General features: G+C 35.6%; 62 protein-coding genes (1 of these 62 running past the window's edge). 46 read left to right on the top strand and 16 right to left on the bottom strand.

From position 1 onward, the window contains the following. The first annotated feature begins 570 nt into the window (after positions 1-570). Positions 571-1,329, top strand: coding sequence for a bifunctional 2-polyprenyl-6-hydroxyphenol methylase/3-demethylubiquinol 3-O-methyltransferase UbiG (locus tag Q1A47_RS04425; protein ID WP_121605157.1), 759 nt, complete (start codon positions 571-573; stop codon positions 1,327-1,329). A gap of 228 nt (positions 1,330-1,557) precedes the next feature. On the opposite strand, the gene Q1A47_RS04430 is transcribed toward Q1A47_RS04425, so the two are convergent. The 5 genes from Q1A47_RS04430 to Q1A47_RS04450 all read right to left on the bottom strand — a co-directional run bounded on the left by Q1A47_RS04430 (position 1,558) and on the right by Q1A47_RS04450 (position 5,144). Continuing rightward, on the bottom strand, positions 1,558-2,415 hold the full coding sequence (locus Q1A47_RS04430) for an AraC family transcriptional regulator (protein WP_166530314.1): 858 nt from the start codon (positions 2,413-2,415) through the stop codon (positions 1,558-1,560). 591 nt (positions 2,416-3,006) lie between these two features. Continuing rightward, the gene (locus tag Q1A47_RS04435; protein WP_121605154.1) at positions 3,007-3,240 is read right to left on the bottom strand and encodes a hypothetical protein; all 234 of its coding nucleotides are present in this window, start codon (positions 3,238-3,240) and stop codon (positions 3,007-3,009) included. A gap of 235 nt (positions 3,241-3,475) precedes the next feature. Beyond that, positions 3,476-3,727, bottom strand: a complete 252-nt coding sequence (locus Q1A47_RS04440; RefSeq protein WP_166530313.1) for a hypothetical protein — start codon at positions 3,725-3,727, stop codon at positions 3,476-3,478. Positions 3,728-4,261: 534 nt separating this feature from the next. After that, positions 4,262-4,669: a nuclear transport factor 2 family protein gene (locus Q1A47_RS04445; protein WP_166530312.1), complete on the bottom strand. Its 408-nt coding sequence runs from the start codon at positions 4,667-4,669 to the stop codon at positions 4,262-4,264. Then, the gene (locus Q1A47_RS04450) at positions 4,662-5,144 is read right to left on the bottom strand and encodes a MarR family transcriptional regulator (protein ID WP_121605152.1); all 483 of its coding nucleotides are present in this window, start codon (positions 5,142-5,144) and stop codon (positions 4,662-4,664) included. The genes Q1A47_RS04445 and Q1A47_RS04450 overlap by 8 nt, the downstream gene beginning before the upstream one ends. A 376-nt stretch (positions 5,145-5,520) precedes the next feature. Between Q1A47_RS04450 and Q1A47_RS04455 the strand changes: the two genes are divergently transcribed. The 4 genes from Q1A47_RS04455 to Q1A47_RS04470 all read left to right on the top strand — a co-directional run bounded on the left by Q1A47_RS04455 (position 5,521) and on the right by Q1A47_RS04470 (position 7,526). After that, positions 5,521-5,874 (top strand): YxeA family protein, encoded by a 354-nt coding sequence (locus Q1A47_RS04455; RefSeq protein WP_166530311.1) that lies wholly within the window; start codon positions 5,521-5,523, stop codon positions 5,872-5,874. Positions 5,875-6,390: 516 nt separating this feature from the next. Next, the gene (locus Q1A47_RS04460; protein WP_166530310.1) at positions 6,391-6,747 is read left to right on the top strand and encodes a multidrug efflux SMR transporter; all 357 of its coding nucleotides are present in this window, start codon (positions 6,391-6,393) and stop codon (positions 6,745-6,747) included. Further along, a complete protein-coding gene (locus Q1A47_RS04465; protein WP_026683141.1) occupies positions 6,729-7,040 on the top strand; it encodes a multidrug efflux SMR transporter in 312 nt (103 codons plus the stop codon). The genes Q1A47_RS04460 and Q1A47_RS04465 overlap by 19 nt, the downstream gene beginning before the upstream one ends. Before the next feature lie 240 nt (positions 7,041-7,280). Then, positions 7,281-7,526, top strand: coding sequence for a hypothetical protein (locus Q1A47_RS04470; protein ID WP_026683142.1), 246 nt, complete (start codon positions 7,281-7,283; stop codon positions 7,524-7,526). Between the two features lie 368 nt (positions 7,527-7,894). Here the strand turns inward: Q1A47_RS04470 and Q1A47_RS04475 are convergent, their stop codons facing one another. After that, positions 7,895-8,494, bottom strand: a complete 600-nt coding sequence (locus tag Q1A47_RS04475) for an undecaprenyl-diphosphatase (RefSeq protein ID WP_026683143.1) — start codon at positions 8,492-8,494, stop codon at positions 7,895-7,897. A 242-nt stretch (positions 8,495-8,736) separates the two neighbouring features. Here Q1A47_RS04475 and Q1A47_RS04480 point away from each other — a divergent pair, with 242 nt between their 5' ends. Continuing rightward, a complete protein-coding gene (locus tag Q1A47_RS04480) occupies positions 8,737-9,300 on the top strand; it encodes a CBO0543 family protein (protein WP_121605150.1) in 564 nt (187 codons plus the stop codon). Positions 9,301-9,389: 89 nt separating this feature from the next. Here Q1A47_RS04480 and Q1A47_RS04485 read toward each other — a convergent pair whose 3' ends face one another. The 4 genes from Q1A47_RS04485 to lexA form a co-directional block, all read right to left on the bottom strand. Beyond that, a complete protein-coding gene (locus Q1A47_RS04485; RefSeq protein ID WP_226983517.1) occupies positions 9,390-9,683 on the bottom strand; it encodes a hypothetical protein in 294 nt (97 codons plus the stop codon). A gap of 95 nt (positions 9,684-9,778) precedes the next feature. Beyond that, complete coding sequence (locus Q1A47_RS04490; protein WP_121605149.1) at positions 9,779-9,964, bottom strand: hypothetical protein; 186 nt, start codon at positions 9,962-9,964, stop codon at positions 9,779-9,781. Positions 9,965-10,146: 182 nt separating this feature from the next. Continuing rightward, positions 10,147-10,338: a hypothetical protein gene (locus Q1A47_RS04495; RefSeq protein ID WP_026683145.1), complete on the bottom strand. Its 192-nt coding sequence runs from the start codon at positions 10,336-10,338 to the stop codon at positions 10,147-10,149. A gap of 162 nt (positions 10,339-10,500) precedes the next feature. Further along, on the bottom strand, positions 10,501-11,124 hold the full coding sequence (gene lexA, locus Q1A47_RS04500; RefSeq protein ID WP_121605148.1) for a transcriptional repressor LexA: 624 nt from the start codon (positions 11,122-11,124) through the stop codon (positions 10,501-10,503). Positions 11,125-11,406: 282 nt separating this feature from the next. On the opposite strand from lexA, the gene Q1A47_RS04505 reads away from it, so the two are divergent. The 9 genes from Q1A47_RS04505 to Q1A47_RS04545 all read left to right on the top strand — a co-directional run bounded on the left by Q1A47_RS04505 (position 11,407) and on the right by Q1A47_RS04545 (position 18,100). Then, positions 11,407-12,045, top strand: a complete 639-nt coding sequence (locus Q1A47_RS04505) for a recombinase family protein (protein ID WP_121605147.1) — start codon at positions 11,407-11,409, stop codon at positions 12,043-12,045. Positions 12,046-12,162: 117 nt separating this feature from the next. Further along, positions 12,163-12,399, top strand: a complete 237-nt coding sequence (locus Q1A47_RS04510) for a DUF896 domain-containing protein (RefSeq protein ID WP_026683149.1) — start codon at positions 12,163-12,165, stop codon at positions 12,397-12,399. 106 nt (positions 12,400-12,505) lie between these two features. Continuing rightward, positions 12,506-14,506 carry a transketolase gene (gene tkt / locus Q1A47_RS04515; protein WP_026683150.1) on the top strand — a complete coding sequence of 667 codons (2,001 nt, stop codon included), beginning with the start codon at positions 12,506-12,508 and terminating at the stop codon, positions 14,504-14,506. Between the two features lie 596 nt (positions 14,507-15,102). After that, the gene (gene sirA / locus Q1A47_RS04520) at positions 15,103-15,561 is read left to right on the top strand and encodes a sporulation inhibitor of replication protein SirA (RefSeq protein ID WP_026683151.1); all 459 of its coding nucleotides are present in this window, start codon (positions 15,103-15,105) and stop codon (positions 15,559-15,561) included. Between the two features lie 45 nt (positions 15,562-15,606). Beyond that, positions 15,607-15,828 carry a YneF family protein gene (locus Q1A47_RS04525; protein ID WP_026683152.1) on the top strand — a complete coding sequence of 74 codons (222 nt, stop codon included), beginning with the start codon at positions 15,607-15,609 and terminating at the stop codon, positions 15,826-15,828. Between the two features lie 180 nt (positions 15,829-16,008). Further along, on the top strand, positions 16,009-16,713 hold the full coding sequence (locus Q1A47_RS04530; RefSeq protein ID WP_026683153.1) for a cytochrome c biogenesis CcdA family protein: 705 nt from the start codon (positions 16,009-16,011) through the stop codon (positions 16,711-16,713). Between the two features lie 62 nt (positions 16,714-16,775). Continuing rightward, positions 16,776-17,204 (top strand): Na(+)/H(+) antiporter subunit B, encoded by a 429-nt coding sequence (locus Q1A47_RS04535; RefSeq protein WP_026683154.1) that lies wholly within the window; start codon positions 16,776-16,778, stop codon positions 17,202-17,204. 14 nt (positions 17,205-17,218) lie between these two features. Next, positions 17,219-17,590 carry a response regulator gene (locus tag Q1A47_RS04540; RefSeq protein WP_026683155.1) on the top strand — a complete coding sequence of 124 codons (372 nt, stop codon included), beginning with the start codon at positions 17,219-17,221 and terminating at the stop codon, positions 17,588-17,590. Between the two features lie 30 nt (positions 17,591-17,620). Next, positions 17,621-18,100: a CcdC family protein gene (locus tag Q1A47_RS04545; RefSeq protein ID WP_026683156.1), complete on the top strand. Its 480-nt coding sequence runs from the start codon at positions 17,621-17,623 to the stop codon at positions 18,098-18,100. Positions 18,101-18,128: 28 nt separating this feature from the next. Here the strand turns inward: Q1A47_RS04545 and Q1A47_RS04550 are convergent, their stop codons facing one another. Next, entirely contained in the window at positions 18,129-18,602 is a 474-nt protein-coding gene (locus Q1A47_RS04550) for a DUF2621 family protein (RefSeq protein ID WP_121605146.1), read from the bottom strand. Positions 18,603-18,857: 255 nt separating this feature from the next. Here Q1A47_RS04550 and Q1A47_RS04555 point away from each other — a divergent pair, with 255 nt between their 5' ends. From Q1A47_RS04555 to Q1A47_RS04585, 7 genes are all read left to right on the top strand, one after another. Next, positions 18,858-19,979 (top strand): ATP-binding protein, encoded by a 1,122-nt coding sequence (locus Q1A47_RS04555; protein WP_121605145.1) that lies wholly within the window; start codon positions 18,858-18,860, stop codon positions 19,977-19,979. A gap of 351 nt (positions 19,980-20,330) precedes the next feature. Beyond that, the gene (acnA, locus tag Q1A47_RS04560; RefSeq protein WP_026683159.1) at positions 20,331-23,042 is read left to right on the top strand and encodes an aconitate hydratase AcnA; all 2,712 of its coding nucleotides are present in this window, start codon (positions 20,331-20,333) and stop codon (positions 23,040-23,042) included. A gap of 206 nt (positions 23,043-23,248) precedes the next feature. Next, complete coding sequence (locus Q1A47_RS04565) at positions 23,249-23,842, top strand: redoxin domain-containing protein (protein WP_026683160.1); 594 nt, start codon at positions 23,249-23,251, stop codon at positions 23,840-23,842. A gap of 54 nt (positions 23,843-23,896) precedes the next feature. Beyond that, on the top strand, positions 23,897-24,037 hold the full coding sequence (locus Q1A47_RS04570) for an FbpB family small basic protein (RefSeq protein WP_121605144.1): 141 nt from the start codon (positions 23,897-23,899) through the stop codon (positions 24,035-24,037). Positions 24,038-24,158: 121 nt separating this feature from the next. Next, complete coding sequence (gene tlp / locus Q1A47_RS04575) at positions 24,159-24,392, top strand: small acid-soluble spore protein Tlp (RefSeq protein ID WP_026683161.1); 234 nt, start codon at positions 24,159-24,161, stop codon at positions 24,390-24,392. A gap of 121 nt (positions 24,393-24,513) precedes the next feature. After that, entirely contained in the window at positions 24,514-24,936 is a 423-nt protein-coding gene (locus Q1A47_RS04580; protein WP_026683162.1) for a thioesterase family protein, read from the top strand. A 2-nt stretch (positions 24,937-24,938) separates the two neighbouring features. Then, a complete protein-coding gene (locus Q1A47_RS04585) occupies positions 24,939-25,238 on the top strand; it encodes a hypothetical protein (RefSeq protein ID WP_121605143.1) in 300 nt (99 codons plus the stop codon). 89 nt (positions 25,239-25,327) lie between these two features. Here the strand turns inward: Q1A47_RS04585 and Q1A47_RS04590 are convergent, their stop codons facing one another. From Q1A47_RS04590 to plsY, 4 genes are all read right to left on the bottom strand, one after another. Continuing rightward, positions 25,328-25,624, bottom strand: a complete 297-nt coding sequence (locus Q1A47_RS04590) for a HesB/YadR/YfhF family protein (RefSeq protein WP_026683184.1) — start codon at positions 25,622-25,624, stop codon at positions 25,328-25,330. 22 nt (positions 25,625-25,646) lie between these two features. Beyond that, complete coding sequence (gene yidD, locus Q1A47_RS04595; protein ID WP_121605142.1) at positions 25,647-25,886, bottom strand: membrane protein insertion efficiency factor YidD; 240 nt, start codon at positions 25,884-25,886, stop codon at positions 25,647-25,649. Positions 25,887-25,900: 14 nt separating this feature from the next. Further along, positions 25,901-26,833 (bottom strand): GTP cyclohydrolase FolE2, encoded by a 933-nt coding sequence (folE2, locus tag Q1A47_RS04600; RefSeq protein ID WP_121605141.1) that lies wholly within the window; start codon positions 26,831-26,833, stop codon positions 25,901-25,903. 83 nt (positions 26,834-26,916) lie between these two features. Next, positions 26,917-27,498, bottom strand: coding sequence for a glycerol-3-phosphate 1-O-acyltransferase PlsY (plsY, locus tag Q1A47_RS04605; RefSeq protein ID WP_026683165.1), 582 nt, complete (start codon positions 27,496-27,498; stop codon positions 26,917-26,919). Between the two features lie 587 nt (positions 27,499-28,085). Between plsY and Q1A47_RS04610 the strand changes: the two genes are divergently transcribed. The 18 genes from Q1A47_RS04610 (at position 28,086) to fetB (ending at position 51,845) form a co-directional block, all read left to right on the top strand. After that, entirely contained in the window at positions 28,086-29,153 is a 1,068-nt protein-coding gene (locus tag Q1A47_RS04610; protein WP_166530309.1) for an ABC transporter ATP-binding protein, read from the top strand. After that, a complete protein-coding gene (locus Q1A47_RS04615) occupies positions 29,150-30,679 on the top strand; it encodes an ABC transporter permease/substrate-binding protein (protein ID WP_166530308.1) in 1,530 nt (509 codons plus the stop codon). The genes Q1A47_RS04610 and Q1A47_RS04615 overlap by 4 nt, the downstream gene beginning before the upstream one ends. A gap of 14 nt (positions 30,680-30,693) precedes the next feature. Next, complete coding sequence (locus Q1A47_RS04620; RefSeq protein WP_026683167.1) at positions 30,694-31,110, top strand: CoA-binding protein; 417 nt, start codon at positions 30,694-30,696, stop codon at positions 31,108-31,110. A gap of 640 nt (positions 31,111-31,750) precedes the next feature. After that, entirely contained in the window at positions 31,751-33,700 is a 1,950-nt protein-coding gene (gene parE, locus Q1A47_RS04625; protein ID WP_034679985.1) for a DNA topoisomerase IV subunit B, read from the top strand. Positions 33,701-33,729: 29 nt separating this feature from the next. Beyond that, positions 33,730-36,183, top strand: coding sequence for a DNA topoisomerase IV subunit A (gene parC, locus Q1A47_RS04630; protein ID WP_166530307.1), 2,454 nt, complete (start codon positions 33,730-33,732; stop codon positions 36,181-36,183). A gap of 591 nt (positions 36,184-36,774) precedes the next feature. Further along, positions 36,775-37,419 carry a TetR/AcrR family transcriptional regulator gene (locus tag Q1A47_RS04635; RefSeq protein ID WP_026683170.1) on the top strand — a complete coding sequence of 215 codons (645 nt, stop codon included), beginning with the start codon at positions 36,775-36,777 and terminating at the stop codon, positions 37,417-37,419. Between the two features lie 67 nt (positions 37,420-37,486). Further along, a complete protein-coding gene (locus Q1A47_RS04640; RefSeq protein WP_166530306.1) occupies positions 37,487-38,629 on the top strand; it encodes an acyl-CoA dehydrogenase family protein in 1,143 nt (380 codons plus the stop codon). A 24-nt stretch (positions 38,630-38,653) separates the two neighbouring features. Then, complete coding sequence (locus Q1A47_RS04645; RefSeq protein WP_166530305.1) at positions 38,654-40,288, top strand: AMP-binding protein; 1,635 nt, start codon at positions 38,654-38,656, stop codon at positions 40,286-40,288. A 10-nt stretch (positions 40,289-40,298) separates the two neighbouring features. Continuing rightward, positions 40,299-41,654: an acetyl/propionyl/methylcrotonyl-CoA carboxylase subunit alpha gene (locus Q1A47_RS04650; protein ID WP_166530304.1), complete on the top strand. Its 1,356-nt coding sequence runs from the start codon at positions 40,299-40,301 to the stop codon at positions 41,652-41,654. 12 nt (positions 41,655-41,666) lie between these two features. Next, positions 41,667-41,876: an acetyl-CoA carboxylase biotin carboxyl carrier protein subunit gene (locus Q1A47_RS04655; RefSeq protein ID WP_034679970.1), complete on the top strand. Its 210-nt coding sequence runs from the start codon at positions 41,667-41,669 to the stop codon at positions 41,874-41,876. Positions 41,877-41,923: 47 nt separating this feature from the next. Continuing rightward, positions 41,924-42,706 (top strand): enoyl-CoA hydratase, encoded by a 783-nt coding sequence (locus tag Q1A47_RS04660; protein ID WP_034679972.1) that lies wholly within the window; start codon positions 41,924-41,926, stop codon positions 42,704-42,706. Between the two features lie 17 nt (positions 42,707-42,723). Next, entirely contained in the window at positions 42,724-44,253 is a 1,530-nt protein-coding gene (locus Q1A47_RS04665) for an acyl-CoA carboxylase subunit beta (RefSeq protein ID WP_026683176.1), read from the top strand. Positions 44,254-44,550: 297 nt separating this feature from the next. After that, positions 44,551-45,009 (top strand): flavin reductase family protein, encoded by a 459-nt coding sequence (locus Q1A47_RS04670; RefSeq protein ID WP_026683177.1) that lies wholly within the window; start codon positions 44,551-44,553, stop codon positions 45,007-45,009. After that, a complete protein-coding gene (locus Q1A47_RS04675; protein ID WP_240455744.1) occupies positions 44,981-45,610 on the top strand; it encodes a CBS domain-containing protein in 630 nt (209 codons plus the stop codon). Before Q1A47_RS04670 ends, Q1A47_RS04675 begins: the two co-directional genes overlap by 29 nt. A gap of 70 nt (positions 45,611-45,680) precedes the next feature. After that, positions 45,681-49,325 (top strand): dynamin family protein, encoded by a 3,645-nt coding sequence (locus Q1A47_RS04680; protein ID WP_166530303.1) that lies wholly within the window; start codon positions 45,681-45,683, stop codon positions 49,323-49,325. A 1-nt stretch (position 49,326) separates the two neighbouring features. Continuing rightward, a complete protein-coding gene (locus Q1A47_RS04685; protein ID WP_166530302.1) occupies positions 49,327-50,190 on the top strand; it encodes a 5'-3' exonuclease H3TH domain-containing protein in 864 nt (287 codons plus the stop codon). Positions 50,191-50,424: 234 nt separating this feature from the next. Further along, positions 50,425-51,054 carry an ATP-binding cassette domain-containing protein gene (locus Q1A47_RS04690; protein WP_299630927.1) on the top strand — a complete coding sequence of 210 codons (630 nt, stop codon included), beginning with the start codon at positions 50,425-50,427 and terminating at the stop codon, positions 51,052-51,054. Continuing rightward, on the top strand, positions 51,051-51,845 hold the full coding sequence (gene fetB / locus Q1A47_RS04695; protein ID WP_026683181.1) for an ABC transporter permease: 795 nt from the start codon (positions 51,051-51,053) through the stop codon (positions 51,843-51,845). Before Q1A47_RS04690 ends, fetB begins: the two co-directional genes overlap by 4 nt. Before the next feature lie 108 nt (positions 51,846-51,953). Here the strand turns inward: fetB and Q1A47_RS04700 are convergent, their stop codons facing one another. Further along, positions 51,954-52,370 (bottom strand): VOC family protein, encoded by a 417-nt coding sequence (locus tag Q1A47_RS04700; protein ID WP_166530301.1) that lies wholly within the window; start codon positions 52,368-52,370, stop codon positions 51,954-51,956. Between the two features lie 488 nt (positions 52,371-52,858). Between Q1A47_RS04700 and cysK the strand changes: the two genes are divergently transcribed. From cysK to Q1A47_RS04730, 6 genes are all read left to right on the top strand, one after another. Then, a complete protein-coding gene (gene cysK / locus Q1A47_RS04705; protein ID WP_026683183.1) occupies positions 52,859-53,776 on the top strand; it encodes a cysteine synthase A in 918 nt (305 codons plus the stop codon). A gap of 151 nt (positions 53,777-53,927) precedes the next feature. Beyond that, positions 53,928-54,590, top strand: a complete 663-nt coding sequence (locus Q1A47_RS04710) for a CPBP family intramembrane glutamic endopeptidase (protein ID WP_121605131.1) — start codon at positions 53,928-53,930, stop codon at positions 54,588-54,590. Positions 54,591-54,618: 28 nt separating this feature from the next. Continuing rightward, a complete protein-coding gene (locus Q1A47_RS04715; RefSeq protein ID WP_026681986.1) occupies positions 54,619-55,584 on the top strand; it encodes a YafY family protein in 966 nt (321 codons plus the stop codon). A gap of 432 nt (positions 55,585-56,016) precedes the next feature. Next, positions 56,017-56,490 carry a GNAT family N-acetyltransferase gene (locus Q1A47_RS04720; RefSeq protein WP_034679307.1) on the top strand — a complete coding sequence of 158 codons (474 nt, stop codon included), beginning with the start codon at positions 56,017-56,019 and terminating at the stop codon, positions 56,488-56,490. Positions 56,491-56,541: 51 nt separating this feature from the next. Beyond that, positions 56,542-56,784, top strand: coding sequence for a phosphotransferase-like protein (locus Q1A47_RS04725; RefSeq protein WP_205389765.1), 243 nt, complete (start codon positions 56,542-56,544; stop codon positions 56,782-56,784). Positions 56,785-56,876: 92 nt separating this feature from the next. Continuing rightward, positions 56,877-57,671: the 5' portion of a pentapeptide repeat-containing protein gene (locus Q1A47_RS04730; protein WP_166530300.1), read on the top strand. Its footprint extends 72 nt past the window's final position; 795 of the gene's 867 nt are visible here — the first part of the coding sequence; its start codon is at positions 56,877-56,879; its stop codon lies beyond the right edge, outside the window.

The raw sequence follows: 57,671 nt of genomic DNA on the forward strand, positions 1-57,671 counted from the left end.
ACATAGGGGCATCTCACCTCTCTGTTTATGTTTGTGTGGTAACTAACATTATACAGGATTTGGGGAGGTGCTCTAATTTTTATGTCTTTAAAGTCTTGAGCCCCAAGGGCTCTATATTATGAAATTAACTCAGATGATTTATAAATTAAAATAAATAGCACGTAATTATGCTCAATTCAAGACTAGATTAATCCAGGAATCTCCTTATATTTTAATATTCTTTGTTATAAACAAATTAATTATTTTGATTTCTTATATATTGCTTTATTGTAACAATTTATTTGCTTAGTCTTTAAGTTCGATTTATACGCATATTTAGGGTACAAGCACTAAATGATACTTGTTATATATTTGTTGGGATAACATGTCTGGTAAAGCTATTTATATGTCGAATTATTTGAAAATATTTGTAATATCATCCATTAAAATATATACTTAGTTTATATTTTAATAGAAAGTGAGTGAAACATTATGAAAGTCTGCTCTTTTTACATAACCAATACTATAAAGGTGCGGAAGAGTTAATAAACCAAATAAAATTCTTCCGCATAAAAAATCGGAGGAATTGAATTGTTTAGTTATTATGGTAAGTTAAGTACAGAGCTTTATGATTTCACTAAACCAGTTGGTCATTCCGTACAAGGTGATATTGAGTACTATTTTGAGAGACTAAAAGGTACAAAGGGACGGATACTAGAGGCGGCATCAGGATCAGGACGATTCTTAATTCCTTTGTTAGAAAAAGGTTATCATGCTGATGGTATTGATTATTCTAGCGAGATGTTAGCCTCTTGTCGTAAACGTTGTGACAAAAGAGGATTAAAGCCAAATTTATATGAAGCTAATATATGTGATTTTTCATTGCCTTTAAAATATGAGGTAATTGTGATTCCAACTGGTTCTTTTTGTTTAATAGAGAATATAAAAGATGCTAAAAATGCTTTAAAGTGTTTCTATAATCATCTTATCCCAAATGGACGCTTAATACTTGATCTATTAATACCAAGTGATTGGAATACAGGAGAAATTTTCACTTCAACTTTTTCTTTATCTAGTAATGAAGGTATCATATTGGAAAACAAATCAATTGAAATTGATTGGGTTGAACAATATACATTATCTCACTTAAGGTATGAAAAATGGAAAAAAGGTGAATTACAAGACACGGAATTACAGAAGTTTGTCATACGTTGGTATGGGGTGGAAGAATTCAAACTACTTTTGGAGAAAATAGGATTCTCTCAAGTAACATGTTCGGCAGAGTACAATTATCAAAAACCACCTTCGAAACAAACCAAATTAATTACTTTTGAAGCTGTAAAAAAATAATTCATACAAAGATAGTTCTAGTAGTTGAAGAACCCATTTTGGATATTATTCAAAATGGGTTCTTTTTGCTTAGGTTCTTTCATAAACAGAAGACTTCTACCTTAAACGTTGCTACTTATTTTCAGATAAATACCGCTATAGTGATGTTAGCAAACCGGGGAATTTTTTATTAGATACTTTCGTTAATCCTTCTATTAGATCCTATCCTCCTTATGGTAGAACTGCTACTCAATTTTTAGGTGGTTTAGCTAAGATAGGAACCCATAATTCGTGTCTTGGTTTATGCTTTGGTCCATAATAACACTCGATGCATGGCAGGTTAGCAAGTTCGTAGCCTGAATTGGGGACCCATTCTGTATATAACCTTTTCCAAGCATCTACGATGTTTGGAAAGACCACCCATAGACTTGCAGGAATTATCAACGTTTCCATCTCAGTGGGAGGCTCTTCATTATATCTTACTCCCATAAAATAATTAAACTTTTCCTCTGTTATAGCAGCTTCTTTTCCACAAATACCTAGAAGATCTTCTAATGTACATTTGGGATTTTCCCATGACATATCGATTAACTTTTTAGTAAAACCATTCTTTTTTGAGGCATTCCAGAGTGATGGTATTGTTTTAAACGCACGACTTGTTTTTATAGTATTACTCCTACCAACAATTCTCAAATCAAATTCTACATTTTCAATTCTATAATCCATTTCGGAATCTCCTTTAATCGTTATTTGAAAGGTGATTCTAGGATAGGCTTTTAATGGTATGCTCTTTTTTCTTATCGCTGAAGGTTTTACTCCATGCATTTTTTGAAATGCACGAGAAAAAGAATCAGCAGATGAATAACCATATTTCATTGCAATATCGATGATGCGACTCTCACTTTGTTGGATTTCAAATGCAGCGAGAGTTAAACGACGCCTTCTTATATATTCTGATAAGGGTATACCTGCTATAGATGAAAACATTCTAGAAAAATGATACTCAGAACAACAAGCGGCTTGTGCGATCTTTTTATAGTCTATATCTTGAACTAGGTTATCTTCAATGTAGTCTAGTGCATGATTCATTCTATCTAGCCATTCCACGTATTCTTTCCCCTTTCAATACTTACTATATAAAAAAAAGAATGTCTATATCCGACAATTGATGCACCGAAAAGTCGTCCTTTAAAGAAACTACTATTTAGCATCATCGAGCTACTTAATTTTAGCATAAAAATATGATTTAGTTTTACGAATAAAAGTGCAGAAATAAGATTAAAGTTTAATTGTATCAGCTTGAATACATGCTTTGTGGTCTAATCCTTTAAGTAGGGGGCATTTCTTTAAAAACAAACAGTAAATGGGGTACCACCAAGGAGAGATGATACGGATAATTAAAATTTATGCAAAATTAGAACAACCAGGCACTAATGACAGCAGTGTATATCTACACTTCTATGAATCCATAACTGACATTTTATTTTATAAGATGCTGTCTCAAGAAGGTTCGCCTGAGTTGGTTAGATCCGAAAAAACATCCCGGATCACTAAAAAAGTAGTGCGGGATGTTGTCTATGTAACATTGAATTTATTATCTAAAGTGTACTTTAAACTTTCGAGACAGCCTATGCATTTTATTCAACTTTAAAATCTACGGGATTAATACAATAATTCAGAACATAAAAATGAATAGATTTAATTTTTTTTGAAATTATCTACCAATCCCCACACAAAAAAAACAATACCTAAAATTAAAGTAATTACAGTAGCAATCATTAAACCGTCTGGAATAAATAACATATGTTCTGCGAATACTTCATCGCTCCATTCTGTTGAACTTATAACCCCCATTGCGCCTGAAATATAACGTACTCCATAAAGAAAGGTAGCCATATATAGAAACGAAATTCCCACATTTATTTTGTTCATAATTTTTATTTCTCCCTTAGTAATATATACATTAAAACTTAACTACACGATATTGACGTTCAACCCATTTTTTCGCATAGACATATTTTGTAGCGTATTTTTGCTCTTGTTTCACCTTATAGGTTTTATATACATGTCTATATTCTAATCTGTATCTTCCGTAAGGATAAGAAGGAGATATATAACTGACGGTTCTGCTATAAGATTTTCCAATACTAAAACCAACAAATGAAGTTTACGCATTTTTAGTTACCGTCAAAGAACCAGAATACGTGTTCGAAACAGATTTAATATGGGAAGCAGTTAAAAAACCACCACTTATTGTGGAACCAGCAGCATATTTCCAACCACTGTAACTATGGCCAATATATGATTTACTTACAGCATACCATTTTTTGTCCTTGTGAACGATGGAACCTTGGTCAAAATTATCGACAAGTTTGTCTTCTTCACTTAGATTATAAAAGGGTACAGAATAATCGATCATTGCATCTGCAGGAATGGATTCTATGTAAAAATCTACAACCGTTTCTCCCGCGGCTAAACCGTCATGTAAAAAATCGTCGTTTGTTTCTGCATTAAACTCGTTTGAAAATTTAGATATTTAGTAATAACTATGACATATCTACAATACTTTCTTGCTTTTTAATATGGCATACATCCAATGAACGAGCTTATTAGCGCAAGCAAAGGTGAGAATTTATATAGAAGGTTATTACAAGCAAATGTAGATTCGCATTGTAAATGTTACGTTGGAGTAAATCATGTTTTTTTCAACTCACTGGTATCAGTCTAGCAGCTAGGAATACCATTCTTGATGTTGCAATCATTATTGCAACAAAATCTCAATTGCGAATATAGGATGCTGTTATTATGCTAGTTGATTATCGTTTTTGACATTCACTAAAACAGTATGATTTTAGCAAATGTATAATGATGAATTACGTTTACTTTAGTTTAGAAAAGCCCCGTCTCAATAATGGACGGGGCTTTTCTGAACGGTATGAAAAATAAATTAACGTTAATTAGTATTTATAGTTCCAATATTCTCAAGTTCTTTATTGTTGCTCAAAGGACAAGTCATTTCGTTACAACGTATGATTTTATTGTTAGCTAATTCAAAAATCGCTATTACTTCAACATCGCCCGTTTCTCCGTTTTTCTTATTTACATGAACAATATATCTGAGAGTTACTGTTTGTTTGGCTTCGTCAAACAGAAAATCATAAAAAGGAGAAACTGACATGGCTGCTACATGCTCTTTTAATGTGACGATATGATTTGTGAAATCAATCATATTTGTACGCACTCCATCGGTTACTTGAATGTATTGTTCACTAAAATATTCAGGAATTTGATTAATATTTAAGTTCACAATAATTTCCTGATAAACTTCCGTAAAAAATTGATATGCTTGTTTTTTATTCATCATCTTTTCCTCCTTGGATAATTTGACCAGACCAAGCGTCCAAAAATCTTATGATAACTTTTAATTCAGATTCAGAAAATTGATCAAGTAATTTAGAATACCGCTCTTTAGCTGTTTGATGTAGTTTGTCATGGATGATCGATAACTTGTGTCCTGAATCAGTTAAAGCGTAATAAATGGCTTTCTGATTAGATATTTTCTTCTCTGCAATGATCATATTTTTCTCAATTAAGGTGTGAATCGCTTTAGAAACAGCTGGTCTAGAAATCCCTAAGCTTTTTGCTAAAAATGCATTGTTAACCCGTGTTGGATTATTCTTAATCAAAGAGACAATATGCATTTGTGTTAAGGTCCATTTATTTCCATCGATTGAATCTTTGTAAGAAGTATAGTTAGAGCTCTTTAATTTTTTCTCACGTTGTACAATAAAATTTTCAATTGCAGCAATTGCTTTTTCTATCTCAGAAGTTTTCATGTGTACCTCCTTTATTTTTGTTAACCAGTTAACAACATTTTAACATGTATGAATGAAATGTCAATTTTTCCAATGAAGAGTACGCATGAGCAAAAGTGAAAGCTAAAATGAAAAGCAAAATACTGATAAATTGAAACTTCAATCAGTTGGGGTGTTACTGCCAGTTATATGCGGGATAAAATACCAACTATAACGGACAAGAGCTTACGTATATTGAACAGGAGGAAAGCATAAGCGTTCTATTTCGAGTGAATATTGACAGTAGATCATTCATTCTTACAATAATGTCATCAAGATGAAAGGTAATTCTATGGCTAGTAGCTATCTGATCTTTTAAGCTATGAATAAATATGATATTAAAAGTGGGGTGATGTAGATGAAGAATATGTTGAGGATACTATTCATTTTGCTAGCCATTATAGTTATAGCTCTGTTTGCCTTTACTGCGTTAGTAAAAAATGAAGTAGCAGATATGCTTAATCCTCTTATTCCTAAGACGAGTGTTTACGTAAAAATTGACGGTACTGCTAAAGAGATGGAAGGACCAAGATATGAATATACATTATCGGGGTATGAAAAATCTGGTGATGTACGAACTGTAACATTTTCGGCTAGTAAAAAACTACGGGAGGGAGCTTATATTCGCTTAACAACTAAACGTAGTTATGTAAAGGAATGGGAGGAAGTTCCATATGATACTATACCAGAAGATGCGAAAGAAAAACTGTGAGTTCCATTCTATTAAATATACACAGGTATGTTGATGGGAGCTAAGTAAGCTTGACAAGTAAATTTGATTGCTCACTAAAATGATCTAAAGACAAGTTACACAAATTGATCTATATGTAAAAAATAAAATGAAACTATCATCAGTGGGGATTCTGTTTATTCCCCACTGATTGTTAGTACCACAAGGGTATGACCTAATGGCCCTTATACCAATCGGACAATTACTGGCAGCCGATCCCTCACTTACTAATATTGGCTTTCCTTGAAGTGGGAATGTTACTACCTGTGATAATGCTGGATACGATAGGCAATGAAAATCAAAATACGATATTTGGTAGCGAATAGTAAAAACCGTAAATATCTTTCATTTACGGTTTTTTTGCGTATGATAGAATTCATGATGTAAATATCTTCATGTAATGCTTACTATTCCGACATTTTATTCGTTTATTGATATTCATTAAACCTATTGTTATATTGGAAGATGTATATATTTTTATATAAAGGGGGTAATTATTTGAGATTTTGGATAGGTTTAGGACTAGCTGTTATTTTTGAGGTAATCGGTGTAATTTTTTTAAATTATTCCTACGGACTAACCAAGCTTATCCCAACGATCATTGCGATTACTTTTTATTTATCCTCTATTTTATTATATATGTGGAATACTAGAGGAAAAGAAGTAGGAGTAGTTGGGGCATTGTTTGCTGGACTTGGGACGATTATAATCCTTTTAATAGGTTTTTTTGCATTTGATGAAAAAATTTCCACACTTAAATTAATAGGTATTATTTTGATCCTAATAGGTGTAGTTAACCTTAGTAAAAACCCTAAACAAAAAGGAGTGGTGCAGAAATGGGAATATCTCTCTTAATGATATCAACCATTTGTGCTGTTGTTGGCCATATATTTGTCAAAAAAACAGATGGCATGACAAAAATAAGGTACATATTGTCAGCATTAGTTTCGTTTATGGCAGCTATAACGCTATTATCCATTGCTATAAAATACATGAATATGGGTATAGCCTTTGCGATATGGTCAGGACTGTCTATTGTCTTTAATAATTTATTTAATATAATCGTATACAAAGAAGAATTTTCTTTTCGTAAATTAAGAGGTCTATTATTCATTATTGCAGGCGTTGTTATATTAGAAGCCTTTTGAATGAATAAGGTAAAACCAAAATAATTACGTTACATACATCTCACATATGTCAATATAGTCAGTTAGAAAGCTATGTTGACATATAGTAGATTATTAAAGTGCTAAGAAATTTTCTTGTTTAACGTAATTTTCTGTCAATTAAGACGTAGATCACATATCGCATATATTTATACTATATATCTTTAGTTTTTAAATGTCAATAGTATATATTCCTAATAGTAATTCTTAAGAATCAGCAGGATGATAGAAGAAAGAACTTTTGTGCTGGTTTTGTACAAACAAGCCAGTTATATTCTTGATGAGGTTAATGGCAAGGGGGAGAAATTACGTAATCAATGTAGTAAGGAAAATCGGCTTTTTAAGTCTATAGATGTAAAAATTACTAGATTCTATCATCTGGTAATAGGGATAAAGCTCAAACTTTTTCTATACCAGCCTGTGTTATTAATGAATACCCTTATCTTAGGGGATTTGCAAACTCCATAATTTCTCGGTTAACTAGCAATAGATTTATTTAGTTATTCTGATAATATGTACCAAACTTCTTAGAAGGTGAAACTTCAATCAGTGGGGGGGACTTTCTTTTCACTACTGATTGTTAGTACCACAAGGATATAACTTAAAAAATTTTGCATTTACTGGAAGTGGATCCATCGCTTACCAATGTTTTTCACTTTATTGCTTGAAGTGGGGGTCTTGCTGCCAGTTATATGAAGAATAAACAGTAATGAAAAACAGAAGCTTGTAACTCTGACACAATAAAGAGAGTAAGCTTCTGTTTCTTATATTTCTATGTATAAATTAAAAACGTTAAGAAAGAGGAGTATCGCTTATTTTTATTATCCTTTTATATGTTAATGCTCTTTAGATTTCATTTTTGCTGGCAGTATTAATCGCTCTCCTTTTTCGTAAATAACTAACAATTTCCTTATAATAGTAAGCTTCGGTACTATTTGATACACAAGTATTGCAACTAGAATACTAATTATGGCTCCTACAAAGACATCTGCTGGATAATGTACACCTACCCAAATTCGTGATAGTCCTAAAATCAAGGCTAACATCATCCAAAACACCTTCGCTTGCTTTTTGAAAAGCCAGAAAGTCATACAAAAAGAAAAGAAGAATATCGTATGATCACTTGGAAAAGAATTATCTACCGTATGTTCTACAAGCTTATGGACATTAGCAAGTTCAGCAAAAGGTTGATGATTAGAATGGAATTTCCCTACAAATTTTCCGACTATTTCTGCTAACACAAACGTAATGGATCCGCAAATAATCATAAGCTGATTGTTTTTTTGTCTTCTAAACCAGAAAATGACGATGCCTAGAACTAAAAAAAATATCATATATTCAGCAATGAACGTCATAATTGGATTTAGTATGGAAAACTCCTTACCTAGATTATTCACCATTCGAAACAAGTCAATATTCATTTGATTAAGATTCATAAAACTTTCCTCCTTAGGGTTCTGAGGAAAGTATAGTTATTTTATTTACAATATGGTATTTATTTTCCTTACATCATTCTTACAATCTTGCAAGAATAGAGTCGACGAATTGAAAAGGGGATTTGAAGAGAGCTTATTTACTTTATATATTACTATGAGCATTTTTTAATTAATCAAGTTCATTTGACTATACATAAATGGTAATAAATTACACAAGCTATGTTTATAACGGAGGGATAATAGTGACAGTTAACGAAGGATTACAACAAACAGAAAATGCTTATAATCAATTAGTTGAAGTGAATCGCTTAATGGTAGATGCTGTATTTAACGCATTTTTGTTTTCATGGCAATGGTGGCTAGGTATTGGATTATTTATCATACCTTGGCTCATTTGGTTCTTGTTTAGGAATAAGAAAAGTACAGGGCGGCTTTTAATCGGGGGATTTATCACCATCATTCTTTCATTGTTAATTGACCTTATTGCTTTATCATATGGTTTATGGTCTTATCCTATGAAATTCTCTCCAATATCACCTTTATTATTTCTTCCATATCACTTGGCAATGGCTCCCGTTGCAGTCATGTTTGTTCTACAAATTAAGCCAAACTGGAATCCGTTATTAAAAGGTAGTATTTTTGCTGCAATCGCCGCATTTGGAGGAATGAATTTATTTAATGCAATTGATTTTTATAATCCAAAGGGTTGGTCAACATTCTATGACTTTTTTATCTACTTATTTTTAATTATGATAGCGTATCTTTTTTATAATATGGATAGCTATAAAAAAATAACCGATAAATAATATAAGGATTCAAATTGAGTTTATGAAATATGTATTGTAGAGTTAGTCAAAGATTTAGCGATGAAATCAAGAAGAAAGTCTTCTTAATTTCATCGCTTATTTAACTTTGGCCTGATAAAGTCATCTACATTTTTCATTTTTCGTTTCTCTCGATTTGTTAATTTATCTAGTCTACTAACCGCCTCTTCAAATTCTTCATTGGATATTTGCTTAGAAGCTAATAGTGTACATAGCATAGCGTAGGCGATCGGTTTGGTGTCGACATGCACATTTACATCGACATCTGAATTACCGCTATGTTTAACAACGGATTTATTTGTAATGTGTTGATCTGGAAAACCGTCGTCATATGGTTTTAACGAAAATAGATTAGGTCTCTCCATTAAAAATCACTCACCTTTTAAAGGATAAGTGGGATACATAAGAATATATCCCACTATATTTTTTCTTTTTCTTCTTCTTTCTCCTTGAATCAGCATCAGAGCTGACATCTACATAGGATTCCCACTATTAGAGATTTTTGCAAAGGTACATTTCGATTCCTCGATTTTAGATCGTTGTCATTATCATTTATAATAACGTCACCACCGAAGTCATCGCCGTTTGCGTCTGTCACACCTGCTACATCATCATTTCTTCCACCACATCTACTATTTTTCCACATATTATTTCCTTCTTTTCATTGATATAATGCTAATATATTCAATGTTCATATATTTGAGATGGCTTGTGTCTTATGATAAACGTTTTATTTTGTCTGATAGCCAATTAAATGCGGTAACAATCATGTTTATGAAGGAAAAAATATGCCTTCTACTCAGAAGGCTATGTATAATAGTCTTGATTTTATGGATAAAAGAGCAATGGATTAAACTGATTAGTACTACCATAGAGGAGTAATTCAAAGACCGTTACCATTTGGTAATTCAATCTTTGAAAATAAGCCAATATGTCCTCTAATGATTCAACTGTTTGACTACGATTTCCACCAGAGTCATCCAGTAAAATAATATCCCCAGGTGTCACATTTGACTTCACATGATTGGCAATTTTTTAGCCCCTGGTCTTCTCCGGTCTTAGGGCGATTCGTGAAATCACCTCGTTTCTGGGTGCAGGAGCTAGACATGGCTCACGCCCATCTTTATCCACATAGACAAATTTTATTTCCTAGACTATAAAAAAACTGCCAATTGGCAGTTTTTAATGGATGTTTCTATATAGACCGATAACCTTACCTAGAATCGTTACGTTATCGTAAATAAGTGGTTCCATTGTTGAATTTTCAGGCTGTAAACGAATATGATCCTTTTCTTTAAAGAAACGTTTAACCGTTGCCTCATTTTCATCTGTCATCGCTACAACGATATCACTGTTGATAGCAGTGTTCTGTTGCTTTACTATTACCATGTCTCCATCCAAAATACCGGCTTCTATCATACTTTCACCTTCAATGACAAGTACAAATAAGTTATCATCTGGACTCGCACTATTGGATGGCAATGGAATAAATTCCTCAATATTCTCTACTGCTGTTATTGGAAGACCGGCAGTAACTTTTCCAATGACTGGTGCATAGCGCGCTTCATTTCTAGGTATATTATTATCTTGAGAAAGATCTAATACCTCTATAGCTCTAGGCTTAGTAGGATCTCTGCGAATAAAACCCTTACTTTCTAGCCTGGAAAGATGACCATGAACAGTTGAACTAGATGCTAGTCCAACGGCTTCGGCAATTTCACGTACAGAAGGTGGGTATCCTTTTTTTGTTACTTCATCTTTAATGTAGTCAAGTATCATTTGCTGCCTTTTCGATAGTTTAGTCATGTATTGATCACCTCGCACATAGGATTAATTATAACTAGTTTACCATCGGGTTGTTGGAAATGCAAACGTTCGTTCGAAAAACACCTTGACAAGATCGTATGTTCGTGTAATACTTAAAACAACAAGCGAACAAAAGTTCCTATACTGATAAGGAGGCCTGTTTCAATGTTCCAAAAAATAACAAAAACAGACGCATTCTACCTCATTGCTTTTGCACTAACGCTCGGATTCTTATATTATTCTATTATCACTAGTTAATTATTTTCATAGGGAGATAGTATGTTGAGGGCAATTATTTATTGCAGAGTTAGTACAGATAAGGAAACACAGGAAACGTCACTTGCAAGACAAAAGCATGAATTAATGGAATTAGCAACAAACAATCATTTAACGGTTAGTTGTTGCATCCAAGAACAAGAGAGTGGCTATAAGATTGATAGAGATGGCATTTTTCAGTTGCTTGATCTGTTTTCTGATGGAGAGGCAGACTGTTTACTCATTCAGGACGAAACTCGTCTAGGTAGAGGTAATACAAAAATAGCGCTGTTCCATCAACTACATAAATTAAACATACCCATCTATACTTCTTACCATGATGGTAAGTTAGAACTATCTGAAGCAGATTCCATGGTTCTTCAAATTGTTGGCATTGTGGAAGAATATCAGCGAAAAATACATAATGCTAAAATAAAAAGAGGTATTCAAAGAGCTATTAAAAACGGCTATAATCCTAGTAACAATTTATCCAATCAAGATAAGGCACCTGGTCGTGAGCGAAAGACTTTTCCTATTGAAGAAGTGGTACGTCTGCGGGAAAACAATCTGACATTCGAAGAGATTGCCACTACATTAAATGGATTAGGTTATTCCGTTTCGAAGGCTACGGTCCATAGAAGGTATCAGGAATTTCAAAATACTTGAATATATGATATGGTAGAGGTAAGATAAAAAGGCAAGAACACTAATTATGTTCTTGCCTTTTCTATTTTCGTACAACTACAATTTCAAAACTTTCTATATGAAACTGGAGGTTATTAGATGCTATCTAAAGATAAAATAGAACGTATAAATGTATTAGCAAAAAAAGCAAAAGAAGAAGGTCTATCTGCAGTTGAAAAGAAGGAGCAAGAAAAGTTACGTCAAGAGTACTTGCAAAACGTTCGAAGCTCATTTAAAAATCAATTTAAATCGATGACAGTTGTTGACCCAAATGGCAATGATGTAACACCACAAAAGGTAAAGGACATGCAAAATCAAGAAAAAGATAAAGAGTAAGTGTCATGGTACTTGACACACACATTGTTTTGCTTGTGGCAAACTATGTTTCGTTATAGAATAAAAAGAGTATACAAAAGCTTGGAATAGTGGAAGGAGTAATCTTATGTCGAATATGGAACAACAATCAATTAATACCATTCGTACGTTATCCATTGATGCCATTGAACATGCAAATTCTGGACATCCAGGATTACCAATGGGAGCTGCACCGATGGCATATACATTATGGACTGACTTTATGAATCATAATCCTAAACATTCAACATGGTTTAATCGTGATCGCTTTGTACTATCGGCAGGGCATGGGTCAATGCTGCTTTATAGTTTACTACATTTATCAGGATACAATGTAACCATTGAGGACTTGAAATCATTCCGTCAATGGGGTTCTAAGACACCTGGACATCCAGAAGTTCATCATACAGATGGTGTAGAAGCCACCACAGGACCGCTCGGACAAGGTATCGCTATGTCTGTTGGAATGGCAATGGCAGAAGCTCATCTTGCTGCAAAATTTAATACGGAAGATATAAATATTGTCGACCATTATACGTATGCCATTGTAAGTGATGGAGACTTAATGGAAGGAATTTCACACGAAGCCGCTTCACTTGCTGGTCATTTAGGCTTAGGTAAACTAATTGCTTTATACGATTCGAATGATATATCACTTGATGGTGATCTAAATCGTTCATTCTCTGACAACACAGAACAACGCTTCAAGGCTTATGGATGGCAAGTGTTAACTGTTGAGGATGGCAATGATGTAAACGCAATTCGAAATGCTATTAAAGCTGCGCAAACGAATAGTGAGCAACCTACACTAATTGAGATAAAAACAGTAATTGGATATGGGTCACCCAACAAATCAGCATCTGCTGCTTCCCATGGGGCTCCTCTCGGCACAGATGAAGTAAAATTAACAAAAGAATTCTATAATTGGGGACATGATGATTTTCATGTACCACAGGAAGTATACGCAGATTTTAACGAAAAAATTGTTAAGCATGGTGCTGAAGTAGAAGATAATTGGAATCAACTACTAGAAGTATATAAAGAAAGATATCCTAAATTAGCAAGCGAATTTGAACTCGCTTTAAATGGTGAATTACCTGTCGATTGGGAAAAAGACCTTCCAGTATTTGAGCCTGATAAGGATACACTAGCTACAAGAGCTTCCTCAGGTAAAGTACTGAATGCAATTGCAAAAGCTGTACCGAACTTCTTTGGTGGAAGTGCGGATCTAGCTGGCTCGAATAAAACTACAATAAATGATGAAGATGATTTTTCACGCACCAATTATGCCGGGAGAAATATATGGTTTGGCGTAAGAGAACATGCAATGGGAGCAGCATTGAATGGTATGGCATTACATGGTGGATTAAATGTGTATGCTGGAACATTTTTTGTATTTAGTGATTACTTGCGTCCGGCAGTTCGTCTATCTTCTATTATGAATACACCGGTAACGTATGTTTTCACGCATGATTCGATTGCTGTTGGTGAAGATGGGCCAACTCATGAACCGATCGAACAATTAGCTTCATTACGCGCAATGCCTGGATTATCACTTATTCGTCCAGCTGATGGAAATGAAACACAAGCTGCTTGGCGCTTGGCTCTGGAATCGACAGATACACCTACAGCACTTGTTCTTACGAGACAAAATCTACCGACATTATCTGGTACAAAAGAGCATGCTTACGAGGGTGTGAAAAAAGGTGCTTATGTTGTAAGTGATGCGGAGAAGGCAACACCTGATGCCTTGCTATTAGCAACTGGATCTGAAGTTCAATTGGCAATTCAAGCACAAGCTGAACTGAAAGAGAAGGGGATCGATGTCCGGGTTATCAGCATGCCGTCATGGGATCGTTTTAATGTACAAGCTGACTCATATAAGCAACAAATTATCCCATCTGAAGTAAAACGCCGGGTTGCAATTGAAATGGCTTCCCCATTCGGTTGGGAACGATATATCGGTGATCACGGTAAGGTTATTGGAATTGATACATTTGGTGCATCCGCAAAAGGAGAAAAAGTCATCGAAGAGTATGGTTTTACTGTGGAAAATGTTGTGAAACACGTTGAATCAATGATGGAATAACTTTAAATAAGATATAACACGTTTATAGCCAAAGAGGCTGAGACAAAAGAATGAAGAAACAATTAAAAACGAGCGATAATTAGTTGAAATTAATTATCGCTCATTTTTTGATTAGAAAAATTAAATTAGCACCTGAAATAAGTGAGACTCCAGCGGGAACAGCACGAGTCCGAAGATCCACGTGGTAACGTGTTTCTCTTTACCAAGTTAGCTGTGGGCGTTCCAGCGGAAAACGCGTATATGTTCACGGTGCGGCGAAGATCCTCCTATTGATAACATGATTATGCTTATTATGAGTAAAGAAAAGTTGTGTTTTGTCCGAGCCTCTTTTTTATCGTCTAGGAAATTGTAAAATTTGCCCATGTGGGTAAATATGGACGTGTTAAGCCGCGTCCAGCTAGTCTAACTTCTTTAGTCCAACGAAAAGCGACCGATTTGGCTGCTATTTCTTTTAGGAAATATATTTGACGTTACGCATAGTAAATATAACAATCTTATTTTTTCTGAATCGACAAAAGAAGTGCATTTTTACAATACAATCTGACATAATTTTAAAATAGAATCCGTATAATAGATTATATAGAGGGGGAGATCCTATGTATACGTATTCTATCTATTGGATTAAAGAAGAGGTCGCCAACCATTACTTCCATAAAAGTGGAGTTCTATATCGATTCTTAAAGGATTATCAAATGAACTCAGATCGAAAAGACTTAGCTATGCAGTTTAATTATATTACGTATCCATTTAGTTATAGTGAAATTATCAACCATTTAACAAACTATCGACATTTAAGAATTTTGGAGCAAAATGAAGAGAAGGGATTGAAAATTTATAGTAGGGATGCGTTTATTTCTTTACATATAAATGAAAATCAATTAAAATTTCGTTGTAAATCACTACAGGATGCAGAAGAGCTGCTTTTTCCTGTTCTAAGACAAATGCAGCGATTGCTTTTTGTAATAGGAGATAATATTCAAAATTTTGGATGGTTAGCTCCTATTCTTACACATAGCAAAAATCAGGAAGAACAAGTATTGTATTCTTTTCTTTGATTTACTATACTGTATAAGAGACAACACGAAGGAGGAAAGCTTTACATGGACACGATCTGGGTCGTACTAATTGCTATAGCAGCGTTAATTGTTGGTGTTGCTCTTGGATTTTTCATTGCTAGAAAATATATGATGAGCTACTTAAAAAAGAATCCACCGATTAATGAACAGATGCTTCGCACATTAATGATGCAAATGGGTCAAAAACCATCACAAAAGAAAATTAATCAAATGATGCGTGCAATGAACAATCAATCAGGAAAATAGGCACTTATTGATATACTTAGAAGCGTTCATAGCTGCAACCATACCCCTTGCTCTAATGGTAAGGGGTATTCTAATTTCGTATAACAACTTTAAACTTTTGGTTTATTGTCAAAAATAGGAGTCCTATGTAATCGCTTGATTTGATACAATAGATGCATTCATGCAAATAGGAGGTATATCATGTCTGACATAAATGTGTTTATCGCTTTCGGGGCTGGTTTTCTCTCGTTTATCTCGCCTTGTGTGTTACCACTTTATCCAGCTTTTTTATCTTATATTACTGGAATGAGTGTAAGTGAACTAAAAGATGATAATAAAATGCTCAATCTGAAAAGTATCTTACATACCTTATTCTTTTTATTAGGATTTTCTGCTGTCTTTATTATGATGGGATTTGCAAGCTTAAGCATCTCGCAATTCTTAATTATGTATCAAGATATCATAAGACAAGTAGGCGCCATTATTATTATTTTCTTCGGGCTTGTTATTGTCGGTGTATTAAATTTTGATTTTTTGATGAAAAATAAGAAAATAACGTTCAAAAATAGGCCTGCCGGTTTTATTGGATCATTCTTAATTGGATTAGCATTTTCTTTAGGTTGGACACCTTGTACTGGTCCAATTCTAGGTATCGTCTTAACTTTAGCAGCTAATAATCCGGACATTGGTGTGCTTATGATGGTAAGCTATATATTAGGTTTTTCCGTCCCGTTTTTTGTCTTATCTTTTTTTATCGGAAAGCTCAATTGGATAAAGAAGTACAGTACGAGACTTGTAAAAATAGGCGGTTACATCATGATCGTTATGGGGGTTGCTTTATTTTTTAATTGGATGACGGCATTAACCTCATATTTAGCAGGATTGTTTGGATTTTCTGGCTTTTAATGGATTTTCTATATGTTTTATATTAAAATAAGTAGTATATATGCTATAAAGGGGCAATAACCATGTACAAACCAAATGATCTTATATTACGCACTACCTCATCATTGATTGCCTTTATTCTTTTAGGCTTCGCTGTCTATTTATTATTAGCCGGACATAATTCTCCAGGTGGAGGATTCGTTGGTGGACTCATGACATCTGGCGCTATTTTATTAATGAATATGTCTTATGGAGCAGATGTTGTAAAAAAAGTGTTGCCAATCGATTTTACAAAGTTAATTCCAATAGGTCTTGCAATCGCTGTAGGTACTGGAGTTGGATCATTCCTTTTTAAAGCTCCTTTCTTATCACAGACCTATGATTATTATACGTTTCCGATCTTTGGGAAGATAGAACTTGCAACTGCAATGATCTTTGATATAGGTGTTTACTTGACAGTTGTTGGTGTAATGATGACAATTATATTAACAATTGCCAATGACCAAGATTAAAAGGGGGAAAAGCTATGGCCAAAATACTTGTGGTCGATGATGCTAAATTTATGCGCGTAACCCTTTCCACCATTTTGACAAGTGAACAGCATGAAGTTGTCGGGGAAGCTGAGAATGGCGAGGAGGCAATTAAGCTGTATCAAGAATTGCAGCCTGATCTAGTTACAATGGACATCACAATGCCTGTGATGAACGGCATTGATGCAATTAAGGAAATTTGTAGAATAAATAAAAATGCAATGATTATCGTATGCTCAGCAATGGGTCAGCAAAAGGTAGTGGTTGAAGCGATTGAATCAGGTGCCAAAGATTTTATCATAAAACCATTTGATGAAGATCGTGTGTTAGACACTGTAAATAGAGTGTTGAACCTAAAGAATGAGTAATTAGACGATAAGAGAGAGTGTGACTACATAATGTTTTGGTTCATAGCAAGTACGTTAGTTGCAGCATTCATGGCGATAACAATGATTTTCATTCGGTTAAAGGCATCAAAGAAACCAGCTTCCGTAAAGAAAATTATCCTACCGCCATTTTTTATGAGTACAGGAGCACTTATGTTTCTATTTCCAATGTTTCATATTAGCTGGTATCAAGTACTTGAAGCTGTAGGAGTTGGAATTTTTTGCTCCATATTTTTGATAAAGACATCGAAATTCGAAATTCGTAACCAGGATATATACTTGGTTCCGTCGAAATCATTTGTATTTATATTATTTGGTTTACTTATCTTTCGGATTATTATAAAGCTAGCGATAGGAAGTCAGATATCTGTTGGAGAAACAAGCGGAATGTTCTTTCTGTTAGCCTTCGGCATGATTGTTACATGGCGATTATCGATGCTGTACAAGTACTTACAGCTAGAGAAACAGTTGAACATGAAAATGAATACATAAAAGCGTCAGACCAAGCAGTCTGACGCTTTTATTTTTGGTGTTTCCGTTTCCAATCTTGCTCATAGTCATCTCGAGATAGTTGAAAAAATTCTTCATAGGGCTTTGTATCGATATTCTTTTGAGCTAACTTTTTACGCAAAAACTTATGGTCACGTTTCGGAGTTGCAATAATGTAGCCTTCTATTAAAACATCCTGCGTAATGGTAGTCTTATCTTTCATAAGAGCGACTTCTCCTACTTTGCTCGCGATCTTATGCTTTGCAACATCTCTAAATAATTCAGGAACTGGCGAAACCAATTCATCAAGTAGCTCCTTTTCTTCCTCTTTCCACATATTTTTTGTTTTATTAACATAATATTCTTCCCAGTCCATGATTGATTTGCCATCTTCTTTTGGTAACCGCTTGAGGAATTTACGAAACATAAAAAAACCACCAATGGCCATTAATCCAATCATAATGAATCCCCAAATGATTATTAAGTAATCAACAATAACCGACATATTTTCACCTTATTCTCCTCTTTTTTACCAAAAATTCGCAGGAATGTGACAAAATTTTTAACTATTTAATTTATTTTTTCCATCACTTATAGTAAGATTAACAATAATTGGATGTTTTTTTGAAAATACATAGTCAACTATATTATAAGCTGAAACAGATTTACAAACAAGCGTCATACTATCAGAGAATAGATCATAAATATAAATTGTAGAAGAAAGGAATTGTTGAAATTTGCGAAAAAAGGGGGAAAAATGATGGGGTATGATCACGGAACCCAAAATAATGAGGAAGCTATCCACATTGCCGAAACAAAGCCGGTGCAATTGCGCTACCCACAATTATCCTCACTGCCTTCATTTATGCTTGCATGGGTAGAAAACAATTGTCATGATATCATAACTGTCTTAGATGAAGAAGGAAGAGTCATATTTAGTTCTAAGTCAACAGAGCATTTACTAGGATTTCACCCGTCTGAATTAGCGGGAAAGTTTTGGCATGAGATGATTTCTGCTGATGACGCAAGTTATATTAAAGACAATTTTGAGCAAAGATTTTCACAAAACCAACTTTATACCATGAATATACTAAACAGTGATGGCAAGTATATTTGGTCAGAATGTTCTGTAGTAAAATTACAAGATCCACAGAAAGATGAAATTTTCTATTTATCTACTATTGCTGATATACGAGATAAAAAAGAAGCGGAAGAAATGATGATACGTTCAGAAAAAATGTCAGTTGCTGGACAACTAGCAGCTGGAATTGCGCATGAAATCAGAAATCCGCTAACATCGTTAAAGGGATTTTTGCAGTTGCTTCAAGCAGGTGTAAACAGAAAAGAAGAATATTATAATATCATGATTGATGAAATTGAAAAAATGGAGACAATTACTTCTGAGTTACTTTTTATCTCGAAACCACTGACAGATAATAAGAAAATGGAATCCATCTTAGATATGGTTCATGATGTCGTCGTATTACTACAACCTCAAGCAAAGATGAAAAATATTCATATTGAATATTCCGTATCCAGGCATGAAAGCGTATTTTGCGATCGCTCGCAAATTAAACAAGTACTAATCAATTTGGTGAAAAATGCAATTGAAGCAATGGAAGAGAGTGGTAAAATTTATTTAACATCTACATCTAGTGATACCCATGTGGAAATCAGTATAATTGACGAAGGACCAGGTATTCCAGATGAAATCATACATAAGCTCGGAGAACCATTTTTTACAACAAAGCAAAGCGGGACTGGTCTAGGTATTATGATAACGAAACAAATTCTCGAAAGGCATCAAGCTTTCTTAGAAATTGAAGCTAAAGAACAAGTGGGGAGTACTTTCCGCATTATTTTTCCATTATCCAATAAATAATCCCGATCGTTTTTTAATGTTCAAATAACAGATAGTGATTTTCTTTGAAGAATACGTACTATACAAATTAGTGCGAAGTTTGGTGAGCCTTGGTGACAAATAAAACTGAATTGCATTATTACATTATAATTTATAACTAGTAGTTGATGTATCTTGATTTTTATATAAGAAAAAATTATCACTTCACATAAATTTTTACTATATAAAGTGTTGTTTCAATGGTTTGTTTTATGTCACATTTTCCTTTAATATAGAGTAAGTGGGTAAGGTTTATATTATATTGTTAATGAAAGTGAAAAAGATGTCGTACGTTGTAATTTGTATGACATGCATGATGAAAGGGGTACAAACATGGGGAAGAGTAATTCATTTAATGCTAAAAAGCAATTTGAACTCAATGGAAAAACCTACAACTATTATCAACTGAAAACTTTAGAAGAAGCTGGATTAGGAGAAATTTCACGCTTGCCATTTTCTGTTCGTGTTCTCCTAGAATCACTTGTTCGTCAACATGATGGACATCAAATCAAAGATGAGCACGTCGAACGCCTAACTAAATGGGGCACAGAAGCAGGAAAGGGTGTAGATGTTCCATTCAAGCCTTCGCGCGTTATTTTACAAGATTTCACAGGTGTACCAGCAGTAGTAGATCTTGCTTCTTTACGCAAAGCAATGGTAGATATGGGTGGAACACCTAGTAAAATTAATCCAGAAGTACCAGTAGATCTAGTTATTGACCACTCCGTACAAGTAGATCAATATGGTACAGCAAATGCGCTAAAAGCCAATATGGATTTAGAATTTGAACGAAATGCAGAGCGTTATGAATTTCTTAATTGGGCGCAAAAAGCTTTCGATAATTATCGTGCTGTACCACCGGCTACAGGAATTGTGCATCAGGTGAATCTAGAGTATATCGCAAATGTAGTACATGGCTTAGAAGACGAAAATGGTGAGTACGTTGCATTCCCAGACACACTTGTGGGAACGGATTCACATACGACAATGATTAATGGATTAGGCGTTCTTGGCTGGGGTGTTGGCGGTATCGAAGCTGAAGCAGGTATGCTTGGGCAACCTTCTTATTTCCCTGCTCCTGAAGTAATTGGAGTTAAGTTCACTGGAAGTTTTCCGAATGGAACAACAGCTACTGACTTAGCATTGAAAGTAACACAGGTATTACGTGAGAAAAACGTAGTCGGCAAATTTGTTGAGTATTTTGGCCCTGGTTTAAAGGATATGCCATTAGCAGATCGTGCTACAATTTCTAATATGGCACCAGAGTATGGCGCAACATGTGGTTTCTTCCCAGTGGATGAGGAATCATTGAACTACTTACGTCTAACTGGTAGAGACGAAGAGCAAATTGATCTTGTAGAAAAATACTGTAAGCTAAATAACCTATGGTATTCTGCAGATCAGAAAGATCCAGAGTACACGGATCTTGTTGAGATTAATTTATCAGAACTAGAACCTAACCTTTCAGGACCGAAACGTCCTCAAGATTTAATCGCGCTATCAAATATGAAAAAAGAATTTAATAAGGCGATTACAGCACCCGCTGGAAACCAAGGCTTTGGACTTGATAAATCTGAATTCAAAAAAGAAGCAGTTGTCGAGCATCCAAATGGGAAATCATCCGTTATGAAAACTGGAGCACTTGCTATCGCAGCAATCACTTCTTGTACAAATACGTCCAATCCTTACGTAATGTTAGGTGCTGGTCTATTGGCGAAAAACGCAGTAGAAAAAGGGCTCCTCGTACCTGAATACGTAAAAACTTCATTAGCACCAGGTTCAAAAGTAGTAACCAGATATTTAGAGGATGCTGGACTAATGCCTTATTTAGACAAACTTGGCTTTAACCTAGTAGGATATGGATGCACAACATGTATTGGTAACTCTGGACCATTACGCGAAGAAATTGAGCAAGCGATTATTGATAATGACCTTACAGTATCGTCTGTTCTTTCTGGTAATCGTAACTTTGAGGGACGTATCCATCCATTAGTAAAAGCAAACTACCTTGCATCTCCACCTTTAGTAGTAGCTTACGCGTTGGCAGGTACGGTAGACATTGATCTTACGAAAGATGCTTTGGGGGCCGATAAAGATGGAAATCCAATATACATGAATGATATTTGGCCATCCATGGAAGAAATCAAGTTACAGGTAGAAAAAGTTGTTCAACCTGAGATTTTCCGTAAAGAATACGAAGATGTGTTTAGTTCGAATGAACGCTGGAATGAAATTGATACGACAGATGAACCATTATTTGAATGGGATAGTGAATCGACATATATTCAAAATCCACCATTCTTTGAAGGTCTAGCGAAAGAGGCTGACTCAGTCAAGCCACTGAATAACTTACGTGCTATTGGTAAATTTGGTGATTCTGTAACTACAGACCATATCTCACCTGCAGGTGCTATTGCAAAAGATATGCCAGCAGGTAAATTTCTACAAGATAAAGGCGTTTCACCTCGTAACTTTAACTCTTATGGATCTCGTCGTGGAAACCATGAAATTATGATGCGTGGCACATTTGCCAATATCCGTATTCGTAATTTACTTGCTCCAGGTACAGAAGGCGGCTTTACAACGTATTGGCCAACAGAAGAAGTTATGCCTATCTATGATGCAGCAATGAAGTATCAGCAAGATGGCACTGGTCTTATCGTTATTGGCGGTAAGGACTATGGAATGGGTTCTTCTCGCGATTGGGCCGCTAAAGGAACAAATTTACTAGGAATTAAAACCGTAATTGCCGAAAGCTTCGAACGAATTCATCGTTCTAATCTAGTTATGATGGGTGTGCTACCATTACAATTTGAAAATGGAGAAAGTGCAGATTCATTAGGTTTAACTGGTAAAGAAAGCTTTAGTATTGAAGTTAATGAAGATGTAAAACCACATGATTTAGTAAATGTAACAGCGGTAAGTGAAGATGGTACGAAAACAGAATTTAAAGCTGTTGCACGATTTGATAGTGATGTAGAGATTGATTACTATCGTCATGGCGGCATCTTACAGATGGTATTACGTAACAAGTTAGAAGTATAATTTTTACCTATATCTTAAAAAGCCTCTACAACGATCATAATTGTAGAGGCTTTTTTCTATAATATTATGAAGAGATAATGGTGAATTTTTTACGAACGATAACGTATGTAGCTTTACAAACCCAATTATTTTACATACCATTTAATAAGGATAGGAAAATAGAATAGAAAATCGCATTTATAATGATTAGCAAGGAGACATCGTGTATGTTAAAAAAAATAGTTGGAATTACTGTGATCATCGTGCTAGCTGGAATTGTACTTTTTAACTATGTTCAACAACGAAACGAAGTTTCAAAAGAAGATAATGAATATAATGTAAGCGGTGATACAGATGCTGAAGGTGGTGCTATTTCTTCAGTAGAAAAGGACAAAGTACTTCAACCTGGTGATACTGCACCTGATTTTCAACTTGAGACACTTAGTGGAGATACACTAAAACTGTCTGATTTACGAGGTAAAAAGGTTATTCTTAATTTCTGGGCAACATGGTGCCCACCTTGTCGTAAAGAAATGCCAGCAATGCAAGACTTCTATAATGAACATAAAGAGAATGTAGAGGTTGTAGCCGTTAATTTAACTGACTCAGAAAAAAAGGAAAAGGATGTTCACAAATATATTAATAAGTATGACTATACATATCCTATACCATTGGATCGAAAATCGAAGGCACGTAATATGTACCAAGTATTTAGTGTTCCAACAACTTATTTTATTGATACAAAAGGAAAAATCCATCAAGTGAAGCCCGGACCAATGACATATGAATTTATGAAAGATACTATTAATTCTGCTAATTAAGGTATATATTTAAGCTAAACTGGTAAAGCTTCTTCTAAAAAGGAGTGAATTACCATTTCTTTAAAGAAAAAACGTACGTTTGATGAATTAGTGAGTGAAAATCGTCAGCAAATATTAAAAGACAGATCACTCATGGACAAGATCGAAAAGCAATTGGAATTAAAAAGAAAACCTATTCAAAAAGAAGTTCAATAAAATAGATAGAAGTTTAATCACTTTCCATTCGTGGGAAGTGTTTTTTTGGATAAATTTTCTAGTATATAGATGCATTCACAAGAAATAATAGGTGCAGACAAAAGAAAGGAGGGATTTATTCATGACGACAGATAAATACCAGCCAAAGCCAGATGATCGTAGTGATAATGTAGAAAAGTTACAGGATATGGTTCAGGATACAATTGAAAATATGGAACAAGCACATGAAACGATGCAATTTTCTTCCGGTGAAGAGAAAGAAGCTATAAAAGCAAAAAATAAAAGAAGAGAGCAAGCCATTGAAGGTATGCGAAAAGAGATAAAGGACGAACATGAGCATAATGAGTTGAATTAAGTGAATTCCCCCGATACTAGGTTAAAGTGAATCGGGGGATTTTAAGTCGCTGTCACTTAATATTTAGAAGAAATATGTTAAGCTATATGTTGAGAGAAAAAGAAGCTGGGAGGAATAATCAGTGCAATCAGTCAGGACACCAATTGCAGTCAGATATCAAGAAACAGATCAGATGGGTGTTGTTTACCATGCTAATTATCTTGTATGGTTTGAGATTGGAAGAACAAAATTTATCGAATCTCTTGGTTTTCATTATACAGATATGGAAGAGCATCAAATCGTGTCTCCCGTTACAAACGCAACGATTCAGTTTAAAAAGCCAATTCGTTATGGTGAGGATGCATTTGTGAAGACATGGCTAGAAACATACGATGGTATTCGAACGGTATATGGCTATCAGATTTTAAATCATAAAGAAGAAGTAGCTGTAAGCGGAACAACAGAGCATGTTATAGTGAAAAAAGATACGTTTAGACCATTATCCTTAAGAAAAGCTTTTCCTGATTGGCATGAAGCTTATACAAAACAATTAAATGAGGAATAATCATGGCTTTTGGAATAGATCGTAAGGAAATATTGAGGTGGAAAAATGAGATTAACGCTGGAAAAATAGCATTCCTAACTCATTATTGGATAGATAATCGTTTTCCAGGATGTACTACAGTTACAAAGGTGGGCTGCAAAAATGTAGATCAGTTGATTTCTTGGGGTGAACCATATGGTCTAATGCCTCAATGGATTGATCGTAAATTAAATTACCCCCATTTTGACTTATTTGGTGAAAAGCAAAGTGAAATATTACGTAAAGAGGAGCAATGGGAACAAATAGAAAGATTTCGATTATAACATAGAAATAATTCCATCCTTACTTGTATAGATAAACAAGCAAAAGGGAAACTTCCTAGAGAGTTCCCTTTTGCTAATAACCGCTATGTTTAGTTCGTAATATACTTCATAGTGGGCTCCTGTTTTTTTCTACTGTAGCTGATCTTAAGATCCTTATCTTCAAAATACCATTCATCTTTTGTTTCAACAAAAAAGGTGACACCTTCAACCTCAATGGAGGTATGTAGATCTTCCGGCTTTTCATTGCTTACACCTAATGAAAAGCCGGGCACATTTCCTCCAATGCCACCATATCTTACAAAAAATCGAACATAGGAAGTATCTTCGTCTATATCTAACTCTTTTTTATACCATTTTGCAGCTTCTTTACTAATTTGTATATTCAATGAAGACAACTCCTTTGTTTCTCTATCTATTATCATCTTGCTTTTTTCTCTTTTCCGGTACTAAATCTACTCCACCAGCGTGAAACGGGTGGCATTTGCTAATTCGCTTCACGGTCAAATACGTTCCCTTCCATACGCCAAAACGTCTATATGCTTCAAGTCCATACTCCGAACAAGTAGGGTAGAACCGGCAAGTTGGTGGTGTGAATGGACTAATAGCTGATCGATAAAATTTTATTAATCCAATGAAGAGATATTTCATAGATATGACCTTCTCTAATAAGTTTCATTTTCTTTGTCATAGCTGACTGTAGCAATAGCATCATGCATATGAATGGATTCTTCATTCCGACAGCTAACTTTAAATTTCGTTATAAATGGAAGCTCATACAAATCCGCTGCGACTAGCCTTACCACATCTTCTACAAACCTTGGATTCTCATATGCCTGTTCCGTAACCATTTTTTCATCTGTTCTTTTTAAGATTGGATGTAATCTTGCACTTGCATTGCTCTCAGCAGCCTCTAATAATATGGCTTTCCAATCTGATAAAGATTCATCATAGTCTTCTGATAATGATACTTCGATCTTGACGTTACCTCGTTGGTTATGTGCGCTATACTCACTAATCTCTTTCGAGCATGGACATAGCGTTGTAATCGACGCAGCTAAAGATACAGCCAATTGATAACCGAGCTGTCTATCATAATTAATGCTAATGGTAGCATTGGCATGATTCATTCCAGCAAGTCTGGTATCTGGGGCATGTCTCTCATAAAACCAAGGAAAGCTCACCTTAAGGGAGGCATCCTGTTGATCTAATCGTTCCGCTAATTCTTTTGCAAACGATTTTAATGTATGAAGATCCATTGCAAACCCATTAGCATGATAATTTGCTAACTGTTCCGTAAAGCGACTCATATTTGTTCCTTTGTTTGATTGCTTCAAGCTAGATGTAAAGGTAAATTCACCAATTGTAGTTTGCTTGGCTGGAGTTAAGGAACTGTATATGGTTATTGGATGTTTTACCTTAGTAATTCCAACTGCATCCAAATCAAATAAGAAGTCCTTTTTCGTATTTTGCAAATCTGCCATATGCACTTTATCGACAGGTTTTGTTCTCGGGACCGGCATTACAGAACCAAATAATTTATGACGTTGTTCTTTGTTAGGCAATTTCTTCTTTGGGAATGTCTGTGTATTATCCATAACATCGTCCCCTTTCTCTTTGCTAATAAAAGTATACTGTAGGTGTTATAAAGATTCAATGTATAGGTTTTGATAGGAAAGAATTACATCCAAGTAATTTTCGGTTCTGTTTTATTCTTTATCCGCTTAATATTCTCTCTATGTCTATAAAAAACGAAAATTGTAAGTATTGTCGTAACAATGATAAGCCCAATATCCTTAAAAAGGATCGACAAAACAATTGTAACGATACCTGTTATCATCGAGGACAAGGAGACGTATTTGGACAGATAGAGACTTAGCAAGAATGTGGTGATCATAATAATAAATAATAATGGATTAATTCCTAAAATAATTCCCCCTGATGTTGCTACTGCTTTCCCACCTTTAAACTTTGCAAAAATAGGATACGTATGCCCAGCTACGGCAAATAAGCCAACTACGAGACGATAAACATCAGCATCGAATATAAGCGGAATTAATGTTGCTGCTGTTCCCTTTAAGATATCTGCAAGTGTTACGATTATTCCTGCTTTAATTCCTAATACACGAAACGTATTTGTCGCGCCTAAGTTCCCACTACCATGTTGGCGAATGTCTTTATTATATCCCAGCTTGCCAACAATTAATGCTGAAGGAATAGAACCTAATAAATAAGCAATAATAGCAAACAAAATGTACTCCATATAAATTCCTTCTTTCTTCATTTATGTATGTATCAAACAAACAGGAGATACGATAGATGAGGCTTATTTTTAAAACTGTTGCTGCAATTTCATCATTCAATTTGCATGAATATAAGGAAAATACATACAGTTGATTTTCCACGCTATAAACGGAAAGTTCCGAGCAGCTTCGTTACCCCAGACTATTATCTGGACACACTTTTTCTCCGCAGCTGTTGTTACTTTCTGATTATAAAATGAAACCGCTCTCCTCCATTTACGGATTATTAGAGTTTCTCCAGTATTAACTGGTTACAAGGCCCTTACGAGTAAAACCATAGAGGGTAAGGAGAGATTAGAGACTTTCCACTAATTTATGCCTCCCTTTCATTTTATAGAATTGTAAGGGGGATTGGTGGAAGTGAGCACGTATGAAATTGATTCCAATCATAAAAAATAAGCTGCTTCTTATTTTAGCACGAACACAGCGTTTTAAGAACCATATTTCATGATAAGTTTATTATGTTTGAGATCGTTTCATTAGGGGAAATAACTATATTGCTTTAACATAGGGAATAATTAGAGAAGGAATAGCTAAGGAGGAAGCCATGATTGAATTTAAACATATTAAAAAAATCTACCCAGATGGAACGGAAGCGATAAAAGATATTTCCTTTCGTGTGGAAAAAGGGGAAATCATGACTCTAATCGGACCTAGTGGTTGTGGCAAGACAACCACAATGAAAATGGTAAATCGTTTAATTGAACCTACGTCAGGTGAAATATACATAAATGACAAAGCCATTGATTCCTATAATATCCATGAACTAAGATGGAATATAGGCTATGTACTGCAACAAATTGCATTATTTCCCCACCTAACGATCGATGAGAATATAGCAGTTGTTCCAGAAATGAAAAAGTGGAAACGTAAAGCGATTAAACAACGAAATCGAGAATTGTTAGATATGGTTGGGTTAGATCCTGCAACTTTTCAAAACAAAATGCCGCGAGAACTATCTGGTGGTCAGCAGCAACGGATAGGTGTCATTAGAGCATTAGCTGCAGATCCTGATATCATTCTAATGGACGAGCCTTTTAGTGCATTAGATCCTATTAGCAGAGAGCAATTGCAAAAAGATATTCGTTCATTGCAAAAAGAAATAAAAAAAACTATTCTTTTTGTTACCCATGATATTGATGAAGCGATGGCATTAGGGGATAGGGTTTGTTTGATGAAGGGTGGAAAAATTGTCCAACTTGATAGGCCCCAAGATATTATTTTGCATCCACAATCTCCATTTGTTAAAGACTTTATTGGTGAAAGGAAATCTCCATGGCAAACAGCGGTAGATATTATAGCTGATCCATCACAAAAATACGTCCTTTCTCAATCATCCTATAATAACGGTAATTACTCTAAGTTACAAACTTATATTGTGCGTGATGAAAATAATATGTATGTGGGCTTGTTACAATCTGGCATTCTAACAGATGGAATTCGGTTAGAGAATGACCTGCCCTTAATTAAAGCTGTGGAAATTATTGAATCATCAAATCAAACGATTTATCCAGTAGTCAAAGCAAATAAACTGGTAGGGGTCATTAGTTATCGCGATATCGTGGCATATCTAAAAAGTAAAGCCGTAGTAGCGAATGGAGTGGTTCAATCATGAACGATTTCATTACAGTATTTCAAAACAGACAAGATATGTTTTGGGAAACCATTTGGGAACATTTGCAAATCTCATTACTATCATTAATAATTGCAATTGTCATTGCTGTACCATTAGGTTTAGCTTTAACAAGGTATCCTAAAATTGCTGAACCAATTATTGGCATATCTGCAGTCATGCAAACGATCCCTAGCCTAGCTGTGCTTGCTTTTTTAATTCCTTTTTTTGGTATTGGAACATTACCAGCCATCATTGCATTGACTGCTTATGGATTGTTACCGATACTTCAAAATAGTTATACAGGGATAAAAGAAGTAGACCCTGCATTAAAAGAAGCTGCTACTGGGATGGGGATGAATTCGTTTAAACGATTAACAAAGGTAGAGCTTCCGATAGCAATGCCCGTTATCATGGCAGGAATTCGTACTTCAATGGTTTTAATTGTCGGTACTACAACACTTGCAGCGCTTATAGGGGCAGGAGGATTAGGGGAGTTAATTCTTCTCGGTCTTGATCGCGGAGCAGATGTTAACCTCATTTTACTTGGTGCAATACCCGCAGCTTTATTAGCAATCATATTGGATTTTATACTACGTGGGTTTGAGCGCATCTCCAGAAGGGCAGGTTTTAAAGCTTTTCTTTCCATGCTAATAATAGCTGTTTTAATTGTTGTATCTCCATTTATTTTTAGTAATTCCAAACAAGCTGATTTAGTAATTGGCGGTAAACAGGGTGCAGAACCTGCTATCTTAATCAATATGTATAAATTACTAATTGAGCAAGACACGGATCTTACGGTAGAATTAGAAGCAGGCTTGGGGAAAACTTCATTGGTATTTGATGCACTAAAGGAAGGGAGCATCGATATTTTCCCTGAATTTACAGGGACAGCCATTGTAACCCATTTAGGCGACCAAGCGAATAGTAATGAAGCAAATCAAGTCTACGAACAGGCAAAAAAGGGTATGAACGAACAATATGATATGGCATATTTAGAACCGATGAAATTTAATAATACGTATGCTGTAGCTACTACCAAGCAATTAGCTGAGCAATATAGTCTAAAAAATATTAGTGATCTTAAGCAAATAGAGGATAATATAACTGCAGGATTTACATTAGAGTTTAAAGACAGATATGACGGGTATGTAGGTATGCAGGACAAATATAATTTAAATATAAACGATGTACGCACCATGGATCCTGGGTTAAGACAAGATGCATTAACGACAGGCGATGTAGATATCATTGATGCCTATGCTACAGATAGCTATATGATTGAATTAGATTTAGTTACTCTAGAAGATCCGAAGAATCTATTTCCCCCATACCAAGGAGCACCACTAATGAAGAATGAAACATTAGATAAACACCCAGAATTAGAAACGATATTAAACAAGCTCGCAGGGAAAATTACAGATGAACAAATGAGAAAAATGAATTATCAAGTAGATTATGAAGACAAATCTCCAGAAGAGGTCGCTAAACAGTTCTTAGAAGAACATGACCTCATTGTAACGGAGTAGAAAGGGGGATATTTATGCGTTGGGAAAATCCATCAAATGACAGACTAAAGCAAGTTTTGACTACTGCAAAAACAATTGCTGTTGTAGGTTTATCTTCTAACCCAGATAGAACCTCATATCAAATTGCTCAAATTATGCAAAAGCAAGGGTATCGAATTATTCCTGTAAATCCTACAATAAGTGAGGTGCTTGGAGAAAAATCGTATCCTTCATTAACAGATGTTGAAGAGCAGATCGATATTATTAATGTGTTTCGTAGGCCAGAGCATTTACTTGATATCGCTAAAGAAGCTGTACAAACCAATTGTAGTGTTTTTTGGGCACAGCAAGGGATAAGTAATGAGGATGCCTATGATTATTTGAAGAAACATGATTTCACGGTTATTATGGATTTATGCATTAAAGTTGTACATGCCGTATTAGTAAAATAACGAAGCTTACAGGATGGCATATTCATGCCATCCTCTTCCTTTTCCAAAAGGTATACACCTTTTGGAATGCTATAATGCCATTAAAGAGATGTAGTAAGTTAAAATAGTGTCTCAAAGCTACTTAACTATAGTTGACCCATGCAAGATAAAAGGAAGTGTAGTATACTTAAGTACACCGCTTATGGTTAATACTGGCAAGTACAAAGCATTATCAGCTCATCATAATGATAGATAGCACAAAACCTCGGTAAGCGATGTTGGCTACGTAAAGAGGAGACTTAGGCTTTACAAGTTGGTAAAAATTTAAAATTGATGCGGCATGACAGATAGGGATACCTATCATTTTTCTTTCTTAAGGATATAGTATATACGCAAAATATAATTAGTCTTTACAGAAACAAACATTCGTTCTATTATAGTGAGAGAAAATCTGGATATACTTTTTATATTATACTAAGAATTAATAGATGAATGTGCGCAACATAATGAATTTAGTTGAGAACAGATGCAAGATACTACGACTTAAATAAATGAAAGTTAGGTTTTGCATGAGCAAAGGGCAGAGCGTTATACACTGGTAATGATTCGAACAAAGTAATCTACGTAAGAAGGGAGCAGTTTTGAATTGGCTCAACAACCTATGCAATATAGTGATGACTCAATACAGGTACTTGAAGGATTAGAAGCAGTCAGAAAAAGACCTGGAATGTATATAGGAAGTACAGATCTCCGTGGTTTACATCATCTCGTATTTGAAATTGTTGATAATGCTGTAGATGAAGCTTTAGCAGGATTTGGTGAAACGATAAAAGTAACCATACATAAAGATAATAGTATTTCAGTAGTGGATAAGGGCCGAGGTATACCAACTGGAATGCACCGTACTGGAAAGTCCACACCTGAGGTCATTTTTACAGTATTACATGCAGGAGGAAAGTTTGGTCAGGGAGGCTATAAAACAAGTGGTGGACTGCATGGGGTTGGCGCTTCTGTTGTCAATGCACTCTCTGAATGGTTAGAGGTAACTATTCATCGAGAGGGGCACACCTATTTTCAACGATTCGAAAACGGTGGTAAGCCGGTTGGTTCCCTTGAAAAAAAGGGGACAACGAAAAAGAAAGGATCGACCATTCACTTTAAACCAGATCCAGGTATTTTTACAACCATTGTATATGATTTTGAAACCTTGTCGGAACGGTTACGCGAGGCAGCCTTTTTGTTAAAAGGGCTAAAAATTCAACTATCTGACCTTCGTAATAATCAACATGAAGAATATCAATTTCCAGATGGTCTCAAGGCTTTTGTACATTATTTAAATGAGGAAAAGGACACGCTTCATCCTGTAGTTGCATTTGAAGGAGAGCAACAAGGAATAGAAGTTGATTTTGCATTTCAGTTTAACGATGGCTATGCCGAAAGTATGCTGTCTTTTGTTAATCACGTCCGAACAAAGGACGGTGGAACACATGAATCTGGTGCTCGCACAGCAATTACTAGAACGTTTAATGATTATGCGCGTCGGGCAGGATTACTTAAAGAAAAAGATAAGAATCTGGAAGGAACAGATATACGAGAGGGCTTTACTTCAATCGTTTCTGTTCGTGTGCCAGAGGAAAAACTTCAATTTGAAGGTCAAACGAAAGGAAAATTAGGTACACCTGAAGCAAGATCAGCTGTTGACGCCATTGTTTCTGAGAAGTTATCCTATTTCCTTGAAGAAAATCCGGACGTCTCGGGACTGTTAATAAAGAAAGCAATCAAAGCGAAGGAAGCAAGAGAAGCTGCCCGAAAAGCGAGAGAAGAGGCACGTACTGGTAAGAAAAGAAAAAGAAAAGATACCATATTAAGCGGGAAATTAACACCTGCGCAATCAAAGAATCCAAAACGTAACGAATTATATTTAGTTGAGGGTGATTCGGCTGGAGGGTCTGCAAAGCAGGGTAGAGATAGGAAATTCCAAGCTGTATTACCTCTACGTGGTAAAGTAATCAATACCGAAAAAGCGAAGCTTCAAGATGTATTTAAAAATGAAGAAATCTCAACCATCATCCACACCATTGGTGCGGGAGTAGGCGGAGATTTTGATTTAGATGATGTGCAATATGATAAAATCATTATTATGACGGATGCTGATACAGATGGGGCACATATTCAAGTATTATTACTAACGTTTTTCTACCGCTATATGCGCCAGCTAGTGGAAGCAGGAAAGATTTATATCGCTCTCCCACCTTTATATAAGATCTCTAAAGGAAAAGGAAAAAAAGAGAAGGTTGTATATGCATGGGATGAGGAAGAAATGAAAAAAGCGACACTTACGTTCAAGAATGGGTATACGCTGCAGCGCTATAAAGGTCTTGGTGAAATGAATGCAGATCAGCTATGGGAAACAACCATGAATCCTGAATCTAGAACGCTTATCCGTGTAACCATTGATGACTTAGCTAGAGCAGAACGACGTGTAACAACATTAATGGGGGACAAGGTAGAGCCGCGGAGAAAATGGATTGAAGGCAATGTAGAGTTTGGCTTAGATGATGAATCAAATATTTTAGAAAATGATAAAATTCATACAGAACAACAACAATAATTAAAGTATAACCATAAGGGGGGGTTGGTTTGTCACAACCAGAAACGTATTTAGACCTTCCGTTAGAAGAAGTAATTGGAGACAGATTTGGAAGGTATAGTAAATATATTATTCAAGACAGAGCATTACCTGATGCAAGAGATGGGTTGAAACCTGTTCAAAGAAGAATTCTTTATGCTATGCATGAAGAGAAAAACACGCATGATAAAAATTTTCGTAAATCAGCAAAAACCGTTGGTACCGTAATTGGGAATTATCATCCACATGGTGATTCCTCTGTATACGAAGCGATGGTTCGTCTTAGTCAAGAATGGAAGGTAAGGAATGTCTTAGTAGAAATGCACGGAAATAATGGTAGTATCGATGGCGATCCACCTGCTGCAATGCGTTATACAGAAGCTAGATTATCAAGTATCGCTTCTGAGTTATTACGTGATATTGATAGGGATACGGTTGATTTTATTCCAAACTTTGATGATACCATTATGGAGCCTGTGGTCCTTCCTGCAAAGTTCCCGAATTTACTAGTTAATGGTTCAACAGGAATATCCTCAGGTTACGCTACGGATATACCTCCACATAATTTAGAAGAAGTGCTTGATGCAGTTATATTAAAAATTGATAAGCCTGCAGTCACTACAGAAGAATTAATGGAAGTTATTAAAGGTCCCGATTTTCCTACTGGAGGAATCATTCAAGGTGTGGAGGGCATAAAAAAGGCGTATGAAACAGGGCGCGGCAAAATAGTAGTTCGTGGTAAAACAAAAGTAGAAGAGGTACGTGGCAATCGTCAGCAAATAGTCATTGATGAAATACCGTATGAAGTAAATAAAGCCAACATGGTTAAAAAAATTGATGAATTGAGAATCGATCGGAAGGTAGAGGGAATTGCCGAAGTCCGTGATGAGACAGATCGTACCGGGTTAAGGGTAGTCGTCGAACTAAAAAAGGATGTAAATAGTGAAGGTGTTCTTAATTATCTGTTCAAAAATACAGATTTACAGGTTACTTATCACTTTAATATGGTTGCCATTCAAGACAAAACCCCTAAGCTCCTTTCATTAAATGAAATGCTTGATGCCTACATTAGACATCAAAAGGAAGTTGTAACTAGACAAACAGTATTTGATTTAACGAAGGCCAAGGACCGTGCACATATCGTAGAGGGGCTAATGAAAGCTATATCCATCCTTGATGAAGTTATCGCAACTATTCGATCATCTAAGGATAAGCAAGACGCTAAACAACGATTAATCGCAAACTATGGATTTACAGAAGCACAAGCAGAAGCTATTGTAATGCTTCAGCTCTATCGCTTAACAAACACTGACATCACTACACTTCAGCAAGAAGCTGAAACACTTCGAGAAAAAATTAAGGAACTAGAGCATATATTACAGAGCGAGAAAAAGCTGCTTCAAACGATCAAAAAAGACTTGAGAAAAATCAAAAAAACATTTGCAACTCCTAGAAAAACAATTGTTGAAAATGAGATAGAGGAATTAAAGATTGATATCGAGGTTATGGTCGCTAGTGAAGATGTTCTTGTATCTGTTACCAGAGATGGTTATGTAAAGCGAACTAGCCTTCGTTCGTATAGTGCATCAAATGGCGAAGATTTTGCAATGAAAGAAGATGACCATATTGTTGGTTTAATCGAATTAAATACGACGGATAAAGTTCTCGTCTTTACGAATAAAGGAAAGTATTTATATTTACCTGTTCACGAACTTCCAGATATACGTTGGAAGGATATTGGACAGCATATATCTAATATAGTTTCCATCGATAAGGATGAACGTATTATTGAATGCATACCTGTCCGTGATTTTAAAGAGGATAACTTCCTATTGTTTTTCACAAAAAACGGCATGGTTAAAAGGAGTCCATTACAGTTATATGACGCTCAGCGATACTCGAAGGCTTTAATTGCCCTAAACCTAAAAGCTGATGATGAAGTAGTGAATGTCCACAAAACAAATGGTCATACAGATGTATTCATAGCATCTAATAAAGGTTACGGCCTCTGGTATCATGAAGCAGATATATCGATAGTGGGGCAACGAGCTGCTGGTGTTAAAGCAATTCAACTGAAAAAAGATGAATACGTTGTTAACGGACAAGTATTTGATGATCTCTCTGATCCATCTCTGGTGGTTCTAACACAAAGAGGCGCATGCAAACGTATGAGATTGCAAGAGTTTGAAAAATCGACACGAGCGAAGCGTGGGTTATTGATGCTTCGTGAGCTGAAGAGTAAACCCCATCGAATTAGAGGATTTTTCCTTATTAATGAAGATGATACACTAGACTTCCAAACAAGTGACGGTACGACACACAGTATATTTCCACTAGAACTTTCCAATAGTGATCGATACAGTAATGGTTCATTTATTATTGATGCTGACACGCATGGTGAGGTAGTAGAAGCATGGAAGCAGGCTCATTATCAGAAACCATTTGAAGATACAAATAAAGCATAATGTAGTAATATTTTCTAGCTATTCATATGACAGGTAAGCCAAGAAGGTTGCCTGTCATTTTTTTAATGGCTGAGAAGTCTCCCTGTCTCTGCTAGCCTACTTTAAAACAAAGGGTCGAAATTATTATCCCTCACTTTGAGAACAAAAATAGCATACAATTAAGTATTCAACCCGTACTTAGACTCACTATTTTGCATGGAATTGTACGTAGTACACACGGAATCTGCAAGTATTACTGGAGATACGCTCATCTATTCCATTCTTCATAAAGCAATTTTAAAATAATCGTTTCTGAACCGCAGCGGATACGAACCTTTTCTCTAAATTCCTATTGTATTTTTATAGCACACGCGTATATATTGTAGTGACTTTTGATCCATTTACAGGAAAAGTAAGAGATCTTTGATGCAGACAGGAAACCCTTTCAGCGGACATTGAAGGCTGAAAACGGTAATAAAAACCTTTAGCCGCAGAGCAGGCTACTAGTTCCCACTGGTGGTTTGGGTTTATTTATAAATACTTTTTATTCAACTAACGCTTTGCATTTCTTGCCAAGACTTTATATTTTCAGATAAATATGATAGTGTTAAAATATCTAATGAAGAGGAGGGATTTAGAACGGAATTACGTGAAAAAATAATTCAATCTTCATTGCTACATTTCGAAAAGTATGGATATCACGGAGTAACAGTGAATCAAATTGTCGCTGATGTAGGTACTTCTAAGGGTGGATTTTATCATCACTTCTCTTCTAAAGATGAGCTACTATACTTAATCCATGATACGTTTATATCTTATGTACTTGATAAAGCCATCCGTGCCAATGAAATGTATCATTCACCGACAGAGAAGCTAAGCGTAATTATTAAGGATTTTGTTAAGGTTTTTGATATTTATAAGCCACATATTTCCGTGTTTTATCAGGAAACAGTATATTTAAAACCTGAGTATGAGTCTTTAATCAAAGCAAAGCGTGACCAGTTTAAACAGCTCATATTTCAAGTCATTTATGAAGGTAAGCAAACTGGTGAATTTCGTCAGGCATTACCGGTTGAAATTACAGGAATGGCAATATTAGGGATGGTAAACTGGACATATAAATGGTATAAGCAAGGTGGTGCGAAGAGTATTAATGAAATCAGTGACATTTTCGTAGATCTCATTTTACATGCTGTCTTAGATCACGGAAATATACACGATGATGCATATGAAGCGTTGATAGACGATAATATGTAATAATTACATGTATAATGCTTTGAACAGACCAACCAGTCGGTCTTTCAGCATGGGATAGGAGGAAAACATGAATTTTGAATTATCAAAGGAACAATTAATGATTAAAAAAATGGTAAAGGATTTTGCGGAAAATGTGATTCAACCTAGAGCAATCGAAATTGATAAGGAGGCAAAATTCCCTATTGATATCTTCGATCAGCTTGGAGAGCTTGGCATACTCGGCATTCCTTTCCCTGAGGAGTATGGTGGTTCCGGTGGTGACACATTATCGTACGCTTTAGCTGTAGAAGAAATTGGCAGTGTTTGTGGTAGTACAGGATTAAGCTATGCTGCCGCAGTTTCATTGGGAGCAAGTCCCATTTACTATTTCGGAACAGAAAAACAAAAGAAAGCGTTCCTAACTCCTTTAGCTCAAGGAAAAGCACTTGGTTCATTCGGATTAACAGAGCCTAATGCCGGATCAGATGCAGGTGGAACAAAAACAACTGCTAAATTAGAGGGCGATGAATATATTATTAATGGAGAGAAGTGCTTTATAACTAACGCTAGTTTTGCTAAAACATTAATTGTAACCGCTGTCACAGGTAAAAATGAGAAAGGAAAAAATATTATCTCAGCGATTATCGTTCCAACAGATACAAAAGGAGTTAAAATTACTAGCAATTATGACAAGATGGGTGTACGCGGATCCGATACAGCGGAAATCGTACTTGACCAAGTACGTGTTCCAAAGGAAAATCTACTGGGTGATCCGGAAAAAGGGTTTAAGCAATTCCTCTATACATTAGATGGTGGAAGAATTTCAATAGCTGCACTTGGAGTAGGTATTGCTCAAGCTTCTTTAGAAAAAGCATTAAACTATGCAAAGGAAAGAAAACAGTTCGGCCAATCTATTTCTAATTTCCAATCTATCCAATTTAAATTAGCTGATATGGCAATGGAAGTAGAGCTGTCACGAAACATGGTTCATAAAGCAGCTTGGTTAAAGGATAATGATAAGCCATTTAGTAAAGAAGCAGCCTATGCAAAGCTTTTTGCATCCGAAACAGCATCTCGTGCAGCGAATCAAGCCATTCAAATTCATGGTGGGTATGGATATATGCGTGAGTATGAAGTAGAACGCTACCTAAGGGATGCAAAACTACTTGAAATTGGAGAAGGTACTTCAGAAATTCAACGTTTAGTTATCGCTAGACAATTAGGTTGCTAGTTTAGTAGGGGGAGGAAAACGTCCATGACACTTTTAAATTTTACTGTTGGAGAGCTTTTAGAAAAGCAAGTAGAATTATATCCTGATCATGAAGCCGTTATTTATCCAGAACTACACTTGAGAAAAAGCTACAAAGCATTCAATGAAATGGTGAATGAAGCAGCAAAGGGATTTATGGCATTAGGTATTGAAAAAGGAGAAAATGTAGCGATTTGGGCAGATAATAAGCCTGAGTGGCTGACAACTCAATTTGCAACCGGAAAGATGGGTGCAGTATTAGTTACTGTAAATACCAGTTATCAAGCATCCGAGCTTCACTATTTACTAGAACAGTCAGAATCGACAACGCTAATTCTCGCGGAAAGTTATAAAGGCACATCTTATATCGATATACTTAAAAAGATTTGTCCAGAGCTAGAAATGGCTGAAAAAGGTATGCTTCAATCAAAAACCTTACCAAATCTTAAAAATATAATCGTTATTGGTGAGAACACGTATTCATTTGCCTACAACTGGAATGAAGTAATGCAATATGGAAACATCATTAGTGAGCAAATGCTACTTGAACGGAAAGAAAGTCTACAAGTTAATGATGTTATTAATATGCAGTACACATCTGGCACAACTGGATTCCCTAAAGGTGTCATGCTAACACATTATAATATTGTCAATAACGGAAAGCAGATTGCTGATTGTATGGAACTGACGTCTGAAGATAGACTTTGTATTCCTGTTCCTTTTTTTCACTGCTTTGGCTGTGTATTAGGAGTATTAGCTGCTGTATCAAAAGGAACAACAATGGTTTTATTAGAACAATTCCATCCTGAGAAAGTCTTATCCGCTGTTTCTAGCGAAAGATGTACGGCACTTCATGGCGTGCCAACGATGTTTATTTCTGAATTAAATCACCCAAACTTCAAGCAATATAATTTATCTAGTCTAAGAACTGGCATAATGGCAGGGTCTACCTGTCCAATGGAAGTGATGACAAATGTAATGGAAAAGATGGGTGCAAAAGAAATAACAATTGCTTATGGACAGACAGAGTCCTCCCCAGTAATTACACAAACGAAAACAGACGACCCTATTGAATTACGCGTAAGTACCGTAGGAAAGCCACACCCAAATGTAGAAGTTAGGGTAATTATACCAGGAACAGATGATGATCAAGAAATTGGCGTACCAGGTGAGTTACTAACAAGAGGCTATCATGTCATGAAAGGCTATTATAATAATACGGCTGCAACAAATGAAGTAATAGATGAACACGGATGGTTACATACAGGTGATTTAGCCGTTATCCATCATAACGGTTATTTAGAAATCACCGGAAGAATGAAGGATATGATTATTCGTGGTGGTGAAAACATTTATCCGAGAGAAATAGAAGAATTTTTATATCAGCATCCCGATGTACTTGATGTACAAGTCGTTGGTGTTCCAGACCAAAAGTATGGGGAAGAAATTATGGCTTGGATTATCTTGCAAGAAGGTAAAGTACACACAGCAAAGGACATACAAAAATTTTGTTATGGGAAAATATCGAAACATAAAATCCCAAGATATATTGAGTTTGTCCAGGAGTATCCGATGACTGCAAGTGGCAAGATTCAAAAATATAAACTTAAAGAGTTAGCTTTACAACAGTTACAACGATAGGGGGAACCGTATGATAAACAAAATAGTTATTGCTAATCGTGGGGAAATTGCGGCAAGAGTAATCCGAACTTGCAAACAGCTAAATATACAAGCTGTTAGTATCTATTCAGAAGCAGATAAAGATGCTCCTTATGTACAAATGGCTGATGAGAGCTACTTAATAGGACCACCTAGAGTTAACGAGAGCTATTTAAATATCGAAAAAATTATTTCAGTTGCAAAAGAATGCAAAGCAGATGCCATTCACCCTGGTTACGGTTTCTTGAGTGAAAGTGATATATTTGCTGAAAAATGCGAATCGGAGGATATCATCTTTATTGGCCCAAAGAGCAAGGTTATTCGTCAAATGGGTAGTAAAATAGCAGCAAGAACCATGATGCAGCAAGCTGGTGTACCTGTAGTACCGGGCACCGAAGGAGCGGTAACATCTGCGGAAGAAGCAGCATCCATTGCAGAAGCTATCGGTTATCCAATCATGCTGAAAGCATCCGCTGGTGGTGGTGGTATCGGGATGCAGATGGTTCACTCGAAGGAAGAGCTTTCAAAGGCCTTTGAAAACAATTCTAAACGTGCTCTGAATTTTTTTGGGGATGGCTCTATGTTTATAGAAAAAAAGGTAGAAAATGCTAGACACATTGAAATTCAAGTACTGGCAGATCATTATGGTAATGCTGTTCATCTGTTTGAGCGAGAATGTTCAATTCAACGAAGAAATCAAAAGGTTATTGAAGAAGCCCCTTCCCCGTTTATTTCCGAAAAGACAAGAAAAAACATGGGAGATAAAGCCATTCAAGCGGTTAAGACATTAGGTTATACAAATGCTGGGACCATTGAATTTTTAGTAGATGAACAAGAAAACTTCTACTTTTTAGAAATGAACACACGTATTCAAGTAGAACACCCAATAACAGAAGAAATAACCGGTATTGATATTGTAGAGAAACAGATTCAAATTGCTAATGGAGAAGCGTTAGATATAAAACAAGCTGATCTCCACTTAAACGGGCATGCAATTGAGGCACGCATCTATGCAGAAGATCCAATTACTTTCTTCCCTTCACCGGGGCATATTCATAGGTTTGAACCTCCAGAAGGAGAAAAAATAAGAAATGAAATCACGGTTTGTAACAATTATGATGTCACACCATTTTACGACCCGATGATTGGAAAATTAATTGTACATGGTCAAACGAGAAACGAAGCAATTTCATTACTTCAAACAGCTCTTCAAGAATATAAGATTGAAGGGATTAAAACAAATCTCCCCATGCTTCTTTCAATAATGAAACATCAAGCATTTAGATCAGGAAATACAACAACAAATTTTGTAGAAACAAACTATTTAACTCAATTGAATAAAAAATAGGAGGAATAAATAATGGAATTAAAAGCATCAATGGCAGGTAGTGTATGGAAAATTACAGCGACACACGGAGAAGCGGTTGAAGAAGGACAGGATGTTGTAATCCTAGAATCTATGAAAATGGAAATACCTATTATTGCAGAGTCTTCAGGCACGATAAAGGAAATGAAAGTAGCCGAAGGAGATTTTGTTAATGAAGGGGATATTATTGCTATCATCGAATAATAATTCCGTGATAGCATCTGAAAAATTATTCGTAGGGGGGGATAGCAGTGAGTACTAGTCTAGTCAACTTAGACATCAATAACGGAGTAGCTATGGTGACTCTAAATCGACCAGAAGCAGCGAATGCAATGTCGAAAAAGTTATTGCAAGAACTGCAAGCCACCGTCCATACCATAGAACAAGATCCAACAGTCACTTGTACAGTAATTACCGGAGCTGGTCAAAAAGCCTTCTGTGCAGGTGCAGATCTGAAGGAAAGATCAGGAATGTCTAATCAGGAAGTCATTCATGCTGTGGAATATATAGGAAAAACAGTCACAATGGTTGAGAATATGTCCATGCCTGTTATTTCCGCGATTAATGGCGTTGCCTTTGGTGGTGGTTTAGAACTGGCATTAGCATCGGATATTCGAATTGCCGCTAACCATGTAAATATGGGACTCACAGAAACATCGTTGGCGATTATCCCGGGGGCAGGCGGAACACAGCGACTGCCTCGATTAATTGGTATCGGACAAGCAAAACGATTAATCTACAGTGCTCAGCGTATAAACGCGAACGAAGCATTAGCAATAGGACTAGTTGAAGAGGTAGTAAAATCAAGCGAACTTATGAATTCTGCACTTCAACTGGCAAGGGCCATCTCTAAAAACGGACCAATTGCTCTAAAACAAGCCAAAACAGCGATCAATAAGGGTGTACAAACGGATATTACAACAGGATTAATGCTGGAAAACCTTGCTTATCAGCAAACCATACCCACGCATGATAGATTAGAAGGTTTACAAGCATTTCGTGAAAAACGAACTCCAAATTACAAAGGAAACTAAAACCAGGAGGCTACAAAATGTCGTATTTGGAAGAGTTTCAAGAAAGAGTTAATAAAATTGAAAAAGGTGGTCAAGCAAAATATCATCAAAAAAATGAACAACATGGCAAATTGTTTGTTAGGGAAAGACTAAAGCGATTATTTGATCAAGATATAGACATCGAGGATGCTTTTTTCGCCAATTGTATGGATGGATCACTTCCTTCAGATGGCGTTGTTACTGGTATCGGTAAGATTAATGGTCAATCGGTATGTGTGATGGCAAATGATTCTACAGTTAAAGCTGGTTCATGGGGGAAGCGAACGGTTGAGAAAATACTACGTATTCAAGAAACGGCAGAAAAATTAGAGGTTCCGATGATTTATCTAGTTGACTCTGCTGGTGCGAGAATAACAGATCAAGTAGAAATGTTTCCAGGCAGAAGAGGAGCTGGAAGGATTTTTCATAATCAAATAAAGTTATCTGGCCGTGTACCACAGGTCTGTTTATTATTTGGACCATCTGCTGCAGGAGGAGCGTATATCCCCGCATTCTGTGATATTGTCATTATGGTTGATGGGAATGCTTCCATGTACCTAGGGTCGCCACGAATGGCAGAAAAAGTCATTGGAGAAAAGGTAACCCTTGAAGAAATGGGTGGAGCAAACATGCATTGCTCTGTTTCTGGCGTTGGTGATGTATTAGTTAAAAGCGAGCAAGAGGCAATCGAATACACACAAAAATACTTGAATTATTTTCCTGCTAATTTTAGAAAAAAGCCAAATGTCAAAACTCCCAAAGACAGCAAAAAGTTAGAGAAGCGTATTACAGATTTGATTCCAGAAAATCAGAATGCTCCTTTCAATATGCATGATTTAATAACGCACATTATTGATGAGGATAGCTTCTGTGAAATCAAGAAAAAGTTTGCTCCAGAAATAATTACTGGTCTTGCTAGAATGCAAGGAAAATCGATTGGCATTATCGCGAATCAGCCACGAATGAAAGGTGGCGTGCTCTTTCCTGATTCTGCGGACAAGGCGGCTAAGTTTATGCAGCTTTGTGATGCTTTTAATATACCATTATTATTCTTAGTTGATGTACCTGGATTTATGATTGGAACAAAAGTAGAACGAGCAGGAATTATACGACATGGAGCAAAGATGCTCGCAGCAATGAGTGAAGCAACCGTCCCGAAAATCTCCGTTATTGTTCGAAAAGCATATGGAGCGGGTTTATATGCAATGGCTGGGCCTGGATTTGAACCAGACTGTTGTTTAGCACTACCTACCGCGCAAATAGCTGTTATGGGTCCAGAAGCAGCAGTTAATGCGGTTTATGCAAATAAAATCCAAGAGCTACCAGAAGCGGAACGACCTCAATTTATCAAAGAAAAACAAGAAGAATATAAGGAAAATATTGATATATATCGACTTGCTTCAGAGATGGTAATTGATGCGGTTATTGAACCAGAGCAATTAAGAGAAGAATTGATTAAACGTTATTCTATCTATGATTCGAAGAACGTTACGTTTACCGAGAGAAAACACGGTGTATACCCAGTATAATAGATTATCAAGACAGAGAGACTGATGCTCTCTGTCATTTTTATAGATTGCTTGAATGTTTTCGCTATATCTCTTGGAACATGAGAAACAAGCATGCTTTTGTTAACCAACAAAACTTCTAATCTTAGTTTTCGAATATCTGTGTCAAATGACTTACCTCAAGCATATACTAACATAATCATGGAAATGAGTTTATGATAATATTATTATGTAAACTTAAAGCGTCTTTTTTCAATTTTATCCGTTTAGATGATATTCTAAAAGGAACTGAAATCGAGAAAAGGGGGAGGACGTATAGTGGATGAGCGACTTTTTCGAGATGTAATGGGGCAATTTGCAACAGGTATAACAATTATATCCACCAATTATCATGAAGAAATAGTAGGCATGACAGTAAATGCTTTTATGTCTGTATCTTTAGATCCTAAATTAATAGCTGTTTCGATTGATGAAAAAGCTAGTATGTATAAAAAGCTTCAGGAAACGATGCAATTTGGAATTAGTATTTTAACTGATGAGCAAAAGGATTTATCAAAAATATTTGCCAGACAAAAAGCAAAAGACAGAGAAGTACCATTTATACAGCAGGGAGATGTTCCAGTCATAGAAGGGTCATTAGCAACGATGGCTTGTCATGTAAAGGAAACGGCTAAGGCTGGAGATCACTTAATCTTTATAGCTGAGGTAACAGAAATAAAGTCTAATGAGGGGGAACCGGTCATTTTTTATGGTGGTAACTATCGCCAGCTATATTAACATACTTATTAAAAATAGTTACTTACTGACTCGACAGTGGGTAGCTATTTTTAATAAGTATAATTATTCTGTAAAAGTTAATAACAGTAAAGAGATTATCGACTTAATGGAGGTACTTACGATGCAGGTAAAAGACTTTATGATAAAAGATGTGATCTATGTTACACCAGATACCACTATGAAAGAATTATTACAGCTATTGACTGTTAATAAAATAGGTGGTGCACCTGTAATAGATACAGCTGGCAAGCTTTTAGGTATGATTACTGACGGGGATGTCATACGATATCTGCAGCCAAGAGGGAGGACAGTATATGATTTATATGCCCACGTAATGATTGACAAGATTCAAAACCTCCAGCAAAATATTGATGCTGCATTATCAAAACCTGTTACCGAACTTATGCGTAAAAAACAAATTATTACGGTACAACCTGAATCAGACTTGGAAGAAGCTGTTAAAATATTTTCTGCGCATGCATTTAAGAAAATTCCCGTTGTAACAGACGAACAGATTGTCATAGGAGTCATTAGCCGGGGAGATGTCATACGATATATAGCGTCACGATTAGTTGAGAAAACAAAGGATAATTCCTTATAGGAAGTAGAAATATAGATGCTTATCTCGTATAATAGACGCTAGTATATGGATAAGGGAAGCGTGAAAGGAAATGAGTAGTTTGAAGACAATAGATGCGACACAACGTAGTTTGTATCAGCTAGCAGCTATATATCAAAAAATGATTGAACATAAAGATGTACACCATGCCGAGAAAATTTTAGAGCTCTACGATAAATTCAAAAAACAAGAATTAATGATCTGCTTTGCTGGTCACTTTTCTGCTGGAAAATCATCGATGATAAATGCGTTATTAAAACAGGATATTTTACCCAAAAGCCCCATACCAACAAGTGCAAATATTGTAAAAATAGAATCCGGTAATGGGACAGTACGGCTACATTTTCATCATGATGCACCAGAGGAGTATCAAGAGCCCTTTGACATGGAATTAATCAAGCAATATTCCATGGATAAAGATAAGATTAAAAAAATTGAAATAAGTACATCTGAGCAGCTTTTGCCGAACGGAACCGCCTTAATTGACACGCCAGGTATCGACGCGGCAGATGATGCAGATAGACTAATGACAGAATCATCGCTTCATTTAATTGATGTCCTATTTTATGTGATGGATTATAACCATGTACAATCTGAAGTGAATCTTCAATTTTTAGCAGGATTACATGAGAAATCTATACCGTTCTATGTCATCATTAATCAGATAGATAAACATGATGAAAACGAATTATCATTTCAGTCATTTGAAACAAGCATTAAACAAACGTTTGATTTATGGGACATTCAACCAATCGCTATATTCTATTCCTCTCTCGTAGAATCAACTGCACAAAATAATCAGTTTGAGGATATAAAGCATACACTCCATTCTTTATTGACTATAAAGAAAGGTGAATTACTGCAGCATAATCATGCTGCTCACGTACTCGTCAAAGAACATGAGACGTTTCTTGAATTGCAATATGAAGAAAAACTAGCACCGTACCGCGTGCCGCCTGAGCATCAACAAGAAGTTAAAAAAATAAAACAGATAGAGCAGAAAATTACGAATCTCCAACAAAATATTAAACATGTAAAACGTGATTTTTTTGATGAATTACATCAAACACTGAAGAATGCATATCTCATGCCAGCGAATCTACGTGATTCTGCTAAATTATTTTTGGAATCACAACAAAGCCATTTTAAAATTGGCCTTATTGGCTCAAAGAAAAAAACCGAAGAAGCACGACAACAGCGAGCAACAGATTTTCTGTCCAATTTAGAAAAAGTCGAAAGTGCGTCATTGCAGTGGAAATTACGTGACAAGTGGAGCGAGTTATTACAGCGTTACCAGATCGAAGATACGGATTTACAGGAACAATTGCAACATTTCTCCATTTCTCTAACTTATAAGGATCTCGTTAATCTTATTAAACAAGGAGCTACAATAAACGGAGATTATGTAATTAATTATACCAATGATCTTTCAGGAGAAATAAAGCGAAAATACAAGCAACAAGCAAATCAATTATGGAATACAATGGAGACACATCTCCATCAGCATAATACGGAGACAATTAATGCTTGTAATAAGCAACTAAATGAACTGAAAGAAACCCAAAGCATAGTGGCAAACTATGTAATAATCGAAGAAGATCTTGAAAAGAAAAAAATGGCAGTACATCATTTATTGAAAGCAGATCATAAATCGGAATGTGCTGTTAAAGAGATTGAAGATAGGCTTCTGATGAAAGAGCAACGAATAAAGCGAGGGAAAAAGCCGTTATTGGAAATTTGTGAACAAAAACCTGAGAGAGAAGAAGAAAAGGCAGATAATGAAAATACTGGAATGAATAAATCCATGGATTCTATGGATACAATGATTCAGGCATTATCCCAATCATCGGCAGCAATTCAAGGATTACCAGGCTTTGATTCCCTAGTTAATGACTTGCAGCAAAAAAAGCAGCGTTTACAACATAGATCTTATACAATTGCTTTATTTGGAGCATTTAGTGCTGGTAAATCTTCCTTTGCAAATGCCCTGATAGGTGAACAAGTACTACCCGTATCTCCAAATCCTACAACTGCAACAGTAAATCGAATTAATCCAGTGACGGATACGTATAAGCATGGTACAGTATTAGTGAAGGTGAAGGATGAAGCGTCATTAATTAAAGATATCCATTCTATCACGAAAAAGTTTTCACCTAAAGCTACCAAGCTGGAAGAACTTCTTGAGTGGATAAGAGCAGAAGAACTGTTTAATAACGAACTTTTAAGCAATACGTATCAATCCTATTTAAAGGCAATGCTAACAGGCTTTAACGACATACAATCAACGATTGGAGAAAAGCTTACTTTATCTATAGACGAATTTCCGATTTACGTGACCGATGAATCGAAGGCATGTTATCTAGAATCCATTGATCTTTATTATGATTGTGAACTAACGAGACAGGGCATTAGTCTAGTGGATACTCCTGGTGCTGATTCTGTCAATGCACGTCATACTAATGTAGCATTTGATTATATTAAGCATGCAGATGCGATTCTTTATGTTACCTATTATAACCATGCTTTAAACCGTGCCGATAAGGATTTTCTGATGCAGCTCGGCAGAGTAAAAGAGGTATTTCAGCTTGACAAAATGTTTTTTATTGTAAATGCAGCTGATCTAGCAAAGGATGAACAAGAGCTCCAAGTCGTTTGTTCTTACGTTAAAGAGCAATTACTTAAGCTCGGAATACGATTCCCTAGACTATATCCAGCATCTAGTCGTCAATCACTTCAAGAAAAGCAAGCGCATATCCAACTAAATGAGAAAATGAATCATTTTGAAGCGGCTTTCTATCATTTTATTCATGATGACTTGACACATTTAACAGTAGCATCAGCACTATGGGATATGAAGCGAGCATACCAGCAATTAAATCACTATATAGAATCACAGAAGCTGGACCAAAGTGAAAAGGCAGCATGGAAACAGTCTATGCTTGCAAAGAAAGACCGATTACAGCATGAAATGAAACATATAAATATAAACCCAGATACCAATAAAATCAATCAAAAAATAGAAAAACAGCTCTATTATGTGCTCGAACGTATCGGAATTCGATTTCACGACATGTTTAAAGAAATGTTTAATCCGACAACGATTACAGAAACAGGCAAGTATGCTAAAATGCAATTATGGGACAGCCTACAAAATCTAATAACCTATTGTGGGCAGGAACTTATTCGTGAATTACAAGCAGTTTCATTACGAATCGAATCACTTGTCGAAAAATTAGCGAAGGAAGTTTTTGCAACAATTCGTAAAACGGGTAAAGGGATCGATGACAGCTTTATTCTTCCGAATATAGAAATAAAGGAACTAGTTACACCAACCTATTTAGAGGCGTTTTCAGATATCGATGTGCAAGAATTCGAGCGTGCATTGGCGACATTTAAAAATACGAAGTCCTTCTTCGAGAAAAATGAAAAAGAATTGATGAAAGATGAGATTTATCGTGTCTTTAAACCGTTTATAAAACAATATCTTGAAGCAAGTAAACAAGTTATGGTTTCATCCTATTCTGAGCAATGGGCTGAGATTATTGATTTGATGAAAAAACAGCTTTTCCTTCAGTGGGATAATTATATGAATAGTTCGCTAGAAATGATGACTTCTAACATATCACTAGCGGAGCTTAAGAATACGAAACAAAAACTAGCATCAATACTAGAGCTTTTTGAAACGAGGGAAGGATGACATGGTAAAACAAAAGATTCTACTTGTTGATGGTATGGCCCTATTATTTCGCGGCTTCTTTGCCACAGCATTTAGAGGAAACTATATGAAAACGAGTAAAGGAATTCCGACAAATGGAGTATATCAATTTTTACGCTATTTCCTAGATGCAGTTAATACCTTTGAACCAACTCATGTCATTTGCTGCTGGGATATGGGAAGTAAAACGTTTCGCACAGAAATGTATGAAGGCTATAAAGCGAATCGTGATGAACCACCCGTAGAACTGATTCCACAATTTGATTTAGTAAAGGAAGTTGTAGATAGTTTCGATATGCCTAATATAGGAATGGAGAATTTTGAGGCTGATGATTGTATTGGTACGCTAGCACGCGCATATGCCATAGAGGATGAGGTAACCATTTTGACAGGAGACCAAGATATTCTACAGCTGGTAGATCATGGTATCCGTGTTGCTATCATGAAAAAAGGACAAGGAAATTACGAGATCTTTGATCATGGTAATTTCATAGCTAAAAAAGGCATTTCACCTAAGCAAATAATTGATCTAAAAGGATTGATGGGGGATACTTCTGATAATTACCCTGGAGTTAAAGGGATTGGTGAAAAAACGGCATTAAAATTAATTCAAGAACATGGTTCAATCAATGATATATTAGCAAATATGGATAAGCTTCCAAAGGGGGTACAAACGAAGATTAATGCAAACCTGGACATGCTCCATCTGTCAAGGAAGCTTGCTGAAATCAAATGCGATGTACCGATTAGCTGTGGACTTGATGACGCTTTATGGAATTACGATAAAAAGAAAATTACAACTAAATTTCAGTCATTAGAATTTAAAAATCTGGAAAAGTTAGTGTAAGACACGTTGGCATCATTGACATTTCGGTATTTATGTGAAATCTGGCTAGTAACTTTTTCATTAAAGCACTATTACAGTTACGTTTACTTAAGGATAACTCACGAATACGTGAGTTATTTTTATTCCATTTTAGTTATAATAGCGTTTATGTAAAGAAATAATTCGGATTATATTTGAAATACTAAGAGTAATATAAGGAAAGGATGGAATCATCTCTTGTTTCATATAGAAAACGTGAAAGTAAATGGAATTATCGAAATAGATCATTTAAGCATTGAAGCAAATAAAGTAACCTGTATTATAGGAAAAAGTGGTAGTGGAAAATCAACGTTTCTTCGATTAGTAAATCATTTAATTTCTCCAAACGAAGGTAATATTTACTTTAAAGGGAAGAACCTTTCAGAAATGGATCCCGTACAATTACGTCGATATATTACAATGGTACCGCAAACGCCTGTTATCTTTGATGGAACAGTTCGAGATAATTTACAAATCGGTCAAAAGTTATCCGGGCAACGTGTTTCTACTGATGAAGAATTAGACAGGTGCTTACATCAGCTGGATTTACATAAAACATTGGCAGCACAAGCAGGTGAATTATCGGGGGGAGAAAAACAGCGACTTGCTTTAGCGCGAGCAATGCTATTAGATGCTGAAGTTTTTTTATTGGACGAGCCATCATCAGCGCTGGATCACACAACAGCCTCCAAGGTCATACACGCTTTTGTTGACTTCATTAAAGCCACAAATAAAACCTTAATCATGATAACCCATGATTTAGCACTTGCTCAAGAGCTAGCGGATACAATGATTGATATGAATCGATTTAGTAAGTCTGTCGTTGCAGGAGGTGTGTCCAAATGAATGAGTCCAGTGCAATGGATTTAACACTGTGGCAGTTATTATTTGCCTATGTATTTATTGTTATATTATGGGTTATTGTGCGAGTTAAACGAATTCCTCGAGAGAAGATAATTATTATCTCAACATTACGCATGACAGTACAATTAATTTTAGTTGGATATTTACTAATGGTTGTTTTTGAACAGCCTCATCCGATCATAACATTGATTATTGTCTTATTCATGCTTGGATTTGCTATATATAATGTATACAAACGTGCGAGTGTAACCATTAGCCTTTCTATAAAGAAAACAATAGGATTAGCGATGTTTTTAGGTATCGTAATTAGCTTAATTTACTTCTTATTTGTCGTATTACAATTAGATCCTTGGTATGATCCACAATTCTTTATTCCAATTGGTGGGATGATTATCGGTAACGCAATGACAGGAATAACATTAGGTGTCAATCAGTTACTTATCGGAATTAAAGAGCAAAGAGAGAAGGTAGAAGGTGCTTTAATGTTAGGAGCTACACCAAAGGATGCTTCAGATTCCATTATTAATCAAGCATTCGATTCAGCAATGCTTCCAACCATTAACTCGATGGTAGGTATGGGAATCGTTTTTTTACCTGGAATGATGACTGGACAAATTATTGCTGGTGCATCTCCGGTTAGTGCAGTAAAATACCAGATTGCGATTATGCTGGGCGTGGCGGGTACCGTTTCTATTACGGTTGTAATCTTTTTACATTTAGCCTATAAGACATTTTTTAATCACCGTGCACAGCTAAAACCATTTAATGAATAAATAATATAGCATTATATGAGTCAAGTTTCATTTAGCAATTTTTGAATAAAGAAATTAATAAAAGCCGGAGCCTGCATTTATGCTTACAACTCCAGCTTTTATTTTTGTTTATAATTCAGTATTAATTTGAAAGGTCACACCAAATTTGTCGGTTACATCACCAAAGCCTGGGCTAAAAGGTTGCGCTGCAAAAGGCATATTGACTATACCATCTTGCTGTAGATTTTCAAAAAATCGTTTTGATTTTGCCACATCATTCGTTGTAATACAAATTGTTACTTGTTTGCCCTTTTCAACAGTGGAACCATCAGGCACATCTGAAAACATAAGCTCCGTCTCACCTACTTGTAAATTTGCGTGTGCCACCAGATCCTTTTGATCATCTGTAAATGTATTGGGTATGTCCGGCATATCTCCATAAGTAATAATGCTCAAGACCTTAGCATCGATTGCTTGCTCATAAAACTGTATTGCATCCTTTACATTACCTTCCATATTTAGATAAGGGCTAAGTTTCACTGTCATATAAGTAACTCCTTTATTTTTATTCTTTCATTGTAATATAAAAGTGATGCTTTAATTTCTTTTCGTTTGCTATATTAATACAAGAAATGAAATTAGAACCTTATTTTCATTATGCAGCTTCGTTTAAGGGAAGTCGATTTAACAGGTTATCCGCAATTATAATAAATAGATAGTAGAGAGTAACCACCTTATAAGAAACAGATAAACAAGGATAAATATCCAAGCTACAAAGATCATACCTTTATGTATTGGCATGATCTTTTATCCATAACTCAAAATAATATAAACGACGTGCATAATAAATATAAAAGATATAAGGTTATCTTTTATTCAGGTTATCCGATAGGCAAAGTTGGAAAAATGGTTACAATCCCATTATAATATAATGGAATACCCTATTGTAGAAAACTTTTATTAGCCTTACACATAATGAAGTAGAAAGACTTCGTCAAATAAACGTATATGTATACAAAGGTGGTTTTAATAACATGCGAGTCGTTAACAACGTTAGTGAACTTATAGGTAATACCCCTATGGTGAAATTAAATAAGGTCGTACCAAAAGGTGCAGCAGATGTGTATGTGAAATTGGAACAATATAATCCAAGTAGAAGTGTGAAGGATCGTGCTGCCTATAATATGATAAAAATCGCCGAAGAAAAAGGATTGATTCAACCAGGAGATACAATAATTGAACCAACCAGCGGAAACACTGGAATTGGTTTAGCTATGAATGCTGCCGCTAAAGGATATAAAGCGATCATTGTAATGCCAGATAATAGTACCGAGGAAAGAAGAAACATTTTACGTGCCTATGGTGCAGAAGTAGTCTTGACTCCAAGTGAAGAAAAAATGCCTGGTGCAATAAAAAAAGCATTAGAATTGCAAAAGGAAAATCCAGGGAGCTATATTCCTCAACAATTTGAAAACGAGGCTAATCCAGATATTCATCGAACAACTACGGCAATCGAAGTATTAGAACAAATGAATGATGAATTAGATGCATTTGTATGCACAGCAGGAACCGGGGGAACGGTAACAGGAACAGGGGAAGCATTAAAAGAAAAAATTTCTAATCTGCACATTGCCGTTGTGGAACCTAAAGGCTCACCAGTACTTTCAGGTGGGAAACCAGGTAAGCATAAATTAGTCGGAACAAGCCCTGGGTTTATTCCAGATATCTTGAATACAGATATCTATGATGAAATCTTACAAATCGCCGATGACGATGCCGTTTCGATGTTTAAGCAAATTGCTCAACAAGAAGGAATATTTATTGGTTTATCCGGTGCTGCAGCCGTACATGCAGCAATCCAAGTTGCTAAAAAGCTTGGAGAGAATAAGAAAGTAGTCTGTATAGCACCTGATTCAGGTGAGCGATATTTGAGCATGAACCTTTTTAACTAATTAAATATTTATAAAAACCAATCATCAGTTTATGATGATTGGTTTTTAATATGATAATATAAAATCAGGAGAACTGGGATTTTTGCTTGCGTATCTATTGACATAAATACTTATCCCAGAATAACACGAAATACATTAATGGGGGAAACTTGTGTCAAAGAAGATTATTTTTTTAATAAGCAGTACATTCGTAACATGTGCAACGCTCGCTTTTATCGAACATGGTTTAACCATAAATTATACTATAAAAACAATTAGTAAGATCAGCTTATTTTTCTTGAATATATGGCTCTATAGTAAATTATTCCAAGGGTTCCGTTTTACTGACGTTCTAAGTATGAAGAAACTAAGTCGCCGGGACTGGCTTCATTTACTTTTATTAGGGACACTATCTGCAGGAATTGTATTATTTGCTTATTTAATGCTACAGCCATTCTTCGATATACGTGAAATAAAGCATGATTTAACAAATCGATTAGGTATCACAGCAACTGGGTTTATTTTTGTTGGTATTTACGTTACATTGATTAATTCATTATTAGAAGAATATTTTTTTCGTGGGTTTATTTTCTTTCAGCTTCCACGAAAGCTCGGTTACATTATTAGCCCGTTATTATTCGCATCCTACCACATTCCCATGATTGCTTTATGGTTCAACAAGTTCTTAATTGCAGCATGCTTCATTGGTCTTTGGTTGATTGCGATCATTTTTCATAAAGTAAATGAAAAAAATAAAACCATATGGTTTTCATGGATTATTCACATTTGTGCTGATATTATGATCATTATCATAGGAATGACTTTATTTTTCTGATATACATTGAAGTAAAAAGGGGATTATGATGCGAGGCGATCGACTATTATCCATTCTTATACAACTACAAGCATATGGGCAGATTACTGCAAAGGAATTGGCGGAAAGACTTGAAGTATCTGAGCGAACCATCTATCGAGATATGGAGGCACTTAGCAGTTCAGGTATACCAGTAGTAGCTGAACGAGGACAAAATGGCGGATGGTCGTTATTGGAAAATTATCGTACTACATTGACAGGTTTAACAGAAGAAGAAATGCGCGCTTTATTTATTTCAACATCCCCACATCTACTAGAGGATTTAGGATTATCAAAGACTTCTAAAAATGCAAGAAGTAAACTTATTGCCTCCATTCCGTCTATTTATCATAAAAATGCAGAAGAAATCTGGAATTGTATTCATATTGATACAAGTGGGTGGAGAAACCGACAAGAAAAAAATGCATACTTTGATGTGCTGAAACAGGCGATATGGAATTGCAATCAATTATTATTAGGTTATGAACGTCTGGATGGATCCTCTGGTCATCAACTAGTCAACCCGCTCGGACTAGTAGCAAAGGGGAGCAAATGGTACTTAGTTGCCTTGAAAAATGAGGATGCGTTTCGTAACTATCGTGTGTCTCGAATAACTTCTGCTGAAATCTTAGATGTGCAATTTAGTAGACCAAAAGACTTTCATCTCGCTAGCTATTGGGAAACATCGACAAAAGCTTTTATGGATACACTTCCTACATATGAGGTTTGTGTTGATGTAGATCCATCCATTCTACCTAGACTAGCATTCACCAATCGGTTTATGAAGAAAATCGAAACGAAAAGCAATAAAAAAGGAGGCTGGATACGAGTAAAGCTTACATTTGATACAAAGGATGAAGCGGTTGGCTATATTTTGAGTTTTGCAGATAAAATAAAAGTAGTGGAGCCAGTAGATCTCAGTGATCAAATTATTCACCAAGCAAAAGCAATTATTTCCCTTTCCAAAAGCAAATAATCGGTTCAATAAACGCAATTTATTTCACGTGCTCCATATCAGAAAAAAACGGAATCTTACTCTGATTGAAAATAACTAAATCTAGCAGGAGAACAGAGAGAGTATAACGAAATAATAATGTGGAGGAGAGATATGTGTTTTTTAACAACCTGCATTATCGCTTTATATCACTTTTGGAATGATAGTATTGCTATTGTTACTAACTTTGGAAAATTATTAAAAAAAGAAATACATATCATTTACCTTCAAGTATTTTATTAACTCTACTCGTCTTTATACAACCTATTTATTGGCTTGGTTCGAGCGTTCCCTTTTAGCTTATATGTTTTTCATTCAAGCTAAAAATGTAGCTCTACGTATAGTCACAGGTGTACTGCTTATCCGGGGATTAACGCATCGGGACAACAAAATAAAGAAAAGGGGGCAAGCATCATGAAAGTGCAGTTAACACCAATGAATCAAGAAACATTCGATCATTACTATAAAAATTCAGTGAAAGAATATGCCAATCAACATGTTCAAGCAGGAAATTGGAAAGAGGAAGATGCTTTACAAAAAGCGGAAAATCAGTTTACAGATCTATTACCAGCAGGTTTAGAAACAAATAATCAGAAACTATTTTCTATCGTGCATAATGAACAAAATGTCGGCATCTTATGGATTCATATTCGAACAAACGGGCAGGAGAAACAAGCCTTTATTTATGACATACATTTGGATGATAATCAACAAGGAAGAGGACTAGGTAAAGCTACCATGGAGGCACTAGACGCTTATGCAATTTCGTATAACATTAAACAAATCGGATTACATGTTTTTGCTCATAATCATCGCGCCATTTCTCTTTATAAGAAAATGGGCTATCATATGACAGGTCACCATATGGCTAAACGAGTTGATATATAATCCTTTAAAAGGAAGGGCGGTATACATGTGACAAGCTTTCATAAAGGTTAGATTGTCAACCTTAACGGTGCTCCTCGATCAGGGAAGACAAGCATCGCTCAGGCTATGCAACGTAAATCACCAGAATTATGGATAAATATCGGAATGGATACATATATAAACATGACTCCAGAAAAAATTCTTCCTGGAATTGGTTTGCGTCCAGGTGGTGAACGTTCTGATCTTGAGCCAATGATTAAAAAATGTATATCACTATGCACCTATCGATTGCAATACATAGTCAAGCTGGAATAAATGTAAGAAGCAGTTATTAACCAAAAATAGCTAACAACTACAGCTTTCCCGCTATCGAAAACAGATGAGTAGAAACAGGAGATGAATAAGATTTGTCAAAAATAAATGTTAATACCTATCAAGATAAAATAAAGAACAATTTAAAATCGGATTGTGAAAATTGTTTTGGACTATGTTGTGTAGCATTACCGTTTGCAAAGTCAGCAGACTTTGCACGGAATAAAAATGCAGGGACACCTTGTTCCAATTTGCATTCAAATTTTAATTGCGCTATACATAAGACCTTACGAAACGAAGGGTTCCGCGGATGTTCTGTTTTTGAATGCTTTGGGGCGGGACAAAAGGTTTCACAACATACTTTCTCAGGAATTGATTGGAATTCTTCTGAAGTATTAGCTTCGCAAATGTTCACCGTATTCCCCATTATGCAACAGCTTCAGGAAATGCTATGGTATTTGTCACAAGCAATCGATATAGAACCTTCATTACCATTTAAAAGTGATCTAATAACTATGTTTACAGAAACGGAACAACTTACATTTTATGAGGCGAATGAAATATTAACAATAGATATACAAGCTCATCGTGATAAGGTTAATGATTTACTACAACAGACAAGTGCAATTATTCGTTCCAATGCGCAACGTAACTTTGGAATAGCACAAAAAAAGGATAAGCAAAGGGCTGATTTCATAAGGGCTAATTTTTATAAAGCAGATCTAAGAGGTGAAAACTTGCGAGGTGCTTTATTTATTGCTGCCGACCTCCGTGAAGCAGATTTAAGAGGATCTGATTTGATAGGTGCGGACTTAAGAGATGCAAATATACAAGGTACTAATTTAAGTGAAAGCTTATTTATCACTCAACCTCAGCTAAATGCAGCAAAT

It is taken from the genome of uncultured Virgibacillus sp., assembly GCF_947495635.1.
GTDB classification, from domain to species: Bacteria; Bacillota; Bacilli; order Bacillales; family Amphibacillaceae; genus Virgibacillus; species Virgibacillus salarius.

What these genes read in the sequence shown, in the direction of transcription:
- Q1A47_RS04435 (WP_121605154.1), bottom strand. Translation starts at nt 3,240, where the DNA reads ATGAACAAAATAAATGTGGGAATTTCGTTTCTATATATGGCTACCTTT.
- Q1A47_RS04440 (WP_166530313.1), bottom strand. Translation starts at nt 3,727, where the DNA reads ATGATCGATTATTCTGTACCCTTTTATAATCTAAGTGAAGAAGACAAA.
- Q1A47_RS04445 (WP_166530312.1), bottom strand. Translation starts at nt 4,669, where the DNA reads ATGAATAAAAAACAAGCATATCAATTTTTTACGGAAGTTTATCAGGAA.
- Q1A47_RS04450 (WP_121605152.1), bottom strand. Translation starts at nt 5,144, where the DNA reads ATGAAAACTTCTGAGATAGAAAAAGCAATTGCTGCAATTGAAAATTTT.
- Q1A47_RS04455 (WP_166530311.1), top strand. Translation starts at nt 5,521, where the DNA reads ATGAAGAATATGTTGAGGATACTATTCATTTTGCTAGCCATTATAGTT.
- Q1A47_RS04465 (WP_026683141.1), top strand. Translation starts at nt 6,729, where the DNA reads ATGGGAATATCTCTCTTAATGATATCAACCATTTGTGCTGTTGTTGGC.
- Q1A47_RS04470 (WP_026683142.1), top strand. Translation starts at nt 7,281, where the DNA reads ATGATAGAAGAAAGAACTTTTGTGCTGGTTTTGTACAAACAAGCCAGT.
- Q1A47_RS04475 (WP_026683143.1), bottom strand. Translation starts at nt 8,494, where the DNA reads ATGAATCTTAATCAAATGAATATTGACTTGTTTCGAATGGTGAATAAT.
- Q1A47_RS04485 (WP_226983517.1), bottom strand. Translation starts at nt 9,683, where the DNA reads ATGGAGAGACCTAATCTATTTTCGTTAAAACCATATGACGACGGTTTT.
- Q1A47_RS04490 (WP_121605149.1), bottom strand. Translation starts at nt 9,964, where the DNA reads ATGTGGAAAAATAGTAGATGTGGTGGAAGAAATGATGATGTAGCAGGT.
- lexA (WP_121605148.1), bottom strand. Translation starts at nt 11,124, where the DNA reads ATGACTAAACTATCGAAAAGGCAGCAAATGATACTTGACTACATTAAA.
- Q1A47_RS04510 (WP_026683149.1), top strand. Translation starts at nt 12,163, where the DNA reads ATGCTATCTAAAGATAAAATAGAACGTATAAATGTATTAGCAAAAAAA.
- tkt (WP_026683150.1), top strand. Translation starts at nt 12,506, where the DNA reads ATGTCGAATATGGAACAACAATCAATTAATACCATTCGTACGTTATCC.
- sirA (WP_026683151.1), top strand. Translation starts at nt 15,103, where the DNA reads ATGTATACGTATTCTATCTATTGGATTAAAGAAGAGGTCGCCAACCAT.
- Q1A47_RS04525 (WP_026683152.1), top strand. Translation starts at nt 15,607, where the DNA reads ATGGACACGATCTGGGTCGTACTAATTGCTATAGCAGCGTTAATTGTT.
- Q1A47_RS04530 (WP_026683153.1), top strand. Translation starts at nt 16,009, where the DNA reads ATGTCTGACATAAATGTGTTTATCGCTTTCGGGGCTGGTTTTCTCTCG.
- Q1A47_RS04535 (WP_026683154.1), top strand. Translation starts at nt 16,776, where the DNA reads ATGTACAAACCAAATGATCTTATATTACGCACTACCTCATCATTGATT.
- Q1A47_RS04540 (WP_026683155.1), top strand. Translation starts at nt 17,219, where the DNA reads ATGGCCAAAATACTTGTGGTCGATGATGCTAAATTTATGCGCGTAACC.
- Q1A47_RS04545 (WP_026683156.1), top strand. Translation starts at nt 17,621, where the DNA reads ATGTTTTGGTTCATAGCAAGTACGTTAGTTGCAGCATTCATGGCGATA.
- Q1A47_RS04550 (WP_121605146.1), bottom strand. Translation starts at nt 18,602, where the DNA reads ATGTCGGTTATTGTTGATTACTTAATAATCATTTGGGGATTCATTATG.
- Q1A47_RS04555 (WP_121605145.1), top strand. Translation starts at nt 18,858, where the DNA reads ATGGGGTATGATCACGGAACCCAAAATAATGAGGAAGCTATCCACATT.
- acnA (WP_026683159.1), top strand. Translation starts at nt 20,331, where the DNA reads ATGGGGAAGAGTAATTCATTTAATGCTAAAAAGCAATTTGAACTCAAT.
- Q1A47_RS04565 (WP_026683160.1), top strand. Translation starts at nt 23,249, where the DNA reads ATGTTAAAAAAAATAGTTGGAATTACTGTGATCATCGTGCTAGCTGGA.
- tlp (WP_026683161.1), top strand. Translation starts at nt 24,159, where the DNA reads ATGACGACAGATAAATACCAGCCAAAGCCAGATGATCGTAGTGATAAT.
- Q1A47_RS04585 (WP_121605143.1), top strand. Translation starts at nt 24,939, where the DNA reads ATGGCTTTTGGAATAGATCGTAAGGAAATATTGAGGTGGAAAAATGAG.
- yidD (WP_121605142.1), bottom strand. Translation starts at nt 25,886, where the DNA reads ATGAAATATCTCTTCATTGGATTAATAAAATTTTATCGATCAGCTATT.
- folE2 (WP_121605141.1), bottom strand. Translation starts at nt 26,833, where the DNA reads ATGGATAATACACAGACATTCCCAAAGAAGAAATTGCCTAACAAAGAA.
- plsY (WP_026683165.1), bottom strand. Translation starts at nt 27,498, where the DNA reads ATGGAGTACATTTTGTTTGCTATTATTGCTTATTTATTAGGTTCTATT.
- Q1A47_RS04610 (WP_166530309.1), top strand. Translation starts at nt 28,086, where the DNA reads ATGATTGAATTTAAACATATTAAAAAAATCTACCCAGATGGAACGGAA.
- Q1A47_RS04615 (WP_166530308.1), top strand. Translation starts at nt 29,150, where the DNA reads ATGAACGATTTCATTACAGTATTTCAAAACAGACAAGATATGTTTTGG.
- Q1A47_RS04620 (WP_026683167.1), top strand. Translation starts at nt 30,694, where the DNA reads ATGCGTTGGGAAAATCCATCAAATGACAGACTAAAGCAAGTTTTGACT.
- parE (WP_034679985.1), top strand. Translation starts at nt 31,751, where the DNA reads ATGCAATATAGTGATGACTCAATACAGGTACTTGAAGGATTAGAAGCA.
- Q1A47_RS04640 (WP_166530306.1), top strand. Translation starts at nt 37,487, where the DNA reads ATGAATTTTGAATTATCAAAGGAACAATTAATGATTAAAAAAATGGTA.
- Q1A47_RS04645 (WP_166530305.1), top strand. Translation starts at nt 38,654, where the DNA reads ATGACACTTTTAAATTTTACTGTTGGAGAGCTTTTAGAAAAGCAAGTA.
- Q1A47_RS04650 (WP_166530304.1), top strand. Translation starts at nt 40,299, where the DNA reads ATGATAAACAAAATAGTTATTGCTAATCGTGGGGAAATTGCGGCAAGA.
- Q1A47_RS04655 (WP_034679970.1), top strand. Translation starts at nt 41,667, where the DNA reads ATGGAATTAAAAGCATCAATGGCAGGTAGTGTATGGAAAATTACAGCG.
- Q1A47_RS04665 (WP_026683176.1), top strand. Translation starts at nt 42,724, where the DNA reads ATGTCGTATTTGGAAGAGTTTCAAGAAAGAGTTAATAAAATTGAAAAA.
- Q1A47_RS04675 (WP_240455744.1), top strand. Translation starts at nt 44,981, where the DNA reads ATGGTGGTAACTATCGCCAGCTATATTAACATACTTATTAAAAATAGT.
- Q1A47_RS04680 (WP_166530303.1), top strand. Translation starts at nt 45,681, where the DNA reads ATGAGTAGTTTGAAGACAATAGATGCGACACAACGTAGTTTGTATCAG.
- Q1A47_RS04685 (WP_166530302.1), top strand. Translation starts at nt 49,327, where the DNA reads ATGGTAAAACAAAAGATTCTACTTGTTGATGGTATGGCCCTATTATTT.
- fetB (WP_026683181.1), top strand. Translation starts at nt 51,051, where the DNA reads ATGAATGAGTCCAGTGCAATGGATTTAACACTGTGGCAGTTATTATTT.
- Q1A47_RS04700 (WP_166530301.1), bottom strand. Translation starts at nt 52,370, where the DNA reads ATGACAGTGAAACTTAGCCCTTATCTAAATATGGAAGGTAATGTAAAG.
- cysK (WP_026683183.1), top strand. Translation starts at nt 52,859, where the DNA reads ATGCGAGTCGTTAACAACGTTAGTGAACTTATAGGTAATACCCCTATG.
- Q1A47_RS04715 (WP_026681986.1), top strand. Translation starts at nt 54,619, where the DNA reads ATGCGAGGCGATCGACTATTATCCATTCTTATACAACTACAAGCATAT.
- Q1A47_RS04720 (WP_034679307.1), top strand. Translation starts at nt 56,017, where the DNA reads ATGAAAGTGCAGTTAACACCAATGAATCAAGAAACATTCGATCATTAC.